Source organism: Shewanella sp. SG41-3, assembly GCF_014164545.1.
In the GTDB taxonomy this organism is placed as follows: Bacteria; Pseudomonadota; Gammaproteobacteria; order Enterobacterales; family Shewanellaceae; genus Shewanella; species Shewanella vesiculosa.
The window spans coordinates 57,672-115,342 of sequence record NZ_JACJFJ010000008.1 but is presented as its reverse complement, the minus strand read 5'-3'; the positions used below and the strand labels follow the sequence as shown (position 1 = coordinate 115,342).

Annotated in this window: 51 protein-coding genes (2 of these 51 cut by a window edge); 9 read left to right on the top strand and 42 right to left on the bottom strand. The window is 40.4% G+C overall.

The window, feature by feature from the left end:
- The 8 genes from H5164_RS15855 to H5164_RS15820 all read right to left on the bottom strand — a co-directional run.
- Nucleotides 1-751, bottom strand: partial view of a WecB/TagA/CpsF family glycosyltransferase gene (locus H5164_RS15855; RefSeq protein WP_182757054.1) — the 5' portion only. It extends 14 nt beyond the left edge of the window; the window shows 751 of its 765 coding nt (coding positions 1-751); the start codon lies at nt 749-751; its stop codon lies off the left edge, out of view.
- Nucleotides 752-807: 56 nt separating this feature from the next.
- Entirely contained in the window at nt 808-1,602 is a 795-nt protein-coding gene (locus H5164_RS15850) for a hypothetical protein (protein WP_182757053.1), read from the bottom strand.
- Entirely contained in the window at nt 1,599-2,819 is a 1,221-nt protein-coding gene (locus H5164_RS15845) for an EpsG family protein (protein WP_182757052.1), read from the bottom strand. Before H5164_RS15845 ends, H5164_RS15850 begins: the two co-directional genes overlap by 4 nt.
- Before the next feature lie 12 nt (nt 2,820-2,831).
- Nucleotides 2,832-3,818, bottom strand: a complete 987-nt coding sequence (locus H5164_RS15840) for a glycosyltransferase family 2 protein (RefSeq protein ID WP_182757051.1) — start codon at nt 3,816-3,818, stop codon at nt 2,832-2,834.
- Between the two features lie 65 nt (nt 3,819-3,883).
- Nucleotides 3,884-5,203, bottom strand: a complete 1,320-nt coding sequence (locus H5164_RS15835; RefSeq protein WP_182757050.1) for a lipopolysaccharide biosynthesis protein — start codon at nt 5,201-5,203, stop codon at nt 3,884-3,886.
- 30 nt (nt 5,204-5,233) lie between these two features.
- Nucleotides 5,234-6,199 carry a phosphoribosyltransferase gene (locus H5164_RS15830; RefSeq protein WP_182757049.1) on the bottom strand — a complete coding sequence of 322 codons (966 nt, stop codon included), beginning with the start codon at nt 6,197-6,199 and terminating at the stop codon, nt 5,234-5,236.
- Between the two features lie 66 nt (nt 6,200-6,265).
- Complete coding sequence (locus H5164_RS15825) at nt 6,266-7,486, bottom strand: glycosyltransferase (protein WP_182757048.1); 1,221 nt, start codon at nt 7,484-7,486, stop codon at nt 6,266-6,268.
- A gap of 81 nt (nt 7,487-7,567) precedes the next feature.
- A complete protein-coding gene (locus H5164_RS15820) occupies nt 7,568-8,734 on the bottom strand; it encodes a nucleotide sugar dehydrogenase (RefSeq protein WP_182757047.1) in 1,167 nt (388 codons plus the stop codon).
- A 1,552-nt stretch (nt 8,735-10,286) separates the two neighbouring features.
- Between H5164_RS15820 and H5164_RS15815 the strand changes: the two genes are divergently transcribed.
- Genes H5164_RS15815 through H5164_RS15805 form a run of 3 tightly spaced genes read left to right on the top strand, consistent with a single transcriptional unit; the run spans nt 10,287 to nt 13,450 of the window.
- A complete protein-coding gene (locus H5164_RS15815) occupies nt 10,287-10,937 on the top strand; it encodes a transglutaminase-like cysteine peptidase (RefSeq protein ID WP_259396841.1) in 651 nt (216 codons plus the stop codon).
- A 26-nt stretch (nt 10,938-10,963) separates the two neighbouring features.
- A complete protein-coding gene (locus tag H5164_RS15810) occupies nt 10,964-13,054 on the top strand; it encodes a LapD/MoxY N-terminal periplasmic domain-containing protein (RefSeq protein ID WP_182757046.1) in 2,091 nt (696 codons plus the stop codon).
- Between the two features lie 3 nt (nt 13,055-13,057).
- Entirely contained in the window at nt 13,058-13,450 is a 393-nt protein-coding gene (locus H5164_RS15805) for a hypothetical protein (RefSeq protein ID WP_182757045.1), read from the top strand.
- 1,570 nt (nt 13,451-15,020) lie between these two features.
- Here the strand turns inward: H5164_RS15805 and H5164_RS15800 are convergent.
- From H5164_RS15800 to H5164_RS15770, 7 genes are all read right to left on the bottom strand, one after another.
- Nucleotides 15,021-15,302, bottom strand: coding sequence for a GIY-YIG nuclease family protein (locus H5164_RS15800; RefSeq protein ID WP_182742870.1), 282 nt, complete (start codon nt 15,300-15,302; stop codon nt 15,021-15,023).
- 1,070 nt (nt 15,303-16,372) lie between these two features.
- On the bottom strand, nt 16,373-17,557 hold the full coding sequence (gene megL, locus H5164_RS15795) for a methionine gamma-lyase (RefSeq protein WP_182757044.1): 1,185 nt from the start codon (nt 17,555-17,557) through the stop codon (nt 16,373-16,375).
- A gap of 270 nt (nt 17,558-17,827) precedes the next feature.
- Nucleotides 17,828-18,892 (bottom strand): 2-alkyl-3-oxoalkanoate reductase, encoded by a 1,065-nt coding sequence (gene oleD, locus H5164_RS15790; protein ID WP_259396839.1) that lies wholly within the window; start codon nt 18,890-18,892, stop codon nt 17,828-17,830.
- Nucleotides 18,880-20,574 (bottom strand): olefin beta-lactone synthetase, encoded by a 1,695-nt coding sequence (gene oleC / locus H5164_RS15785; protein WP_182757043.1) that lies wholly within the window; start codon nt 20,572-20,574, stop codon nt 18,880-18,882. The genes oleD and oleC overlap by 13 nt, the downstream gene beginning before the upstream one ends.
- A gap of 126 nt (nt 20,575-20,700) precedes the next feature.
- On the bottom strand, nt 20,701-21,576 hold the full coding sequence (locus tag H5164_RS15780; protein ID WP_182757042.1) for an alpha/beta fold hydrolase: 876 nt from the start codon (nt 21,574-21,576) through the stop codon (nt 20,701-20,703).
- Between the two features lie 59 nt (nt 21,577-21,635).
- On the bottom strand, nt 21,636-22,685 hold the full coding sequence (locus H5164_RS15775) for a 3-oxoacyl-ACP synthase III (protein WP_124016191.1): 1,050 nt from the start codon (nt 22,683-22,685) through the stop codon (nt 21,636-21,638).
- A gap of 252 nt (nt 22,686-22,937) precedes the next feature.
- A complete protein-coding gene (locus H5164_RS15770; protein ID WP_182757041.1) occupies nt 22,938-24,257 on the bottom strand; it encodes a methyltransferase in 1,320 nt (439 codons plus the stop codon).
- Between the two features lie 79 nt (nt 24,258-24,336).
- On the opposite strand from H5164_RS15770, the gene H5164_RS15765 reads away from it, so the two are divergent.
- Nucleotides 24,337-24,564: a DUF1289 domain-containing protein gene (locus H5164_RS15765; protein WP_124016193.1), complete on the top strand. Its 228-nt coding sequence runs from the start codon at nt 24,337-24,339 to the stop codon at nt 24,562-24,564.
- Between the two features lie 291 nt (nt 24,565-24,855).
- Here H5164_RS15765 and H5164_RS15760 read toward each other — a convergent pair whose 3' ends face one another.
- The 7 genes from H5164_RS15760 to H5164_RS15730 form a co-directional block, all read right to left on the bottom strand.
- The gene (locus tag H5164_RS15760; RefSeq protein WP_124016274.1) at nt 24,856-25,212 is read right to left on the bottom strand and encodes a YajD family HNH nuclease; all 357 of its coding nucleotides are present in this window, start codon (nt 25,210-25,212) and stop codon (nt 24,856-24,858) included.
- Between the two features lie 257 nt (nt 25,213-25,469).
- Nucleotides 25,470-26,054, bottom strand: a complete 585-nt coding sequence (locus tag H5164_RS15755; RefSeq protein ID WP_124016194.1) for a DUF502 domain-containing protein — start codon at nt 26,052-26,054, stop codon at nt 25,470-25,472.
- 164 nt (nt 26,055-26,218) lie between these two features.
- Nucleotides 26,219-27,364: a putative sulfate/molybdate transporter gene (locus H5164_RS15750; protein ID WP_182757040.1), complete on the bottom strand. Its 1,146-nt coding sequence runs from the start codon at nt 27,362-27,364 to the stop codon at nt 26,219-26,221.
- A gap of 378 nt (nt 27,365-27,742) precedes the next feature.
- Nucleotides 27,743-28,447: a phosphate signaling complex protein PhoU gene (phoU, locus tag H5164_RS15745; RefSeq protein WP_124016196.1), complete on the bottom strand. Its 705-nt coding sequence runs from the start codon at nt 28,445-28,447 to the stop codon at nt 27,743-27,745.
- A 47-nt stretch (nt 28,448-28,494) separates the two neighbouring features.
- Entirely contained in the window at nt 28,495-29,313 is an 819-nt protein-coding gene (pstB, locus tag H5164_RS15740; RefSeq protein ID WP_124016197.1) for a phosphate ABC transporter ATP-binding protein PstB, read from the bottom strand.
- Nucleotides 29,314-29,340: 27 nt separating this feature from the next.
- On the bottom strand, nt 29,341-31,002 hold the full coding sequence (pstA, locus tag H5164_RS15735; RefSeq protein WP_182698511.1) for a phosphate ABC transporter permease PstA: 1,662 nt from the start codon (nt 31,000-31,002) through the stop codon (nt 29,341-29,343).
- A gap of 58 nt (nt 31,003-31,060) precedes the next feature.
- Nucleotides 31,061-33,316 carry an ABC transporter permease subunit gene (locus H5164_RS15730; protein WP_182698512.1) on the bottom strand — a complete coding sequence of 752 codons (2,256 nt, stop codon included), beginning with the start codon at nt 33,314-33,316 and terminating at the stop codon, nt 31,061-31,063.
- Nucleotides 33,317-33,612: 296 nt separating this feature from the next.
- Here H5164_RS15730 and H5164_RS15725 point away from each other — a divergent pair, with 296 nt between their 5' ends.
- The 4 genes from H5164_RS15725 (at nt 33,613) to H5164_RS15710 (ending at nt 36,495) form a co-directional block, all read left to right on the top strand.
- Entirely contained in the window at nt 33,613-34,119 is a 507-nt protein-coding gene (locus tag H5164_RS15725; protein WP_124016200.1) for a glycine cleavage system protein R, read from the top strand.
- 99 nt (nt 34,120-34,218) lie between these two features.
- Nucleotides 34,219-35,037 carry a DUF2797 domain-containing protein gene (locus H5164_RS15720; RefSeq protein ID WP_182698513.1) on the top strand — a complete coding sequence of 273 codons (819 nt, stop codon included), beginning with the start codon at nt 34,219-34,221 and terminating at the stop codon, nt 35,035-35,037.
- A gap of 281 nt (nt 35,038-35,318) precedes the next feature.
- Nucleotides 35,319-35,924 carry a LysE family translocator gene (locus tag H5164_RS15715; protein WP_182698514.1) on the top strand — a complete coding sequence of 202 codons (606 nt, stop codon included), beginning with the start codon at nt 35,319-35,321 and terminating at the stop codon, nt 35,922-35,924.
- A gap of 28 nt (nt 35,925-35,952) precedes the next feature.
- Nucleotides 35,953-36,495, top strand: coding sequence for a DUF1415 domain-containing protein (locus tag H5164_RS15710; RefSeq protein WP_182757039.1), 543 nt, complete (start codon nt 35,953-35,955; stop codon nt 36,493-36,495).
- 263 nt (nt 36,496-36,758) lie between these two features.
- Here the strand turns inward: H5164_RS15710 and H5164_RS15705 are convergent, their stop codons facing one another.
- The 15 genes from H5164_RS15705 to metA all read right to left on the bottom strand — a co-directional run bounded on the left by H5164_RS15705 (nt 36,759) and on the right by metA (nt 52,777).
- Nucleotides 36,759-37,571 carry an alpha/beta fold hydrolase gene (locus H5164_RS15705; RefSeq protein WP_124016205.1) on the bottom strand — a complete coding sequence of 271 codons (813 nt, stop codon included), beginning with the start codon at nt 37,569-37,571 and terminating at the stop codon, nt 36,759-36,761.
- A 22-nt stretch (nt 37,572-37,593) separates the two neighbouring features.
- A complete protein-coding gene (locus H5164_RS15700) occupies nt 37,594-37,959 on the bottom strand; it encodes a hypothetical protein (RefSeq protein ID WP_165870084.1) in 366 nt (121 codons plus the stop codon).
- Nucleotides 37,960-38,101: 142 nt separating this feature from the next.
- The gene (locus H5164_RS15695) at nt 38,102-39,694 is read right to left on the bottom strand and encodes an ABC-F family ATPase (RefSeq protein WP_124016207.1); all 1,593 of its coding nucleotides are present in this window, start codon (nt 39,692-39,694) and stop codon (nt 38,102-38,104) included.
- Nucleotides 39,695-40,052: 358 nt separating this feature from the next.
- Complete coding sequence (locus tag H5164_RS15690) at nt 40,053-41,003, bottom strand: hypothetical protein (protein ID WP_182757038.1); 951 nt, start codon at nt 41,001-41,003, stop codon at nt 40,053-40,055.
- Between the two features lie 190 nt (nt 41,004-41,193).
- Nucleotides 41,194-42,114: a M14 family metallocarboxypeptidase gene (locus H5164_RS15685; RefSeq protein ID WP_124016209.1), complete on the bottom strand. Its 921-nt coding sequence runs from the start codon at nt 42,112-42,114 to the stop codon at nt 41,194-41,196.
- A 38-nt stretch (nt 42,115-42,152) separates the two neighbouring features.
- On the bottom strand, nt 42,153-43,157 hold the full coding sequence (locus H5164_RS15680) for a DMT family transporter (RefSeq protein WP_182757037.1): 1,005 nt from the start codon (nt 43,155-43,157) through the stop codon (nt 42,153-42,155).
- A 10-nt stretch (nt 43,158-43,167) separates the two neighbouring features.
- Nucleotides 43,168-43,371, bottom strand: a complete 204-nt coding sequence (locus H5164_RS15675) for a hypothetical protein (RefSeq protein ID WP_124016276.1) — start codon at nt 43,369-43,371, stop codon at nt 43,168-43,170.
- A gap of 138 nt (nt 43,372-43,509) precedes the next feature.
- A complete protein-coding gene (locus tag H5164_RS15670) occupies nt 43,510-44,268 on the bottom strand; it encodes an SDR family oxidoreductase (protein WP_124016210.1) in 759 nt (252 codons plus the stop codon).
- Nucleotides 44,269-44,280: 12 nt separating this feature from the next.
- Complete coding sequence (gene mmsB, locus H5164_RS15665) at nt 44,281-45,180, bottom strand: 3-hydroxyisobutyrate dehydrogenase (protein ID WP_182757036.1); 900 nt, start codon at nt 45,178-45,180, stop codon at nt 44,281-44,283.
- Between the two features lie 13 nt (nt 45,181-45,193).
- Nucleotides 45,194-46,312 carry an enoyl-CoA hydratase/isomerase family protein gene (locus H5164_RS15660; protein ID WP_182757035.1) on the bottom strand — a complete coding sequence of 373 codons (1,119 nt, stop codon included), beginning with the start codon at nt 46,310-46,312 and terminating at the stop codon, nt 45,194-45,196.
- Nucleotides 46,312-47,094, bottom strand: a complete 783-nt coding sequence (locus H5164_RS15655) for an enoyl-CoA hydratase (RefSeq protein WP_182721890.1) — start codon at nt 47,092-47,094, stop codon at nt 46,312-46,314. The genes H5164_RS15660 and H5164_RS15655 overlap by 1 nt, the downstream gene beginning before the upstream one ends.
- Before the next feature lie 72 nt (nt 47,095-47,166).
- On the bottom strand, nt 47,167-48,324 hold the full coding sequence (locus tag H5164_RS15650; RefSeq protein WP_182698854.1) for an acyl-CoA dehydrogenase family protein: 1,158 nt from the start codon (nt 48,322-48,324) through the stop codon (nt 47,167-47,169).
- A gap of 198 nt (nt 48,325-48,522) precedes the next feature.
- Complete coding sequence (locus H5164_RS15645) at nt 48,523-50,016, bottom strand: CoA-acylating methylmalonate-semialdehyde dehydrogenase (protein WP_182741029.1); 1,494 nt, start codon at nt 50,014-50,016, stop codon at nt 48,523-48,525.
- A gap of 162 nt (nt 50,017-50,178) precedes the next feature.
- Nucleotides 50,179-51,372: an acetyl-CoA C-acyltransferase gene (locus tag H5164_RS15640; protein WP_182757034.1), complete on the bottom strand. Its 1,194-nt coding sequence runs from the start codon at nt 51,370-51,372 to the stop codon at nt 50,179-50,181.
- A gap of 460 nt (nt 51,373-51,832) precedes the next feature.
- Nucleotides 51,833-52,777, bottom strand: a complete 945-nt coding sequence (gene metA, locus H5164_RS15635) for a homoserine O-succinyltransferase (RefSeq protein ID WP_182698857.1) — start codon at nt 52,775-52,777, stop codon at nt 51,833-51,835.
- 431 nt (nt 52,778-53,208) lie between these two features.
- Between metA and H5164_RS15630 the strand changes: the two genes are divergently transcribed.
- On the top strand, nt 53,209-53,961 hold the full coding sequence (locus H5164_RS15630; RefSeq protein WP_182757033.1) for an SDR family oxidoreductase: 753 nt from the start codon (nt 53,209-53,211) through the stop codon (nt 53,959-53,961).
- 90 nt (nt 53,962-54,051) lie between these two features.
- Here H5164_RS15630 and ompW read toward each other — a convergent pair whose 3' ends face one another.
- The 5 genes from ompW to tyrR form a co-directional block, all read right to left on the bottom strand.
- Nucleotides 54,052-54,699 (bottom strand): outer membrane protein OmpW, encoded by a 648-nt coding sequence (ompW, locus tag H5164_RS15625; protein ID WP_124016219.1) that lies wholly within the window; start codon nt 54,697-54,699, stop codon nt 54,052-54,054.
- Between the two features lie 230 nt (nt 54,700-54,929).
- Nucleotides 54,930-55,610: a nucleotidyltransferase family protein gene (locus tag H5164_RS15620; protein WP_310736192.1), complete on the bottom strand. Its 681-nt coding sequence runs from the start codon at nt 55,608-55,610 to the stop codon at nt 54,930-54,932.
- 10 nt (nt 55,611-55,620) lie between these two features.
- On the bottom strand, nt 55,621-56,271 hold the full coding sequence (gene maiA / locus H5164_RS15615) for a maleylacetoacetate isomerase (protein WP_182757031.1): 651 nt from the start codon (nt 56,269-56,271) through the stop codon (nt 55,621-55,623).
- A gap of 99 nt (nt 56,272-56,370) precedes the next feature.
- Complete coding sequence (locus tag H5164_RS15610) at nt 56,371-57,357, bottom strand: fumarylacetoacetate hydrolase family protein (protein ID WP_124016222.1); 987 nt, start codon at nt 57,355-57,357, stop codon at nt 56,371-56,373.
- Between the two features lie 236 nt (nt 57,358-57,593).
- Nucleotides 57,594-57,671: the 3' portion of a transcriptional regulator TyrR gene (tyrR, locus tag H5164_RS15605; RefSeq protein ID WP_182757030.1), read on the bottom strand. Its footprint extends 1,461 nt past the window's final position; the window shows 78 of its 1,539 coding nt (coding positions 1,462-1,539); its start codon lies beyond the right edge, outside the window — the gene reads right to left on this strand; its stop codon occupies nt 57,594-57,596.

Sequence of the window (57,671 nt, the reverse complement as noted above, 5' to 3'; positions counted from 1 at the left end):
TTAAACTAAAAAACCGATTTTTTAAAATATAGAAAAAAAACATTGGTATTCCAATTATATAACGAGAAAATAATCTTTTAGGCTCTACTATAAGCCTATAAAGCCACTCAAGGCCAAACTGACGAAAGAGTTTAGGAGCACGATTAAATCTTTTTGATGAAAAATCGACAATTGCACCTCCACAGATGACTAAAACAGGCCCTAGTGAAACTTTAATGATTTTTTTAGCTATAAGTTCTTGTTTTGGCATTCCCATTGCCAACAAAACTAATGTTTTTTTATCTGATGAGTATTTCTTTGTAAATAAGGACAAATATTCATCGGTATTTTTAAAACCATCAAGTTTTTCAACATTTAAATTGTTAAATAACTTATCGCATCCCAAAGTCAACCACGGCTCCTGTGTTCCAAAAACAAATACATCTGCATCTGGATTAACCTGTAAATAATGAAAAATTAAATCGGGTATAAAATCAGTCCCATTTAAGTTATATCCTGAGTCACAACCATTAATATCACATGCTATTTTCAATCCGACACCATCGCGAAATCTGTAGGTTAACGAATGAAATAGATCATTTACTTCTGGGAATTTATTTATTAAGTTATAAGCGTGTTGATTGACAAAGCCTATTGAAATAGCAGTGCTAGAACTTACCAATTTACTTTTTAAATTTATAACATCTAAAGGTTTAACAAGCGTTAAACCTTTTATCACTGCATCTTTAACGGAGTTATTATCAATAAACATCTAAACGCTTCCTAAACAAATCAACAAAAGTAAATTATGACATTTTACTTTCAACGCTAACTTTTATTAATAAAAAAATCAGAAATTTTTATTTTTTTATTAATAAAAAAAACCAGTCCAACCATAAACTTTCTAATAGTAATCAAAAATAACGAAAGAGATTTAAAGCAATGAATTTTAAGAACACCAAAAGAACCTTTAAAGTAACGATACCTGAACTCAGCAATAGGGTCTCTATGACCAATTAAATTAGCATTAATAAAGACAATTTTTTCTGATAAAAGCATTGCTCTTACAGAAAAATCAGTATCTTCACCACCATTATTGGTACTACCAACACCGAATCTCTCATCAAACATTTTGAGTTTTGAAATTGTATTACTTGCATAAATAGTTGTATTAGACGAAGCATTTTCAACTAACTTATAGGTACTATGCTCCTCAGATATACTAGAAGCCTGAATAGGCTGTGAAGAAAACTTAGTGTAAAAAAGATCTAGGTTATCCCTTTTTGCTAACTTTTCGAACCACCCCCAAAATTCAGATGGATACCAACAATCATCATCAGGAAATGAAACATAGTCATAATTTGTAAATAAACTTAGGTACTTACTAATTAAAAAATTTCTAGCCTTTGATAACGACATGATATGATCAATATAGAAAAATTTTGCGGTGTAATTTCTTGAAAAATCAGATTCTAACTTAATTGCTAAGTTAAAATCCTGAAATAAGACACCATGTTCAAAAACAACATTGTCATGTTGCAAAGACAGGCTGTTAGTAAGCCGAAGAAAATCTGAATAATTCTCTTCATTATAAATACAAGTAGTTAATAACAAAACCTTCATAAATTAATACCTAAATAAAAAATAGGGGAGTCTAGAGCGAAATCAAAAAATGTACCATTGTATGTATAATCGGTATAAGTGAGCTTTAAATTAAAATATGTGAATGCTAAAAAAGTTGAGGAAAATAAAATAAAATAATCTGAATATTTATAGCGACTTAACCTAGAACTAATGTAGTTAAGTAAAATAAAATATACAAGCCATTTAAATGAATCATAAAATGTAAGAAACCTTAATGGTAAAAATGAGCTAGCGTAAGAAAAAGATAAAGCTATAAAAAAAATCAATAAAAATCTATATACATTCCTATATTTTGGATCGTAAAAGAAAACGATTACCATACTAAGAATAAACAATGAAAGGTCAATTAATTGTACAAAGACTCCTCTCGACTTATCATTTAAATTCTCATAATTATCATTTATCTTAAAATATGCGATTACATAAAAAAGAGATAACATACAACTAAGCCACACAACATATTTATAAGAAATATATTTAAGATTGTATAAACAAAACAACAAAATAAGAGCAACCACTATTATAGTTGAATTATGCGTTAATACTGCAAGAACTGAAAATAAAATGCATAATTTAATATTTTTTACATACATAAAATAGAAGCAAATAATCATCAATGAACTTGCCACTTGCTGTCTAATCAAATTATAGGCGTTTCCAAAATCATAAAACACTAACATTTGAAATAAAACTAAAGAAAAGCAAACAAGAATAGAAACTCGTTCCAACTTACAAATACTTATAATAACAAAAGTAGGAATTAAATAAATAAAACAATGAACCCAGAACAAATAAAAAGGATAATATCCATTTGTAAGCTTACTCGATAGATAGACTAATAGATGGTAAAATGGCTCACTAAATTTTAATGAAACATCTGCTAGGTCATCATTACCAAAAGAACTAAAAAAACCAGATTGATAATCAGCAAAGTTTTTAAAATAAGAATAATACCATACTAAATCGTTGCCAAAATGAAAGAAATCTCGATTAAAATTAACAACCATAAAAAAAAAGGTCAAAGAAATAGGAATGGCATATAAAAAATTATAATTTTTAGTATATAAAATTAAAATCGTAAAAAACATAAAGGAAAGAAAAGGAGAAACAAAAGAAAACAATAACACAAGTAAATAAAAAAATAAAAAACCAATATTGCTTTTTCGTTCCGTATCGAGGTGAATTTGATTATTCAATACATTATCCACTTAACGCATACCCTTAATTTTATATGCAATTCTTTTTATAACAAATGGAAATCCGTTAATTGTTTTCAAAGCATAAAAAAGTGATTTCATAAATACATAGATGCAGTTATGGTTATTACCACTTTTATTAAAAAACTTTCTAGTTCCTAAATACCTTTTTACAAAAGTATTTAATCTTGGCATCACTATAAAATAAAAACATAAGAACTTCTTTCTTTCTGTTATTACATTTCTTAAATCTATAAATTCTTTACCGACCAATTCAATTTCATTAAGCAATAGAAACTCATATTTAAATCTAAGCTTAACTGTTTGATATGAACAGGCATTATTAGATATTCTATACTCATCATGATCTACATGAATAAAACTAGGCTTATCGAAATAACATACATTCAATTTATATAAATGTATCTTTAACATTATTACATGGTCTTGGAATTTTTTACAATTATCAAAACCGCCTATCCTTAGTAAAGCGTCTCTCTTTGCCATGATCATAGGTGTATAACAATTACCATCGAGGAGTAAATCAGTTGGTGTTAACCCCCTAAAATAACAGAAGGGTAATTGATATGTTTTTCCATTAAATTTAGAAAACATATCACTGCAACAAATATCGTAATCATTCTGATTCTCAAAAAATTCAAGTTTTTGCAATGTGTCTTCAGCTAGAAGTATATCGTCATCATCAAGGAAAGTAACGACAGCTGTTTTAGCTAGTTCTATGCCTTTATTACGTGCTATACAAGCGCCAGAATTAACATCTAATGCATGATAACTTAAATTACTAGTATAATCGGTGGTGATACTGTCGATTAGGTTTTTAGTTGAAATTTGATTATTCGAATTTAAGCCATTATCATCAATGATGATAATGGCTATTTTAGGATGTAAGCAAGAATATATGGATTGTAAAATCTTATCAGATCTCCCATATGTAGGTATTATAACGGTTAATCTATTTAACATATCACTTTCTAACAAAATTTTATCTTCCTAATACAATGCTTAATATGATTTTAAGATAGAAATAAGAAATATACAGTAACCTAATTGATAACTGTTACAAATAAAATAATCACACCTACTAACGTGAACAATATATTCTTTAACGTATTCAAAGCACCAGAAGGTAATAAGCACTTCCCCATAATATAGTAACACTGAATATAATTAATAAATGAACTACCAACAATGGCCCAACTCAACAATTCTAAATCGTTCAACGAAATGCCGATTATAATTCCAGTTACATTTGTAAAAAAAGCAAATGAACCACATTTTAACAATAAATCAGCTCTGCCTGCTGCTTGGTAAAAACCACCGCTAGTACTCATGACAATCTGGATAGGAATTGAAACGGATAATATCTGTAATAAAGGCCCTACTTCAATCCATTGTTCACCAAGTAAAATAGATACAATATGCTCAGATAAAAAATAAATACTAAAGCCAACCACTAATCCTATAACTGAAACGAAACGAATAAACTTATTATGAAGATGTTCAAATTTGTACAGGTCGCATTTTAACTCTTTCATAACAGGTTGAATTGCCGGAGACATTGCAAAAGTGAGCAATAACAATGGATAACGCATTAATTGATATGCTTTATCATATATTCCTAAACTGACTGCTCCTAAATATTTACCAACAAGGATATTATCTAAATTTCGTGAAAAATAATTTAAAAAGTTGAATCCAGCTTGATGTTTTGAAAAAGCTAGAATTTCCTTTATATATCCTAATTCTCTACCAAACTTAGGCATACCAGTTTCAGTACGTTGCGAACCAGTATAGACTAGAATATACTTGACAAATGCTACGGATAAAGGTTTCAACGATAACGCCCAAATCGGTTCTAAATACCTTACCGATACCAATACCACAATGATTGAGATAACTTCTGCAATTGCCTCACATCTTGCTATAGATATAAATTTTTTATCCCGGTTAAATGCAGCTAATGGAACTATTATCGCAGTATTAAAGATGACACTTATCGCGACAGGGATGACTAAATATTGATATAACTCATTATTATAAAACCATGAAATTAAAGGTGATGCTGCAAAAAACAAAAGTGAGATACAGATACCTAGAATCCATGTAAAGCTATATATACCATCACGCATTTTTTTTGAAATTTTTGATTCATTAACTAAAGCGGGACCAAAGCCCATCTCACTGATTAACGCAAAAAAAACAGAAAAAACTTGAATAACAGCAAATATTCCAAACGTTTCAGGACTGAAAGCCCTAGCTAATATCATCATAGATATTAATTGAACAGCATAAACTAAATAACGACCAGTCATACTATGTAATATTGATTTTACGAGTTTTCTATCTATTGTTAGATCGGACATCAAACACTCTTTTGATAATAAAATTTATTTTTAATTATAGTTTTTTAAAATATCATATATTTTTCTTAGAAAATGTATTTTAGAAAGTTTATACCGTAGTTTTGATAGGAAATATTTCTTATTTTTTAATCGTTTAAAACCACCTGGCATCACCATAATATTTTCATCAACACAAAATACAAATTTATTGGAACGATTAGCAATTTCAATTGCTTGGTTGATATCACTTTCAACAAAAAGTGAACAATCACTGTTTTTATAAAAATTAGCTTTATGTGCATAATAATCAGTTTGAGTTAATCTATCTTCTTTAGTTGATAGATTTAACATAATCAATTTGTTAAATCTAACGCCATGCTTAGCTAGCCATACTTCTGTTTCATAACGATATTTTTCTAATCGATTAGTAACTAAAAAGTTAATTTTCTCAGTAGGGATAAACCGTGGTTTTGCATTCACTAAAAACTCTAGGTATCTATCACCATCATCATTCTGTTTATTTGTTGGGTCATAGCAAAGTACACCATCGATATCGAAGCATGAATTAGTAACTACAGGGTGATGATAAATATTCCATTCAAATACCCGTGGGGGCTCTACCCTTGTGAGTATGATATCAACGTTTTCATGTTTATTATCGCTACAATACACTGTTGCTGTTGATATTTTACCTTTAAATGTAGATGGTATTTTATTTACCGCATCCAACATAGACTTTCCTGACAGCACACTATCATCTATTAGTAATATATTTTTGGCATCATGTGAGTATTCTATATTACTACCAATATTTCGAGTTATACCCTTGCATAATTTCTCATTTCTAAGAAATGCGGGTAAATCTATACAGTGGACATTAAGTAATAATGACACCATATAAGAAGGAATCATCCCACTTCTTGGAATACCAACGATCAAGTCGAAATTTTGAGTATTAATTTTGTGAATATTACTACTAACATCTCTGCTTAAATCACTGTATGATTTATATTTCATTCATAATTTCTCTTATAATATGACTATACTATACAAAAATATGGTTAAAGACATTCAATATTTTAGTTATAATCTATATAGATTTTCATTTAAAATTTTATTATTAAATTTTTTAATACAAACATTTCGAGCATTCTTTCTAATAGCAACTATTTTTCTTTGTGAAAGATTACTAATTTTTACGATGCCTTTCGCTAAATCGTCAACACTACCTTCTTTAACTAAAAATCCTGATTCGTAATTATTTATCAACTCAGGAATACCAGAATGGTATGTAGATAGTACGATTAAACCAGATGCCATTGCTTCCATTAAAGCAACCGGAACTCCTTCCATATCACCATCAGATGCTCTAACACTCGGAAGTAAGAATATATCAGCGAACTGAAGGTAATCTTTGACAATAGTTTGTGGTTGACTGCCTAATAATTTTATATAATTTTCAGCTTTGTTTTGACGAATCAAATTTTCAACTTCAACATAGTCATCACCATCTCCAATAATTGTGAATACCAAATTGACTTCTTTTTTTGCAATAATGATAGCCTTAACTGAATTTAGTATTGATTTCTTTTCTGTAAGCCTACCAACTTGAATAATATTTAATGGCGATGAGAACTTTTTATTTATATTTATTATTTTAAAATCATCTACATTTATACCCATTCGATGAACTTTTATTTTTAATGGATCACATCCCCATTCAATTAGCTTATCTTTCCAAAGCTGACTTATTGGAAGAAATATCTCACACAATTTAAAAACCTGTTTGTATTGTGGCAGATTCTTATTTACAATATCATAGCGACTCATTTCATAACCATGAAAAACAACTGATATAGGTCCTGAGAACAAACCAAGGGAACGCATCTTATAAACATAATAAGCATTATCACCAAAATGACAAACTATATTTTTATATTCAACAACGTCCCGATTTAAATTAAGAATTGCAGAAAATAAATTTATTTTCTGCCCTAACGATAAGTATTTATCTAACAAAATACTTATAACATCCATAATCTTACGATTTTTTATTAACCTAAAAAAATTCAATATTGATATTAACAGTTTCTTAAACTTAGAATTACCTGAATAATTACAAAGAGAGATTACATGATCCATTAAAGCATACTCTTTAACAGATGAGTGCATTACATTTTCATTTTTTATTTCATTGGTAAGAATACTTATATCAACACCTAAATCAATAAGTCCTGTGATTTGGTTTATTATGAATGTTTCAGAAATAACAGGGAATGATTTAGAAAAAATTGCAACTCTCATATTTATTTTACCAAACTTCGGAAAACACTTAAAATTACATAAAATATAAATTAGTTCATTCTAAAAATAACTACCACGAATCTAGTCACTACCGAACAAATCTCTCGTATACACTTTAGTAACTACATCACTAAGCTCTGCTGCAATTCGATTTGACACAATCACATCAGCATCTGCTTTAAACTGTGCTAAATCGCTATATACTTTCGAACTAAAGAATTCATCTTGCTCCATAACAGGTTCAAAAATGATCACTTCAATGCCTTTGGCCTTAATTCGTTTCATGATGCCTTGAATACTTGATGATCTGAAGTTGTCTGAGCCGGACTTCATGATTAGGCGGTAAATACCAACAACTTTAGGGTTACGCTTTAAAATTGAATCGGCAATAAAATCTTTACGGGTGGTATTTGAATCAACAATTGCGCCAATTAAATTATTAGGTACATCGGCATAGTTTGCACGTAATTGCTTGGTGTCTTTTGGTAAACAATATCCACCATAGCCGAATGAAGGATTATTATAATGATTGCCTATTCGTGGGTCTAAGCAGACTCCATCGATAATTTGTTTACTGTCAAGGCCGTGTGCTTCTGCATAAGTGTCTAACTCGTTAAAGTAAGCCACTCGCAATGCTAGATAGGTATTTGAAAACAACTTAACGGCTTCGGCTTCGGTTGAGTGAGTAAACAAAACCTCGATATCTTGTTTAATTGCACCCTGCACTAACAAGTTAGCAAAGATTTGAGCGCGCTCACTTTGTTCGCCAACAATAATCCTTGATGGATACAAGTTGTCGTGGAGTGCCTTGCCTTCGCGTAAAAATTCTGGTGAAAATATAATATTGTCACAAGAAAATTCTTGCTTAATGCGTTCGGTATAGCCCACTGGCACAGTAGACTTAATGATCATAACTGCACTTGGGTTTATGCTGATTACATCTCTTATGACTGACTCTATCGATGAGGTATTAAAATAGTTTGTAGCTGGATCATAATCTGTGGGTGTCGCGATAATGACAAAATTTGCATCTTTATATGCTAACGCTTTATCTAAAGTCGCAGTAAAATTTAGCTTTTTATTAGCCAGAAAGTCTTCGATTTCTGTATCGGCAATCGGTGAGATTTTGTCGTTAAGCAAGGCAATTTTTTGTTCTATTATGTCTACCGCTACAACCTGATTGTGTTGTGCCAATAGCATAGCGTTAGATAAACCGACATAACCTGTACCTGCAATCGCTATTTTCATTTAGATAAACTTCCTGGTGAACTTGAATAATTTTTATTGGTGGCTTTTTAAGCCTACATATCTGTGTTTGCAGTGATTAGTCAGGAGAGTGCTAAAGCAAACATTTACAGCTGGATTCCCAATAACAGATCTTGAGAATGACGGCGTTTGTGAATCTAATAATGACGGCCTTTATAAATCTACTAATAACGGTGTTTATAAATCTTGTAGTGATACTGTTAACTAAGTCTAACGAGATACTATTTATGGTTCTAGCATTGGTGCTGTTGATTAATCTAGTGATAATACCGCTTATAGGGATGCAACTTATACTATTGATTAATATAATTATATTTTATCTTTTCAATCTCAACAGGCAGGTTTTTAGCTAAAAAAGACACGCTACCGCCACTAGATTACAGCTTCCAGATTGCTATGACGCGTTTCAAATTGTCTATTTCTTTGAGGTTTAACGCTTCAGAACGAAACAGTAGAAGATCCCTTAGTAGATGCTTTTTAGAGCACTACTAACTGATTTTTGACTTAAGTACTTAGTTATTATTAAGTAAAATCAGTTTTACCCTATCTAACAGTTAGTTAGCACAAAGCCACTAACCCGAAGTGATGGGCTGGGATGTAGCAGAAAATAATAATGATATGAGTTCACGTTGGAAATAAGCTAACGAAGCAAAATCTTCTGATTTTAAGCTCAACAATAGTTATTTGTGGCCTCATGCCTTATTTACAATTCCTTCTCTACTATTCGTTTTATCTTCGTTCCTCTTATTCGCCGGGGATTATAATGTATACCGTAAGTTAATGACAGTTTTTTGACTAATTTAATTAAACGTCATTTTTTCGTCAATTTGTGCATTCTTTACCCGTATTTTTCGTCAATAGCTGCTTTTTACTGCATGTTCTTTACTGGCATCGTTTCAAACTAATCTGTGTTTACTTGCAACATGATGTTAATGCTTATTAGCTACATGCTGAACTAGCAAACAAATTTATGCCGCACCACTTGGCCGCATTACCTAACAATTTGCACTTTAGTGGTGCAATGCAATATCATAATCTGTCACTCTGCCGAGGCGGTATAAGTGAAATCCTTTATCACCAACATAATCAGTAAAACTAAAAATAGAACACTGTTTAATAACAATTAAATACCATTATTGATTTTATTACTCTATGTTAACTATCAAAGTTACCAGGTTTTTAGCCGCTTAATTAGACTGTTCAGTACAACATTTATGTTGAAATTGCCCTTTTCACCCCTCGGGTTAATCAAGTTACGTGCCAACAAATTGACACAGTCAAAAAATCCATCCGCCTATTTGCTTTTTGGTTAAAAATAAGACTAAATGCACTTGTTGAATTTTTACGCTATGCTGATGCAGATTTCTGGATGCGGTATATAGATTTATGCAATTCGTCATTTTATTGTCGTTTTATCGTTAACTAGATTATGATGTGCATATTTATTACTACCATTTATGTATATTTATTACACTTAGCTAAATTTGCTCACATGATTAGTAGGAATTAACGTATTAAGTTTGCTGTGTTTGGCATGGATAAATATCGCCATTGGCTAGTAATGTCTGTGGTGTTTTCTGCTGTGTGCTGGGCAACCATAAGTGACGATTTGTTTACCGACGATTTCTTTAAACAAATTCAACAACGTTATGGTGAAGACAGGCTAGAAGATTTTAGTGATTGGCGAGATACCATCGCTGAAGGAAGTGCGCTTAGTGACATGGATCGTTTACATTTAGCCAATCAGTTTGCTAATAGACGTATCCGTTTTGTAAGCGATAATGATCATTGGCAAAAAAGTGATTATTGGGCGACTCCACTTGAATCATTAGGCAGTAAAGGTGGAGATTGTGAAGACTTTGCCATCTTTAAGTATTTTACATTAAAGGCCATGGGGGTTGATGAGAGTAAGATGCGCTTGATGTATGTGCGTGCTTTATTGATAAATGAACCCCACATGGTGTTAATTTACTTTGAAGACCCAAAGGCAATGCCCTTGGTGTTAGATAACTTAAAAACACAAATTTTACCTGCTAGCCAACGCCGAGATTTAAAGCCTGTTTATTCATTTAATGGCAAAGGATTGTGGTTAGCAAAAGCGCAAGGATTAGGCAGTAATAAGCCCACTAGCGGTGGCACTAAAAATTGGACTGATTTAATCAATCGAATTGAAAATGGCGAATAATCGTTACAAAGGATCTGGAGCAAACCATGTTTTCTAAAGGAATGTCGTTACGAGTACAGTTGTATCTCCTAATAGGCTGTTTATCGATTTTTAGCTTTGGCGCTGCGTTATACAATAACGTATCGAATATGCGTGGCTATTTAAATGAGCAGTTGGCATCTCATGCACAAGGTGCAGCACACAGTTTAGGATTATCGATATCACCTTATATGGATGAAGAAGGCCTGGTAATTGCAGAAACAATGACCAATGCTATTTTCGATTCAGGCTATTATCAACACATTACATTTACCGATCTTGATGGCAAAGTATTATTTGAACGCACCAACCCTCAAGGTAACTTTGCTGTACCAGAATGGTTTATCAGTTGGTTTACGCTGCGTCCTCCTGTAATGACCAGTGAAGTGAGTGACGGCTGGCGTATTGCCGGTAAACTGGAAGTGCAATCGCATGCGGGTACGTCATATAAAAGTTTATGGGATCATGCGGTCAGTAATTTAACTTCAACGTTATTTCAACTTGTTATAGCATTATTGTGTGCTTACTTCATTTTAAAGTCGGTATTAACCCCTCTTAATAGTATTGAGAAGCAAGCTGAGTCGGTGATTCAAAAACGCTTTGAGCTTAATCCTATTAAGCCCTTTACCACTGAATTACGTACTTTAGTTAATGCGATTAATCGTATGATTGAGAATATTCAGCGATCATTTAACGAACAAACTCAATTGGCAGAAACCTTGTCGCATGAGGTTTATATTGACTCGCATACTGGGTTGCCAAATCGCCGAGCATTGTTAAAAAAGTTTGAGTCAATTCAAGCTGAATATGAACAACACGGAAACCGCTTTTATTTAGGCTTGTTGTCGATGACCTCTTTAAAGCAGGTGAATGACGATGAAGGTTATGGCAGTGGTGATGACTATATTTTATCTGGAGCACAGCTTTTTAGTAAGCAGATAAACAGTTTACAAGAGTCGACCTTATACCGTATTTCTGGGTCTGAATTTGCCTTTTTGAGTTCTCTTACTGAAGATGAAGCCAAAGAAGTCGATGAGCACATTGCTGCGAGTATTTTGATTGAAAGCTCATCACGTTTTGGTAATGGCTTTGCAAAACATAGCCTCACCCGCGTAAACCATCAAGAAGACTTTGCTGATGTCGTTATGCGTTTAGATAATCAGCTTGTTCATAATCAATATGCAGATAAGGCCAAGGGGCTCGTTTCTGCTCAGGGGATGCAAAAGAATCATTCACGTGAAGAATGGGTTGGAATTTTGACTCAGTTTACTGAGTATTTCAAAAACGAAATTAACCACTCTAGCAGCAAAGATTTTGCCATTAAGTGTATTCCGTTAGATAAATTATTCGATTTAATGCTCCAGCCTGTAGTAGATGATAATCAATCGATTTTATATGTTGAGTCGTTTGTTCGCTTTAAAATAGCGGGAGAAAATTTATCGACTTTAGACGTGTTTGCCATGGCTGAAAGATTGGGCTTGTTGCAAGATCTTGAACAAGCTGTTGTGTGTTTTATTTTTTATAAGCTGCAACACATTGAACACACGCGTGTGGCGATTAACATTAGCAACCGTGCGCTGCATAACCCAGTGTTTACCGATTGGTTGTTTGATTTATACCAAAAATTGCATAGAACCCTTCCACCACTTTTGTATGAATTTAACGAGTCTGGTGCAATGCTTTCGCTTGAATCGACAGAGAAGTTTATTAGCCGAGCGAAGCAATTAGATATTGATATTGCCATTGAACGTTTTGGCTCTAGCTTGAGTTCATTTTGCTACATCAGAAACTTAAACATTGATTACATTAAGATTGATCCTAGTTATGTGCGTGACATAGCTGAATCTGACACACGCTTTTTTGTTCAAACGGTGATTCAAATTTGTCATGGTATTGGCATTAAAATCATTGCACCACAGGTAGAATCGGTCGTTATAGGTGAACATTTTTCACTCATGAATATCGATGGTTTACAAGGTAATGGATTGTATGCTGTGCGAAATTTCAGTACAATTATTCCCGCTAACGCAACAAGTACATGGATCAGTGCATTGCAACTGAATAACTTTAGTCATTCAACAAATATCGAGGCAGAATAAATAATGCGCAAAAATAAATTAACCCTGTTATTAGTTTCAGCATTATTGACTTCGGGCATGTCTGCCGGCGTTATGGCTGAAGATACTTTAACCGCTAGTACTCAAAATACTCCAGTTTCAGAAGCTGCAACACAATTAGCTAATGCGTTTATTGCTGCTAATGGCGATGAAGCATTGATTATCGAAGCGATACAAGCGGCTGTTGCTGCAGGTATGACGCCTGATGATATTTTAGCAGTTGCGATTGCTAACGGTATTGACCCTGCAATTGTTGCGGCAAACCTTGAAGAATTACAAACTGCTGCAGGCGGCGCATTTGGTGCTGCACCCGCTCCAGGTGGCCCAGGCTTCGGCGGCGGCTCAGGCGGCGGCGCTGGAACAATATCTAGCAACTAATTTTTTAACGCGATTTCGTTTTAATACAGTTTACATAAACAAAACGAATTTGCTTTAAACAAAAAACAGCGCAATTTGCGCTGTTTTTTTATGCCTAAAATTCAATATATTCTTTAGCCGCCACACAGAATCACTATCCAATCGTCATTCCCGAGATCTGTTGTATGGTTCTAGCTGTTGATTAGATTTGGGTTCCTAGGTTCTAGATTCTAGGTGTTGCCCTACCCGCACGTCATCCCTGAGTGCTTGTATCAGGGATCCAGGTGTTACTTAGATTTGGGTTCCTAGGTTCTAGCTACTAGGTGTTGCCCCACCCGCTCGTCATCCCTGAATGTTTGTATCAGGGATCCAGGTGTTTCTGTTGACCTTGTGTAAAAGCAAAAATCCACACCTGGATTCCGGCTCAAAAGCATTGCCGGAACGACTGAGTAGTGGGCGTTATTTGTATGAAGTAGTAGTAACTTTGTATTGGCATGTAACTGTAAGCCCTACCCGCACGTCATCCCTGAATGCTTGTATCAGGGATCCAGGAGTTTCTGTTGGCCTTGTGTAAAAGCAAAAAACCAACACCTGGATTCCGGCTCAAAAGCATTACCGGAATGACGGAATAGTGGGCGTTGTTTGTATACGAATGAGTAAATGATGCAGTTTGGTCTTGCTCGTCATCCCTGAGATCTGTTATCAGGGATCCAGGTGTTGCTTAGATTTGGTTTCTTAGGTTCTAGCTTCTAGGTATTGCCCTACCCGCTCGTCATCCCTGAGTGCTTGTATCAGGGATCCAGGTGTTTCTGTTGACCTTTTGTAAAAGCGTAAAAGCGAACACCTGGATTCCGGCTCAAAAGCATTGCCGGAACGACGGAGTAGTGGGCGTTGTTTGTATGAAGTAGTAGTAACTTTGTATTGGCATGTAACTGTAAGCCCTACCCGCACGTCATCCCTGAGATCTGTTATCAGGGATCCAGGTGTTGCTGTTGATCTTGTGTAAAAGCGTAAAAGCTAACACCTGGATTCCGGCTCAAAAGCATTGCCGGAATGACGGAATAGAGGGCATTGTTTGTATGAAGTAGTGCTAAGCATTACCTACTAGCGTTGTATTGGGCATGTAACTGTAAACCCACCCGCTCGTCATCCCTGAGATCTGTTATCAGAGATCCAGGAGTTTCTGTTGACCTTGTGTAAAAGCAAAAAACCAACACCTGGATTCCGGCTCAAAAGCATTGCCGGAATGACGGAGTAGTGGGAATTTAGCCTCGCCGCCGTCTTCCTCGAATGCTTTTATCGGGGATCCAGCTGTTGTCTTGGCTTTACTTCAGTCGTCATCCCCGAGATCTGTTATCGGGCTGCAGGTGTTTCTGTTGACCTTGTGTAAAAGCAAAAAGCGAACACCTGGATTCCGGCTTAAAAGCATTGCCGGAATGACGGAATAGAGGGAATTTAGCCTCGCCGCCGTCTTCCTCGAATGCTTTTATCGGGGATCCAGCTGTTGTCTTGGCTTTACTTCAGTCGTCATCCCCGAGATCTGTTATCGGGGATCCATTCTTTGCCTTGTTGATGATAAAAGCTGATTGATTTATATTTCGAGATCATCCCAACGTGGATTAAACTTCTCAATTAATTGAATTTTCCATTCTCTCTTCCACTTTTTAAGCTGTTTCTCTCTTGTTATAGCATTATAAATATCATCAAAAACTTCGTAGTAGACTAATAAATTAATTGAATATTTTTTAGTAAAGCCATCAGACAAGCCATTTTTATGCTCCCAATTTCGTCTGATTAAATCAGACGTCACTCCAATATAGAGTGTGCCATTAGGCCGATTAGCCATGATGTAAATATATGATTGCTTATCCATAAGCGTGTACCTGACTAAATGATAAATAAAATATAGCATCTAGTTAGATGGGTGCCTGTAAAAGCTACAAACTGGATTCCGGCTTAAAAGCATTACCGGAATGACGGATAAACAAACATTATCAGAATCACGAATAGAGGAAACTTCGCCTCACCGCCGTCATCCTCGAATGCTTTTATCGGGAGATCCAGCTGTTGTCTTGGCTTTACTTCAACTCAGTCATCCTCAAATGCCAAGATTCCGGCTCAAAAGCGTTACCGGAATGACGAAGTAGTGGTAAGCATTACCTACTAGCGTTGTATTGGCCATGTAACTGTAAGCCACACCCGCACGTCATCCCTGAGTGCTTGTATCAGGGATCCAGCTGTTTCTTTTGACGTTGCTTAAAAGCGTAAAGCTAACACCTGGATTCCGGCTCAAAAGCATTACCGGAATGACGTAGTAGTGGGCGTTGTTTGTATGAAGTAGTGGTAAGCATCACCTACTAGCGTTGTATTGGCATGTAACTGTAAGCCACACCCTCACGTCATCCCTGAGTGCTTGTATCAGGGATCCAGGTGTTTCTTTTGACGTTGCTTAAAAGCGTAAAAGCTAACACCTGGATTCCGGCTCAAAAGCATTGCCGGAACGACGGAGTAGTGGGCGTTGTTTGTATGAAGTAGTAGTAACTTTGTATTGGCATGTAACTGTAAGCCCTACCCGCTCGTCATCCCTGAATGCTTGTATCAGGGATCCAGGTGTTGCTGTTGATCTTACTTAAAAGCGTAAAAGCTAACACCTGGATTCCGGCTCAAAAGCATTGCCGGAACGACGGAATAGAGGGAATTTAGCCTCGCCGTCGTCATCCCCGAGATCTGTTATCGGGGATCCAGCTGTTGTCTTGGCTTTACTTCAGCTCAGTCATCCTCAAATGCCAAGAATCCGGCTCAAAAGCATACCGGAATGACGGAGTAGTGGGCGTAATTTATATACGAATGAGTAAATGATGCCGTTTGGTCTTGCTCGTCATCCCTGAAATCTGTTATCAGGGATCCAGGTGTTTCATTTGACTTACCGCTTGTATAATTTTATTACAGCAGTGCTTGTTCTATGTCTGCTATCAGGTCTTCTACATTCTCTAAGCCAACCGAGATACGCAGTAGGTTGTCGGTGATACCTGCACTGAGTCTGGCCTCTGGAGTGTATGGTGAGTGGGTCATAGATGCTGGGTGTTGAATTAGGGATTCTGCATCACCTAAACTGACTGCTATGGTAAAGAGCTCGAGACGATTAACAAAGTTGATCGCGTCTTGCTTATTGCCTTTAAGTTCGAATGCAATCACCCCTCCGGCGCGTTTCATTTGCTTACCGATAAAACCATGACCTTGATGATGACTTAGCCCTGGATAAAAAACTTGGCTAAATTTAGGATGCTTATCTAAATATTCAGCTAATACTTCAGCGTTGTCACAGTGGCGAGTTAATCGCACATCTAAGGTTTTTAAGCCGCGTAAAATGAGCCAAGCATCGTGTGGGGAGATCACGCCACCAAAGTCTTTGAGTATTTCATATTTGAGTCGGTGCATGTGCTCGGCGTTACCACACACAATACCTGCGATAACATCACCATGGCCATTTAAGTACTTGGTAGCACTGTGGATCACCATGTCGATACCCATGGCTAAAGGTTGTTGCAATAAGGGCGTCATAAAGGTGTTATCGACTATTGATACCAATTTATGGGCTTTAGCAACCTTGGCGATTGCAGCAAGATCAAATACTTGTAAATGTGGGTTCACTGGGGTTTCACAAAATATCACTTTGGTATTGGGCATAATAGCCGCTTCAATTGCTGCAATATCAGTAAAATCGACCAAGGTGCTGGTAATGCCTAAACGAGTCAGCTGAGTGGTCATTAACGCAAAGGTACAACCATAAACGGCTTTGGAAGCAATCAAGTGATCGCCTGCATGTAAATGGGTTAGTAGTGCACTTGATACAGCAGCCATACCTGATGCGGTTGCGGCCGCATCTTCTGCGCCTTCAAGCAACGCCATTTTGCGCTCGAGTTCTGCAGTGGTTGGATTACCTAAACGTGTATAAATATAGCCTGGTTCTTCGCCAGCAAAGCGAGCGCCGCCCTGCTCTACGTTATCAAATACAAATGTGGCTGTTTGGTAAAGTGGTGTAGTAAGTGAGCCAAAGGCTTCGCGTTGATGGCCGCCATGAATAGCTAAGGTTGCTAAATTCCATGTGTTGTTCTTGTTGTCTTGCATTGCTTCTCCCTGCGCCACCTTGTTATGAGTTGTTACCCTCTTTAGGATAACTTTTTTATGGTGGTCGGGATTCAAGATACAGTGGAATAAAATATAACCAAGCGATTGCTAAAAAATAACCAAAACCATTAATGTAAAAACAATTTTACAAACCATTTGGTGTGGTGTTTTTAGTAAGGGGATTTTCTATAGTGCAGATTATCATGGGCAATAATTAAAGACATTTTGCGCTAACAGCTTAAACCGCCAACGCAGATGATTAACAGGCAATTAGTGCGACAGTGATAACTTAAGCTTTTGCATGCCCTTCTCAATACTCACCAGCGGCTGATAGCCTAAATCTTGTTTTGCCGCGCTGATATCAAAGTAATGACTGGTTGATAATTGTCTTGCGACAAAGCGAGTCATGATAGGCTCTTGCTGTTTGTTAAGTAAGCCGTAGACTGTTTCAAGCAGCACACCAGCAGCATAAGCAACAGATGCAGGGACTCGCTTGGTCACTGGCGGTAAATCGACGCAAGCTAGGATCTGGTTAAGCATTGCAGCCATTGTAATTGGTTGGTCGTTGCTTAAAAAATAGGCTTTACCGGCACTGTTGGCGGCGCCAACAAGGTCAACTGCTGCCAGAATATGTGCATAAGCGGCATTATCGACATAAATCGTATCGACCAGTTTATCTTGGTGTCCTACCAACTTTAAGCGCCCAGCTTTAGCCCGTTCGATCACTCGCGGAACTAGATGAGGATCATTTGGCCCCCAAATTAAATGCGGCCTTAAGGCGGTCGTTTTTAACATGGGATGATTGGCTTTTAATACCATGGCCTCAGCGATGGCTTTCGACTCACCATAGTAATTAAGGTATTCACTGGCATAAGGTGCAGATTCATTAATGCCATTTTCATCCACACCGGCAAACGTTACACTTGGGGTGCTGGTATAAATTAACCTGTGAATATTAACCGCTTTGCATGCGTTGATGATATTGGCTGCACCATCGACATTGGGCGAGAAATAACTTTGTTTACTGCCCCACACGCCAGCTTTTGATGCCACATGAAAAACTAAATCGCAACCTTGCATTGCCTGTTTTACACTAGCAAAGTCGCTAATATCACCTTGACGCATATCAACCCCAAGTTTTATAAGCTTAGGGTAATGACTTCTGGCAAAACCGACAACCTCAATTCCCGCGGCTAATAAACGCTGACAAATGGCGAACCCAAGAAAGCCACCCGCACCGGTCACAAAAACTTTGCTGACCGATTGCGCTAACTGCTTCAATGCCGCTTGCTCCAAAGGATGTAAGTCTGCCAAATCCATCGTTATTCTTTCCATTGCTTTTGGGCCCATATGGCGAGTTTTTCTCTGAAGATTTTCGCATTATGACGTACGTCGACAGGGAAATCTGGATGAATTAAAAAGCGCCCAATGCCTTCAGTATGTGGATACTGCTGAGCCAATGCCATTAGCTCCTGATAAAGGATCTTAGAGGTTGAGCAAACAATGCCTTTGTGTAATTCGACGCACAAAACCGGAACCATATCACCATTAACATCAACGCCAACAATGGCGGAACGTTTAACTTGAGGATGAGTATTAAACACTCGCTCACAGGGCAGCGTATAAAAGCGTTTAAGTCGCTGCTTACCTCGCGTAGCATCAACTATGTGACCTTTACGTCCACACATCCACAATAGGCCGTGATCGTCGATATATCCTACGTCACCCATACGATGAATGACGCGATCGCCATCGTTAATTTTAGCTAAGTCTGTCGCATGTTGACGTTGATAATAGGCTTGACTGACCATGGGACCACTCACCACGATTTCACCTATTTGGTTGGCGCTAAGCTTATTAACCTTTGCCCATTCAGGCTGCGCTGCATCAGTAACCGCAATAATATCCACACTGACAGACTGTATTGGCTTACCGACACAAATGCCTTTACCTTGATCGGTTAATTCGCTAGTAGCAAACAATGCATGGCTGCCAATCATGCTGATAGGCAAAGATTCTGTCGCGCCGTAAGAATTCAGCACTTCAACCTGTGGGTTAAGCATTTGGCTAAAACGTTTAATCGAGCTAATTGTGGCTGGCGCACCAGCTGAAATAACCCGTTTAACACTGGTTAACTTATGCTGAGTTTGCTCGCCCGCTTGGCCTAAGCGTTCTAATAAGGCGGGATTAACGAACATGTTACTGCATTGATATTGATCGATTGCAGCAAACAAATTGGCAGGATTGGCGCTAATGGGTTTACTGGCATCCATGTCGGGCACAATAGACGCCATGCCCAGTGCTGGGCCAAATAATGAAAATAGCGGGAATGTGGCTAAGTCTCGCTCGCCAGGAGTAATACCGTAATCGTGTTTAAGGGCGCTAATTTGTGCTTCAAACATCCCATGACTATAAACCACGCCTTTGGGGGTTCCTGTGCTACCACTGGTAAATAAAATCGCCGCCATTTCATCGCGTTCAAGCAATGCTATCTTAAGCGGTTGCGCTTGATTACGGCCAATTTCAATTATGGTTTCTAGGCTAATCGCATTGGCTAACCAACGCTGTAAACCCGAGCCTCCGACATTAATAAGGTGTTTAACACTGCCCTTACCCCAACCGAGGATACGCCTTGCAATATGGGCTTTAGGTATGCCAATAAACACATCCGGGCGTGACTCTTCAAAACACTGTTTAAGGTTGTTAATGCCCATGCCAGGATCGACCAGAATAGGAATAATCCCCGCTTTGAATAAGGCGAAGGTAAGCGAAAAAAACTCAAGGCTGGGTGTCACCATTAACACGGCTTTCATGCCGCGCGTAATACCAAATTGCAATAAGCCTTTGGCAATCATATCGGATTGCTGATGCAGACTGATAAAATCAATTTCTTGATAATCAAATCGCCCTTGCTTGGCATGTTGCACAGCAACGGCAAGCTCTGTTGGCATGGTTTGCGCAGCGGTGTTTAGATGCTGGCAGATATTGGCATTAGCGACAACGGTGGTTTGAGTCATGTTTATTCATTCTGACTAATGTGGATGATTCATCTGAGCAGGCTTGCTGTGATAACACAGATAACCAAGCCAAACTTTTTAGACGCTTAAAATCACTAAAAGGCTCAAATGAGCCTTTTAGTCGGATTAGTTTTTTGCGATAAAATCTTTGATTAAGCCAATGACTTCGTCGCTGGCATCTTCAAGAATGTAATGACCGCAGTCAGCAAACTCGTGCACAGTGGCATGAGGCATTCGCTGTCGCCATTCTTGTAAAAAATGCTTATCAAATACAAAATCTTGTAAACCAAAGCAAATCAGTGTCGGGACATCAGCAAACTGACTTAAGCTTTCGCCAATACTGGTGACTAAATCATAATTACGATCGCCTGGCTTTAGGGGAATGTCTTGCACAAAGCGTAAGGTCGAAATACGATTTTTCCACGAATTAAAAGGCGCAACGTAGGCTTCTCGAACCTCTTTTGCCATTGGCTTTCGCTTAACGCCGACATAAGAAGCCGCTGACGAAAACGCATTCAAACCACGAACCAGCAAGGTGCCTAGCAAAGTTTCTCTACAAATCCATAGCGCCCATGGAAACGGCTTGGTTTTAGGCAAATGAAAGGCTGCAGTGTTTAAACACACGATACGCTTAATGCGATCGGGATGACGCGCCGCAAAGCCCATACCAATCATACCGCCCCAGTCATGCACCACTAGAGTAATGTTTTGTGTAACATCAAGACTGTCCAGCAAAGCTTCTAAATCGTCAATGCGGCTTTTTAAAGTGTAATCATATTGAGGATCATCAGGTTTGTCTGATAAACCACAGCCAATATGATCTGGCACAATACATTGATGGGAATCACTCAAGGCACTGACTAAATTTCTGTAGTAGTAACTCCAACTAGGATTACCGTGCACCATCACAACAGGCTCGCCTTGGCCTTCGTTGATATAGTGCAGTTTATTGCCATTACGATCTAAAAAATGACGTTTAAATGGCAGCAAGTTGTCTAGCATGATGCATCCTGTTAACTATTTTTATAATGAAATGCAAAAACGTCAGTGCAGCCATAGGCTTACCACTTAATTCCTAACATCATGCAGTTTAAGCCACTGCCTATTCCTAAAAAGCTGACTTGATCGCCAACACGTAAAAAGCCTTCATCATGAGCAATTGCCGCCGTCACAGGAAGTGAGACCGTGCCCATATTGCCCAATGTTTGATAGGTGGGATATTCTTTTTCGTGGGGTATATTTAATGCATTGAGCACTTGTCTGCGGTTGGAAGCCCCCACTTGATGACAAATCACTTTATCAACTTGTTCGACAACCCAATCACGCTGCTCTAAAAAATGCTCCCAAGTGTGCTTGGCAAGCTCGACACCTTCTTTCAATAAGGTGACAGCATCTGTACGCATAAACTCACGGTACAACAAGTGCCCAGCTTCTTGCAGGCCCCATTGACACAATTGGTGATGTTCTGGTGCAGACAAATGACTCGCCCCTAACAACTGGTGTTGGCGAGTGGTTTTAAGGTCCAAAGTGCCGTCGGTTAAAATTACCGCAACAGCGCCTGAGCCACCAGTTAATGTCGCCAGTGATTGAGCAAAATTTTGCATGGTCGGTTCAGCTAACATGTGGTCGATGGTCGCATCAACTATGTCTCGTGCAGATTCACACGACACCACCATACCGGCTTTGATTTGGCCTAACTCTATGCGGTTAGCAATATCTAAAATGCCCGACAACACACCTAAACACGCATTACTGATATCGTAGATTGCAGTGTCTTTAGACACCCCGAGTTCAGCAGCAATACGACAAGCGGTAGCGGGTTCATGTTGGTCACGACAGACACCGGTGTAAACCACCGCGCCTAAATCACTGACATTGATTCCGGTTTCATTCAAGGCCTTTCGTGCTGCAGCAATGGCACCATCTGATAAACGATGACCTTTAGGCCACCAGCGACGCTCGGTAATTCCGGTTAACGCGGCAAGTTGCCCCATTGGAATACGAAACTTTTGATACAGTGGCGCCAAGCGAGATTCTAAATCGCTACTCGACACTACTTGTGGTGCTAGCTCATAGGCCAGACTATTGATAAAGACGCGTGAATATTTCATTAAACCGTATAATTCGCTTCGCTCTAGCAAGCCCAAAAGCCACTAGAATAGTTGTTATTCGTTATTAACCCGCCATTTGAACAAGAATGGCCTAATTATTCAATCAAAAACAGTAAGCCAATACCGTCATTTGGATAATTATTTATGGTTAGATTTCATTGCTTGATTAACTAGTATGTTGATTTTCACAGTTTTAAGGTAAATAGACTAGTATAAACAATGGTTTAATTTACCGATTTGTGACAAATGCTGTTATTCGTCTGTTTTAATTGCTTGGATCAAGGCATTTCGTGGTGTCACACTGTTTGCACAAAATTCAGCCAAGGTAACTTGGTATCCCTGCTCCTGTAAAAAACAGACTCGGTCGAGCAATAGCCAGCGCTCCAATGCACGACGAAATAAATGAGCCACTAAATCGATTCGCTTTGTCAGGCGTTGACGCGCAATACCGCGGTGCAAATAATGGCTTAAATTAATCTCACTGGATAGTGATAAATGCTTTTGATTTGCTGCCCATTGGCAAAAATCGCTAAAACTACCGCTAAGCTGGCTTTTTTTAATCGTCGGCACCGGCAAATAAGCCTCTACACCTCGAATATCTCGCTGCAAGCTATCAAATCCTAAACGCCATGATACCTCTTGATTGCGTAATTGTTGTTTTTTACTGTTGGCAATAACGCTTTGTTGCAATGGTAGTTGTAAATCATGCTTTGACAGCTTCAGAGCGCTGCCTTTGGCTAAAGCCGATAACGGCTGATAATCTTCATGCTCAATCAAATGATAACAACAAGGTGAAATAGAAATCGCCCGAGTACCTGCTAAGGTTGCTAACTTGAGTAAACGTATGTGTAAGTCACCGCAGGCGTGCAATGCGATGGCATGTTGATCGATTAACAATAGCGGTTTATTTGAGTCTATTGGCGCAAACGCATCGGCACAAATAAAACGCTGCGGGATTTGCCATTGTTTGGCAAACATTTGCCCTTGGGCGCATAAACTCGCTTGCCACTCAAGACTGGTCACCTCAACCTGTTGCTGCTTGGCGACTAAACGGCCTAAATGGCCTTTACCAGCACACCATTCTAAAATGGGTAATCGAGGTAACAATGGTTGATACTTTGGATCAACTTGATGTGAAAACGCCGTAATTTGCTGCCATTTCCGCCCTTTAATATGAGCGCTAAAATGCACTAAATCGTCATTTTCAGGCTGATTATTTTGTTGCTCTTGACTGGGAAAATCGACCGTATTATCTGAATTAACAGATTGTGTAGTCGAAGTGATGACTAACCAGCTTAGTTGACTAATGAGTTCGTCAGCCTGTGGTAATAGACTTTGTTTAATATCGCTCATCAAACTGGGCAATAACGTCTCAACCAGCAACTGCTGATCCATATCGAGGCTATCTATCTCACCATCGTCAAGCTGCCACACTTTTTGAGCTAACTGCGGAAAGGTCTGTTGCCAAGGTAAGTGGTCACACTCAAAAGCAACCAGCTGCCATAAGGGTTTTAAAGCATCAAGAAGTGTATCGACCGCGTTAAAGGTAGAATGATAATCGATTACTGACATATGGCTGCTTATAGTTAACCTTAGCTGATTGAAATGATAGGATGCAGTCCATTGAATACCTAAACCGGAATTGTAAACTATGCACTCACCTTGTGTCGCCCGTTGTGGCTTAAATGCTGATGATTATTGTATGGGTTGTTTTCGTCACATCGATGAGATTGTCACTTGGTCACAAATGAATGATGAGCAACAACAGCTCATTTGGGACAGTTTAACGGCCAGAAAACAACAGTTTTTAGGTGAGAGCAATAATCAGACCTTGTCACGAGCCAAATGGTTGGAAGCTGAAAAACGGATTAAACGCTGATAGGTTATAACGAGTGGTTACGAGTGGTTACGAGTGGTTACGAGTGGTTACGAGCCTAGATACTAGGGCGGACTGCGTCCTGCTAGTGCACTTGGCCTTCTATAACAAGGGTAAAGCATCAGGCATAGCTCAGAAGTATTGCCATGATGGAACCTAGCCCCTAAGCTTCACCCTTTTGAATTTGATGTTATAGCATCTCGCCGCGAAGCGTCCTAGATCCTAGGCTGTTTCGCGCTTGTCATCGCCGGTTATCAATTTGTCATCGCTCTTAGCACTTTACCCGTCGCTGAACTACTTCTTCATCATGGCTTTTAAGTCAGCAAATGGGTTGAAGGTGGCAGCTTGTTGTTTAGCTTCTTTGGTACTGCCATAGCGAATTAATTCTTCAAAACGTGAGTGTTCGTTGTCGTGGCAGTACAAGCACAATAATTCCCAATTGCTGCCATCTGATGGGTTGTTATCGTGGTTATGATCGCGATGATGTACCGTGAGTTCAGATAAGTTTTTATGGGTGAATTCGCGAGTACAGCGACCACATACCCAAGGGTAAAGCTTAAGCGCTTGCTCACGATAGCCTTTCTCACGAGAGGCTTTATAGTCTCTGGCTTCAGCTAATACTTTATCTAATTTACTTTCGTTGGCTGACATTAATTTATCACTCATAAATAAAATGGCCTCAAGGATAAATCACTGTTATCACTTGGGGTAATTGTTTATAGCATCTTGTAGACCATTACGCTGCAATGGTCATATATGCAAAGTCAAAGCGATAACTAGAGATGACAAACGAACGAGCAGAACGGCAAATCCGTCCTAGTCTTTAGCCCTAAAACGCTTTATTTTTAGTACAGCGTTGGCAGCTATCGCTTTTATCAACTGTTATCGCTCCAAACAGATTTTAGCGGCTATGAAGCGTCTTTGCTATTCGATATTCCAGCGGTTAAATTAAAGCGCATTGCATCTTCAAAAGACCAATCAACACTGATTAAGTCTTCACGCTTTACTAAGCTTGTTACCCCAGCAATTTGATAACTCAATTGAAATAATACTGGCACCCAATCGCCTTCAGGCAAAGCATCAACTAAGGGCTGTGGCGCAAACTCACTCATGATAAAACCGACTACAAAGCTACCATTGGCTTGCTTTACTAACACGGTTTTTTGGGTTTTAGGTTGGCCGTCACGGTTCATTAAACTGGCAATATCCCGAATGCTGCCATAAACCGATTTAAACAATGGAAACTTCATCAGTTGATTTTCAATCCAGCCATAGACCCATACAATTGGGCTAACTGAAAATAATAATCCCGCAATAAAGACTAAGGCTGCAACCAAACAAAAACCTGCGCCGACAAAAACAGGTTCTATTCCAACAATATCAAGTAATAGCTTACCTAAACCATCAAGGGAGATGAACAATGACCAGAAAAGCCAGATCGATAGCACCATAGGTAATAAATTCGTTAAACCACGAGTAAGGGTATTTTTCATTGATCACACAAAAGAAGATAGAACAGGACAAAAATGTTACCACAGTTTGTTGATTAGTCACTTCAAAAATAGCAACTGACTCATTGGACTATTGCTGCGCTGTCAGACTGCCCAGATAAAAAAAGACATCATAAGCTCACAAATATTACCCTACAAGGGCACGATTACTGTTTCGAGTTAACAAGATTCAACCATTGGTGACGACCTAACTCTAGTACAACACCAACGGCCAAACCGGCTGCGGTGTTAATCAATAAACACGTCACCGCGGTTGATAAAATAACCAACATACAAAACGGCTTGCCATCAAATAAACGTTTAGACCATGCTAATTGTGTCCCTGCTATGGCAAGTAAACTGCCTAAAACGGCTAAAGGGATCAATGACAATGCACTGGCAATACCTTTACCCCAAAAGATGGCAATAACAATGCACGCACTACCAAAAATAGTCGGTGCTAGCCAGGTTCGTGCGCCAAAGTGATATTGCACCGCCAACCCACCAGCGCCATGACACATTGCCGTTGCACCAAAAGGCGATAACAGCAAGTTAGCCCAACCAGAGCTTTTAGCAAATTGTTGTGGTTCAAATCTTTCACTTTCTTGAGGAAATTTATCTTTTGCCATCGCAGAAATCGCAATCACTGCATTGGTCAATGTGAGCGCTAACTGAGGTAGCACCAATAAAACGGCAGCAGAACCCCACTCATCGATACTCGGCCAACTCAACGGCCAAACACTGGTATGGCTCAAGTTAACACTTGGCAGAGTCCCACTTGTTAACTGCCAAACAATGCCAAGAATAATCACTACCGGCATCACCAAATATTGCATTGGCATAAAACGACTGGCAAACAAAAAACTAAAAGCAAGTATGCCGACCCACCATGTTTCGCTCATCATGACGCCACCTAACCATATCAATTGGAGTCCTATTGCCAGCTGGATCCCAATACTGATCGCCGGCGATAACAACTTAGCCATCCATTGAATAATGCCGCTATAGGCTAAAAAAAGTAGAATTAGGCCCATTAACATGGCGGATGCTTGTAACATTCCAGGAGACATTCCTTCTGCAATGACTAACGCACTGATCACCTTCATAGGTTGTATCGGAATGGGGCGTCGATAATAAAATGCCGTAAATAAGGCAAAAAAACCGAAGCCTAAAAATATCCCTTGGGGGGAGAATTGATTAAGGGAAATTAAGCCTAAAACGAGAGGAAGAAAGGTACCTAAATCAGCAAATGCGCCACTGAACTCACCTGAAATCTTATTTACGTTATCGAAACGATTGATCTCACATCTCATATATCTTGCCGTAAGGAATGGATACTGAAATAAAGCAATTACAGTGCCATATTAAAAACGCGACACACCTCTAAATTAATATGCCTAAATATAAATTTAACAACGTCATTGCGACAATATGAACCATAGCATGATCCCAACAATGGTCATTATGTCCACATAATCGTTTGTTAAATCATTAGTATTTAGAAAAAACTACTTAAAAAAAAGATCAGCCGAATCAATGAAAAAGTAGATTTGGTCATCAATATATTGATGATATTGATGATACATTTCTCTTAATTGCATAAAAAAAGCCCCTATCGATGGGGGCTTTATTACAAGGTCGAAAAATGGCTTACTTAAGCACTCTAGATTTGAATATTACAATTTAGAGACTTAAAGCTCTTTTTCCATTTCTTCGTAAGAAATATGACGAACGTCTTTACCTTTTACATAATAGATCACGTATTCACAGATGTTCTTACAACGATCGCCAACACGCTCAACAGCGCGCGCAGCCCATAATACGTCTAATACACCAGGAATTGAGCGCGGATCTTCCATCATATGAGTCATTAATTGACGGATGATACCTTCATACTCTTTGTCTATTTTGGCATCTTCTTTATGTAATTCAAATGCTTGGTCAGCATCCATGCGAGCTAATGCATCTAAAGTTGAGTGCAGCATACGTGTGGCATGACGCCCCATGTTTTCAATACTCACCAATAAAGGTTGTTGGCTGTTAGCACGTTTTTCAACCGCGGCTTTAGCAATACGAACACACGCATCACCAATACGCTCAAGATCGGTAATGGTTTTTGAAATAGCCAAAATTAAGCGTAAGTCACTTGCTGCAGGCTGACGCTTGGCAATAATACGAGTGCATTCTTCGTCAATAGCCACTTCCATGCCATTCACTTTATGATCGCCTTCAATCACTTGTTGAGCCAGCTCTGAGTCAAGGCTTGCAAGAGCATCTAATGCTTGCTCAAGCTGACGTTCAACTAAACCGCCCATCGCCAATACGCGATTGCGAATATCATCAAGCTCAGCATTAAACTGGCCTGATATATGTTTACTTAAATTCATTTTATCCATGATACCCACCTAAATTTTGTATATTAATTAAAAGCGTTTTAGCCAGATTAACCGTAGCGACCGGTAATATAATCTTCTGTTTTACGCTTTTTAGGGGTCGTGAAAAGGGTGTTGGTATTAGCGTATTCAACCAGTTCACCCATGTACATAAATGCCGTTTGATCTGACACTCGCGCCGCTTGTTGCATATTATGCGTCACAATCACCACGGTATATTTTTGCTTTAATTCAGTGATTAATTCTTCAATGGTTAAGGTTGAGATTGGATCCAGTGCCGACGTTGGCTCATCGAGTAATAATACTTCTGGCTCAATGGCAATGGCACGAGCAATCACCAAACGTTGTTGCTGACCACCTGATAATCCAAATGCATTGTCGTGTAGGCGGTCTTTCACTTCATCCCAAATGGCTGCGCCACGCAGTGAACGTTCAGCCGCTTCATCTAAATCACGACGGTTGCTTAGCCCTTGCAAACGTAAACCATAAACCACGTTTTCATAAATTGATTTAGGAAACGGGTTAGGACGCTGAAACACCATACCTACGTTACGACGTAATGCTGCTACATCAACTTTCTTGTCATAAATATTTTGTCCATGAAGCAAGATTTCACCATCAATTTTACAAATATCAACTAAGTCATTCATGCGATTAATACAACGTAACAGCGTTGATTTACCGCAACCACTTGGGCCGATAAAAGCAGTAACTTGTTTTTTAGGGATCTTCATCGACACATCAAATAACGCTTGTTTATTCCCGTAACGTAAATCTAAGTTACGTATCTCAAGCGCGGTATCCTGTGCCGGTAAGTTAACTAAATCAACGGCTTCTTTTTTCATTGTTGAACTATCAATAGAAATCATTTTATCTTTCCTTCAGGATATCGCTAATTAGTGTTCTAGCGAACGGAATTTTTCACGTAAATGGTTGCGCACGCTGATAGCGGTTAAATTAAGGGCAACAATTACAGATACTAATAAGAACGAAGTTGCATACACCAATGGACGAGCAGCTTCTACGTTAGGGCTTTGGAAGCCGACATCGTAAATATGGAAACCTAAGTGCATAAACTTACGTTCTAAATGCACAAACGGGAAATTCATATCAATCGGTAATGTTGGCGCGAGCTTAACCACACCAACCAACATTAACGGTGCCACTTCACCTGCTGCGCGGGCTACTGCCAAAATCAAACCGGTCATAATCGCTGGGCTTGCCATTGGTATGACAATACGCCATAAAGTCTCGGCTTTGGTTGCACCTAAGGCCAAACTACCTTGACGTACTGCACTCGGAATACGGCTTAAGCCTTCTTCCGTCGATACAATCACCACTGGTAACGTTAAAATAGCTAAGGTTAGTGCAGACCACAGTACCCCAGGTGAGCCAAATGTTGGGGATGGCAAGGCTTCGGGGAAGAACAATTGGTCAATTGAGCCGCCCATCATGTAAACGAAGAAGCCTAAACCAAATACACCATACACAATTGAAGGCACACCGGCTAAGTTAATCACCGCAATACGGATCAGCTTGGTAATCGGACCTTTCTTAGCGTATTCATGTAAGTAAATGGCTGCAATAACACCAAATGGGGTCACAATCACCGCCATCAACATCACCATAAATACCGTACCGAATATCGCTGGGAACACCCCGCCTTCAGTATTTGCTTCACGTGGGTCATCACTGACAAAGCGACCTATGCCAACAAACCAGTGAGTTATCTTTTGCAGCAAACTCATATGATTGACATAGCTTACGTCTAAAATAGAGTCTAGAGGCAAGGTAACCTCAACGCCGCGCATGTCTTTAATAATTACAGAGTCACGGGCAGCTTTGTCACGCAGAGCAAATAAGTCTTTTTCAAGCACTAAGTAGTCTTGCTGCAGTTGATCAAGTTGCGCCTTAATATCAGCCTTACGTGCCTCAGTTAATTCACCATCCAGCTCATATCCACGTTCTTTTAAACGTAAACGCTCCATTTGGTAATTAATCGAACCAATATCGCTTTTTTGCAACTCCAAGGCTTGATCAGAAATCGCTACAGCGCGATCTATGTGGTCAAACAAAGAAGCTTCTATATCTGATTCACTGTTTAACGCTAAGCGTTTACCGTCTTCGATAACCGCAACAGGATAACCGTAAAAGTTACCATTTTGCGTACGCTCAAGCTTAGCGACATCAGCGGGAATTGAACGGCTGACGATATCTGTTGCAAGGATCCAACGAAAATCTAAGCCAACAAACTCACGGTTACCGGTTTTAACCAAATAACGCATCACAAACTCACCAGGATGCTTAGTAAACTTATGCCCTGCTGAAATTAAGCGCTCTGTTGGCACTTCTTCACGGTCATAAATTTCACCAATAAGGGTACTTTTAACCCCATTATTGTCTTCAAGCTGCCATTGATAAACATCAGCGGGCCAAAAGTAACTTAGACCACGCCAAGCGATTAACAGTAATAAGCCTAATACGGCAATCAAACTGATACTAACGGCACCACCGGTCATCCAAATCCACGGTGAACCTGATTTAAACCACTTACCCATTGCACAAACCTCTCAAGGCGATTGGCGAAATAATCATTAATTGAGTCATCATCTTTCCTTACAGTGAGCTATAACGTTCGCGTAAACGTTGGCGAACCACTTCAGCAATAGTGTTAAAGAAGAAGGTGAACACAAACAATACAAAGGCGGCTAAGAACAACACACGATAATGCGAGCTACCAATGGCAGATTCTGGCATTTCCACCGCAATGTTTGCCGCTAAGGTACGCATACCTTCGAAAACGCTCCACTCCATGATGGCAGTGTTACCGGTTGCCATTAACACAATCATAGTCTCCCCTACCGCGCGGCCTAAGCCCATCATGATGGCCGAGAAAATCCCCGGACTGGCAGTGAGTAACACCACTCGAGTTAAGGTTTGCCAGTTTGTCGCACCTAATGCCAAGCTGCCGTTTGATAGATGACGAGGCACAGAGAAAATCGCATCTTCAGCGATTGAGAATATGGTTGGAATAACCGCAAATCCCATGGCGATACCCACAACCAGCGCATTTCGTTGGTCAAAGGTGATGCCTAAATCGTTGGTAATAAACTGACGCGTGTTGCCGTCAAAAAATGCCACTTCAATTATTGGGCTTATCTCAAATGCAAACCAACCAACAAATATAATCACTGGTAATAGCATCAGTTCTTGGTAGGTTTCAGGTAAACGTTGCTTCCATTTTTCTGGTAATTTACTCCACGCAAATGCGGTAGTAAGAATGGATGTGGGTAATAATATCAACAACACCACAATACCGGGCAAGTGTTCCTCAATCAGTGGCGCTAACCACAAACCGGCTAAGAACCCCAAAATAACCGTCGGTAATGCTTCCATAATTTCAATCGTTGGCTTAACCACGTTGCGCACTTTAGGCGTCATAAAGTAAGCGGTATAAATTGCACCGGCAATCGCCAGTGGCGATGCAAATAACATGGCGTAAAATGCCGCTTTCATGGTGCCAAATGCCAAGGGCATTAAACTCAATTTAGCTTCAAAGTCGTCAGTACCAGACGTTGATTGCCATACGTATTTAGGTTCAGGGTAGCCTTCGTACCATACTTTATCCCACAACGCGCTCCAGGATATTTCTGGATGGCTATTCTCTACAGAGAAAAGGTTAAGTTTGTTATCAGCTTCAATCACTAATCCATTTGAACGCGGACTAAATGCCATTTGGCCTGGGTTGGTTAACTGAAATTTCTCATCAAATAGTTCACGTTGACTCGTGGTATAAAGCAGAGTTAATTCACCTTCTTTACTTAATACAGCAAAGCTTTTACGGTAAAACTCAGTCGCCATAACACTTACAGGTGCTATATCGTCAAACTCACGAATTTGTTGGTATAAACGACCTTTATCGCTATTAACTTGGAAATACTGACTCACAATACCACTGTCATAACTGACCAGAATCGAGCTAGCACCGGCAAGCAAATTGACTTGTCTCACTTGAGCTCCGACTTTTTGAACATCGATAACTTGAAGTAATTCAATCGAGTCTGCGTCACGAGTGTTGTAGACAAACAGTTTATTGGTCGCGCCTAAAATAAGCTGACGATGATCGGGTGTCATTATTGCCGAAATAACATGGTTAGGTGCATCTTCAATAAACACTTCAACAGATGACCATTCAACCTCTTCAGTCATCATGTTTTCTTCGCCTTCTTGGCGATTTAACTTCCAAGCACCATTAGCATCTTGGTAAGCAAAACTCATGCGGCTGTCGCTGAAATCAAACACCAGATTATAAACAGCGCCCTCATTATTAATCGTTAATGGCTCTTCACCAATCGGATAACGTAATGATGGCGTAATAACGCGTTTGTTGTCTGGGTAGGTTAAGCCAAACTCGATCCCGATAACGATCACTTGGCCGTTACTCAAACCTAACGCGAAACGTTGCTCGCTTGGGCTCGATTTAGCACTACTAGTGACCGTGGTACCTTCAGGAATTTTAGCCTTAAAAGACGAGATTAATTCACCGCTAATGGCTGAATAAAAATCGACATTACCCATTTCGGTTACCCGATAAAGGACTTCGTTTTGTTCATCGCTACCAACCATTAAGGTTTTAGCGTCAGTATTTTGGTAACTCACACTCGTAACAGGTTCTATATGTGCCCCATCAAAAATGGGCTTGATGACATACAGCAAATAGAAAAATATTAATAACAGGGTGACAAATACCAACGTGCCACCAACGGTTACCCCAATCTCTGCTGCCTTATCCTTAAATGCTCTGCGGGTTGCATGTCTATCAACAAGTAGACTTTTTTCAGCAGAACCAGGTTTATTGACCTGACTTTCCATTAAGAACCTCTAATAATTAATCGATGCCATAATTAGCGCTTTGAATGTGCAGTTTACTATGCTAACAATAAATATTTATGACCAAATACATTAACTTTCGCCACTTATTTAAGTTTCTAAATCACTTACCTTAGTCTCTACATAACTCATATTAGTTTCTAATTAAGTGTTAGTAAGACAATAGTAAAACTGATGTAAGACAGCAAAAAAACCATAACACAATCTTAAGTGGCTGCGATTATATGACGTAAAGATGACAGTTGTGTTACAGACTTTGTTTATAGGAGAAATATCCAATGATGCGTTATCTTATTACTCTTCAAGCACCAGACCGAAAAGGCTTGGTAGAACAAATCGCCAATGTCGTTAGTCGACATAATGGCAACTGGTTAGACTCAGAAATGCGTCATATCGACGGTATTTTTGCAGCCATATTACAATTAGAAGTCCCAGCACTAAAATGGGATGAGTTAATTGATGCCTTAGAATGTATTGACGGCTTAACGCTAACGTTTGCTAAAACCACCTTAGCCGCTAAACCGATTAAGCATTTATATTACAACTTAGTTGCCTACGATCGCCCCGGAATTGTGCTGCATATCTCAAATAAAATGAATGCGCTAGGCATTAATATTGAACAATTTAGCAGCCAGTATGAAACGGCGAGTCACACTGGTATCGCGCTATTTAAGGCGACCATGACATTAGGCTTAACCGATCCAAACCAAGAAGAACAAATTACTGCATCGCTTTATGAAATGGGTGATGACGTGGTGCTTGATAAGCTGAGTAAATCAGCTTAAATGAACAGCAGATCGGCATACAAGCTCAATTAAGCCTAAAATCCGTTTTCATCATCTGTTAAACTGCCACGAAATAATGATGATAAAAATGGATTAACCATGTTTGGAACGCTATCAAAATTGAAAACCCACCTTAATGATAACCATGAGGTGGAGTATCATTTACCGGTAGGTGACGAGCGTTTAGCGCTTAACCCGCTTATTGGTAAGTCATTGACCATGACTCACACAGGTAATATTTTTTGCAGCAACTGCGGTAAAAAGACCAAGAAAAGTTATTCTCAGGGTCATTGTTATGTTTGCATGTCAAAGCTAGCCAGTTGTGACCTGTGTATTATGAAACCTGAAACATGTCATTTTGATCAAGGCACTTGCCGCGAACCAGAATGGGGCATATCAAATTGCTTTGTGCCCCACTACGTGTATTTATCGAATACTTCAGGTATTAAGGTCGGCATTACTCGCCATACTCAAATCCCAACCCGTTGGATAGACCAAGGGGCGACTCAGGGCTTACCGATTTTTAAAGTGTCGACGCGTAAAATGTCGGGCTTAATCGAAATAGAATTAGCCAAATTCATTAACGACAAAACCCATTGGCAAGCGATGTTGAAAGGTCATAATGATGATATTGATCTTGTCGAACAAGCCGCGCAACTGATTCCTCTGATTGAAGATAGACTGCACGCTTTAGCGGCCGAATATCAAGACATTGTGATTGAACGCCTTGATGCCAACATTCAAGCCATTAGCTATCCTATAACGCAATTTCCGGTGAAAGTTAAATCACACAATTTTGATAAAATTGCTGAAGTCAGCGGTATTTTGCAAGGCATTAAAGGCCAATATCTTATTTTTGATACCGGGGTGATCAATATTCGTAAGTTTTCATCTTACGAAGTAGACGTCAGTTATTAATTAACCTAACGATTTCTTTTAAAAACTTACTAGCAATGCCTGTATTTTTAAGTCACGAGATCTGAGATTCACTCAGGTTTCGTGACGTAAAAATAGCCTATGATAATTACACTTGCTAACCAATAATTTATTTAAATAATATCAAAGTGTTAATCGCTACAATGATAATTTATTAAGATTAAAACGATAAATTTAACTCACTGCTAAAAAAATCATTATGGTGAATGACTAAATTCACCTAGAATTCTGCTTCTATAACACTTAAGCCGAGAAACCTGTTCATGGAGTTAGTATTCGCCATTGCTTTATTTGCTTTTTCTGCCGGTATTACTCCAGGCCCTAACAACATTATGTTGATGACCTCTGGGGTTAATTTTGGCATTAAACGCAGCATTCCTCACTTAATGGGCATTAGCTTGGGCTTTCCGACCATGATACTGGCGGTTGGACTTGGCTTAAGCGCGATATTTCAAGCGTATCCTTTCATCCATATTGTGATTAAAGTGATTGGTATCAGCTACCTACTTTATCTTTCATGGCTTATCGCTAATAGCAGCAGTAAAATGGAAGGTAAGCAGGTAAGCAAGCCATTTAGCTTTTTACAAGCCGCAGCATTTCAATGGGTCAATCCAAAAGGCTGGATCATGGCAGTGGGAGCTATTGCGACGTTTACTTCAGTGCAACAAGAACTGAATAGCCAGGTGATAACGATTGCGAGTGTATTTTTATGTGTGGCGTTCCCGTGCGCGATTGTGTGGCTGGGATTTGGCGTGGCACTAAAACGCCTGCTGAAAAATGAACGCCAACAGCGTATTTTTAATATCTCTATGGCTCTATTATTAGTGGCATCGATTATCCCAATGATGTTACCACCCGCAACACATTAATTTATTGAATAAGCTTAAAGGTTACATAATGGAACAACATGAATGTCTTGCTCATACCGAAAACTGGGTAAAAGATGTCATTATGAAATACAACATTTGCCCATTTGCGCGTCGAGAAGTTGAACGCGCTAGCATTCGTTATGTAGCCATTGAAGCAACAAAAATAAAGGCCGTACTAAAAGCATTAATTGACGAGTGCCAACACTTAGATACTCATCCTGATACTGAAACGACACTATTTATTTTACCGCGGGGCTTTGAAGGTTTTTACCCTTACTTAGATTTGGTCGATTTTGCTACTGATGAATTAATGGCGCAAGGCTATGAAGGGGTTTATCAATTAGCGACATTTCATCCAGACTATTGCTTTGAAGGCGAACCTCAAGACAGTGCCGCGAATTTTACTAATCGTGCACCTTATCCTTGCCTGCATATTATCCGTGAAGCCAGTATGGAAATTGCGTTAGCAAACTACACCGACCCCGAATCAATACCTGAGCGAAATATTGCGTTTGCTGAACGCAAAGGCAGTGAGTTTTTTATCCAATTATTGCAGCATTGCACTAAATGAGTTGAGAAAGATAACCAGTGATAAATAGCCATTAAGCACTTAGCACTTAGCACTTAGCACTTAAATTAAAATTAAATTTTTATCGTCTCTGGCAGTAAAAACCAGCTAATAGCTAAACTGATTATTATCGTGTTGGTTAGCGCTCGCCTATGATTACCTACTCCTGTTTTAAGGCTGACTTCAATGACAGCTATTTCACCTGCCCCAAGCTGATTTAGCCTCGTTCGCCACTAACTAGTAGTCAGCAATAGTAAACCGATACACTATTGCTGCAATGCTAAGCAAAAATCACTAATCAGTTCAGGCCAATCATCAACATCATCCATGGAGTTAGCGATATGCAGTTTGGCATTGGGTAACGCCTTTTCAAGTTCAATAGCTGTTTCAATGGGATGAGCATCATCATCTTGCCAAGCAAGAATTAGCGTTGGCACCCTAATGCTGGCAAGTTGCTGCTTACTTGGGAGGTCATTTTGAGCGGCCGCGGTAAATAACTGACTTAATGTCTGGCGTTTCATCGACTTTAGTCCATCTAACATCCCCAAAACACTGTGCTTGTGGGCATCGATTAACCAGCGAGGTAACATCTTGTCTAAATGCTTGGCATTCATTTGGGCTAAGCCTTTACCGCCAAGTATGCGTGCGGCTTTGGCTATTTTATAATAATAATTAACTTGATTGGCTCTAGCCTGCCACGCGATAGGCGGGGTCATTAAAATGAGTCCTTGAATGCTTTCGGGATTGGCCAATGCAGCATACAAGCTGGTTGCACTGCCCATGGATTGACCACCTAAAATCATTGGTGTCGGTGCTTGATAATGCGCCGCGACCCTCAACATGTCTTTCGCAAGAGACGGCCAAAGGTAATCGTCAACAGACTCACCCGCAGTAGATAGTCCATGACCGATTGCATCATAACGAATAAGTTGTAACTTTTTAGGAAACCGATGCCAAGCATACACGCCAATAGCATCTTCGCTTTGCATGCAGCCACACAGACCGTGGGCCCAAACCAAGGCTTGCCCCTTACCGCTAATGGAACAATTAAACTGATTGATATTAAATTGCTCTGTCATGGCCTGTGGTTCTCCTATCTGTCTATCCTTTTACAATTTCAATCAATCTATTAATAAATAATATGATTGCATCTGTCGTATCAAACCTAAATGCTAAACCGTAATGAATTTCACTTAAGCCTTTGTTACGGCGTGTTGGAAAACGAGTCATTTGAGCATTGTGGTAATAATCGTATTTGGCATGGACGCCATCAATAGTGGCCAGTTCAGTAGAAAAAACCTCAAATGCCGGACGAATGATCAGTAATGGGGTTTTACCTTCAACATGTAAATAAACCGGCTCTTTTAACTCAGGAAGCATGTATTCGGTGACATTCTTAATATTAAAATTAGTACGACATTTGAGTTCATTCAAGGTTGATGCAACTTGTTCAAGGGTGATGCTCATAAAGTGGATGCCTGTGCTGGGTAATGTCATTGATTTATATCACTAGAGTATATGGCTTAGCTGAATAAATAAAAACAAAAAGCCCCGAACAAATGTTCAGGGCTAATGGTGTTAGTGCGATATTAGTAACGATAAAGCAGAATTATGCGTCAATACCTTTACTCGCCAAAAACTCGTCGTATGTGCCTTTGAAATCGTTAATCCCTGTCGGAGTCACTTCAAGAATACGAGTGGCTAACGATGATACGAATGCACGGTCATGAGATACGAACATTAATGTACCTTCGTACTTTTCAAGCGCGTTGTTTAATGACTCAATCGATTCCATATCCATGTGGTTGGTTGGCTCATCGAGTAATAAGATGTTCGGCTTTTGCATGATAAGTTTACCGAAATACATACGGCCTTTCTCACCACCAGATAGCACTTTGACTGACTTTTTAATGTCATCGGCACCAAACAACATACGGCCTAGAATACCGCGTACCGATTGGTCATCGTCATTTTCTTTGCGCCATTGACTCATCCATTCGAACAAGGTCATATCATTGGCAAAATCAGCTTCATGATCCTGGGCGTAGTAACCAATATTGGCATTTTCAGACCAATTAATGGTGCCTTCATCTTGTGGGATGTCGTGTACCAAAGTACGTAACAAAGTCGTTTTACCGACACCGTTTTGGCCCAAAATAGCAATTCGCTCGCCCACTTCAACCATAAGGTCGAATTTACTAAATAACGGGGTATCGTAACCTTTGGCTAAATTTTCAACAACTAAGGCATTACGGAACAATTTCTTTTCTTGTTCAAAACGAATAAACGGGTTCACACGGCTTGATGCTTTAATATCATCTAGCTTAATTTTATCAATTTGCTTGGCGCGTGATGTCGCTTGCTTAGCTTTAGATGCGTTAGCCGAGAAGCGCGCAACGAAGGTTTGTAACTCTGCAATTTGTGCTTTCTTCTTCGCGTTGTCACTCATTAAACGTTCACGAGATTGCTGTGCAGCCATCATGTATTCGTCGTAGTTACCAGGGAACACACGTAATTCGCCGTAATCTAAGTCAGCCATATGAGTACAGACTGAGTTTAAGAAATAACGGTCATGCGAAATAATGATCATGGTGCTGTTACGTTGGTTCAACATATCTTGTAACCAGCGAATAGTATCGATGTCCAAGTTGTTGGTTGGTTCGTCAAGTAACAGTAAATCTGGGTCAGAGAATAATGCTTGTGCCAAAAGCACACGCAATTTAAAACCTGGAGCGATTTCGCTCATTAAGCCAAAGTGTTGTTCGGTACCAATACCGACACCTAAAAGTAAGTCACCGGCACGAGATTCAGAGGTATAACCATCCATCTCGGCAAATTCCATCTCAAGTTCAGATACTTTAATACCGTCTTCTTCGCTCATTTCAGGTAAAGAATAAATACGGTCGCGCTCTTGCTTTACTTTCCACAACTCACGGTGGCCCATGATCACAGTGTCTACGACAGAAAAGGCTTCGTATGCAAACTGGTCTTGGTTTAATTTACCCATACGTTCGTTAACATCTATTGAGACGTTACCACTTGATGGTTCTAAATCACCGGCAAGGATTTTCATAAAGGTGGATTTACCACAACCATTCGCGCCAATTAAACCGTAGCGATTTCCGCCACCAAATTTGACTGAGAGGTTTTCAAACAGTGGCTTAGCGCCAAACTGCATTGTGATGTTAGCTGTTGTAATCAAAATGAAATTCCAAATCGTGTTGTGTGTTGAAGCCGATATCAAATTATAGTGTATTCGCTCAAGTTGACATCTATATGACTCAAGCAAGCAAAAATGATATTGAAACTAGAATACGGCAAAACCGAGGTAAATACGAAGCGCGATAGTGTAAGGATTTTTGGCCTATTTATCAACCTAGCAATCAACAATAGCGCAGACAAATACTGGCCACTTTTGAGATGCCAGCAAGTATATGCCAACCATAATACATATATCAGGGACGATAAATACACCAAGGTGGCTTAACACCGAAAACATCAATATGTTTTCGGCATCAATGATAACCGTGTGAAGTATTTAGTAAAAATATTGCCTCAGCTTAGGCGCTTGCTGGATCTGTTACATGGTCTGGATGAATTTCTGCTTGGATAAAGCAGTTTTGTAGCACTTTTTTCGATGGGTACATACTTGCTGTGCTATCAATTATCTGCGCATCAAAATCGATAACAATAGGAATAAAAAGGCTCGCTTTGGTAATTTTACGCTGTCTTAATTTTTTCAATGCGCTGATATCAGCATTCGAAGGCGAATGGTCAAAAGTAAAATACAAATAATGAATCGTATTTTGAGACTTCATTCCGAGCACTTTCTTTAACTCTACTAAGCGAGTCACTAATTGCTCATTCTGTGCTTGAACCTGCGCAATTGAGACTTTACTCATATCAAATACGGATATTGAAATAACACTATTGATATACTTTTGCGCCGCAATAAACTCAAGCCCTTCAAACTTAGCTGAACCGTCTGTCTCGAGTGTTGATGGCGCTAACTCTACAAAGCCGTTGCTATTGATTAAAATGTCTTTTAAACGCTCACGGGCTGTGGGCAATGTACTAAAATACGCCTCTTTCTTGCGAATATTGTGTCTCATGTAACCCGCTAGGGCACCACAAAGCACTAAAAAGACGATTTTGCCACCAATACGATGCCAAAAATCTAGGTATGGCGCATCCGGTAAAGTAACCCCGGCTTCCAAGGTTAGCGCTTCAACCTCTAGCGGCATCAGATCAATGTATAAATCATCTTCTGGCAGCATGCCAGCAAAACGGCCATCGTAATTCCACAGTGGAATAAATAATACTTCAACCGATTTATAGATATAGCCAATATCGACGTTATCGCCCTCTGGTGTTTGAAATCGTTCGTCATCGGGAAGTTCCACTAGGGTAATAATGTTTTCCCCACCAAAAGAAATTAATCCCGCTTTGGCATGCGAAATATTAGCGGTTATAAGCAAGCAGAATAGCAATAGTAAGAAAATATTTTTCATTTTAATCCTTTATGAATAAAAAATAGCTGATTAGTGATCAGACCAAGCAGTGAACAGCGGAACCACAAATTGTAATCGCAATGAGTCTTTTAGATTCCCTTCATACAAATACTCATCGCTATTATACTAAAAAATGCTCAGACAACAACGCCATAGCGCTTATAGTTGCGCGACTAGCCTAGGAGCATTTTTATCGTTTTAAATACTCAATAATGTAGTCTAATCCACCAGTGATAGCGGCGACTTGGGCATCGTTACATTCTTGCGCTGTGACCAGAGGGCTATCAGGATAAACTTCAGTCGTGGTGTTAAAGTGATTGTCAGTGATACCGGCGCATAAACTGAGTTTTTTTACCGGGTAGTTAATCACCCCAAATTGCTCAATCGGCACTTCAATTAGTTGCCCATTATCGTCTGGTGCAATATGGGTCACTTTGGCAACGGAATCAATTATCGCTTTTTGAAATGCGGGAGTTGGATTATCACTGTCACCCACCAAATAAAAACCGTCAGGAATAATGCCTTTAGCATAATCAACGCCATCGCGAGCAGACAATACTGGTCTAAACTCTATCTCGTCAGTATCGGTCGTTTCATGTAAATCAATATGTGCATAAACCTCACCCAGTGTGGCCACAAATGCCATTAATGCCGCTGATTCTTCCGCTGGACTGTTAGGGTAAAAAGAGCGATTAGGATCGATGGCTTTTGGGTTCCAACGATTAATAGTTTCATAACCCCACGGGCTGATACATGGCGCAACCACCACATTAAAATACTGAGCGTAATCTTGCGCTTTAGTGGCTAAAAATTGAATGGCACCTTGTACACCACTGGTTTCATATCCATGTACGCCGCCGGTGATCAAAATGGTTTTTTTAGTACTGTCCCACTTGAGTGGTTTAAACCCAAATAAAGGATACTTGTCGACGTCATAAGATAACGCGCCATACTGTATTTGCTCAAATTGAGCCGCAAGCGGGGTTAACTTACTGACCACTTCATCTTGATATGACCGCTTGATAGTCACTTGTGCTAACCATTGGGCTTTGTGATCATCGGTCCATTTTTGTCCAGGAATGCCAATTGGATACGCTGTTGAATTGCTCATATAACCTCGTTAATCGTTTGTTTTATTGAGTTAATCTATTACGTTAGTTTATTTATTGTGATGGATTTAGGTTTAGCTAAAATAACTAAGCCTATGCCTAAAAAAATGATACTGGCCGAAATACTAAGATGAATACTGATCACTTCATCTAAAAATAGTACCCCGCCAAAGGCGGCGATGACAGGAACGGTCAGTTGTAGTACTGCGGCATGTGTTGCTGTTAACCCACGTAAAGCTTGATACCATAATGCGTAACCGACGCCAGATGCCAGCCCACCTGACAATACGGCCAATAAAATGCCTGCGGGCGACAAGATAAGGTGATTCATGGGTTCAACAACGCTAAACAATGGCAGTAACCAGACTACACCTATCATTGCCGCAACTAACGGCAAGGTGCGAATAAAATTATATCCGGTATCAAACAGTGGTTTGCGAGACTGTTTACCCAATAACGTGTAGCCACCCCAAGCACAGCCACTGAGGGCCATTAATATTAGGCCTATGATTGAAGGAGCGCTGACGCCCGGTAAAACTAAATATCCAAAACCTGCAAATGCCAATGAGGCGCCAATAACCTCGAGTAAGGTTAACCGCTGGCCTTGAATATAACTCATCAGCATCATACTCATTTGTACTGCAGCAAATAAAATTAATGCGCCAGTTGCGGTATCAAGAAGCACGTAAGCGTATGAAAATGTGACCGCATAAATGAACAGTAATCCCGCAGCGAGAAAGCTGCCGTGACTCGCTGATGTTGCTGCCTTGGTTTTATTGGCAGCACTTTTATTAACGTCACTTTTATTAACGTCACTTGTATTGGTGTGGAGGCGACGGGTTCGCAATAACATTAATAGCCACAACACCAACGCCCCTGCAGTTAAACGAATAGCGGTAAAACTGCTTGGATCAATTAATGGCGTGGTTTGCTGAACTGATAATGCCATGCGGCACAATACCGAATTAGCCGCAAATGCGACCAGAGCCACTAGGGTATACAAGGCTACAGAAAGCGTCGATAAATATGCTAATAGAACAGACATAGACAGGCGACTATGCTTTTTTCTTAAAGGTAAACTTTTGCACAAACCACTGTATTACCCCGACTTGTTGAACGTGAGTTAAGCCAAAATAAACACAGATCCACGGAGAGATAAGTAAAAACCAAGGTAACGCAGCTGTCGAGCGACCTGAGAATTGTAAATATAAAAAGCCGCCGTAAATAATAATGACGCCGAAGATCCCCACTATTAACATGATTTTTTTAAGCAGGTATTCTAATTTGGCCACGTAATTAATCCTTAAAAAGTAAAAAAGTCACGCCGAGATAATACACATGGTATTCACTCGGCGTGACGGCATCATAACAAACTGATTAAGCGAAATACTACCGGCTTATAAACGAATACCGCCATCAATTTCAAATACTCGGCCGTTGACGTAATCATTTTCAATGATAAAACGCACTGTAGAGGCAATTTCTTCCGGTTGGCCTAAACGACCGACGGGTACCATTTGCTCAAGGCGTTCTAATGCTTCAGGCTTCATTGCTGCGGTCATTTCAGTGGCAATAACACCAGGCGCAACCGCGGCGCTGCGAATATTGTAGCGCGCTAACTCTTTGGCCCAGCCGACAGACATAGCTGCAACGCCAGCTTTAGAGGCCGAGTAATTAGACTGCCCCATGTTACCGGATTTAGCTAAGCTAGAAATATTAATGATAACCCCAGCTTGACCAGTCTCAATCATGGCTGCAGCGGCTTCACGACCACACAAAAAAGTACCTGTTAAATTGACGTTAATGACGGACTGAAATTGTTGATATGACATGCGATCAACGACTTTGCCGTCTTTCGCTTTAACCATTAAGCCGTCACGTAAAATACCTGCATTGTTGATTAACACATTCACTTGGCCAAAATCTTCAACAATAAATTTAAACCCAGAAACGACGTCTTCTTCATCAGTAATGTCTAAGGCGTAACCTTGCACTTCAGTGATTGAACCTAAATCAGCACAAGCCTGTTCAAGTTTGCTTTGGTCGACATCGATAAGTGCCAATTTAGCCCCTTGTGCAGCCAAATTTTGCGCCATTGCCAGACCTAATCCACCTGCTCCGCCAGTAATGACGACAACCTTATCTTTTAATTCCATCAACTGAATCCTTTATTTTTTCTTTGAAAACTGTTCAAAAATACTTGAAAAATCGCGACGGCCATTGCCTTGACGAGCATGATTAACATATAAACTGCGAGCCAAAGATCCCATCGGTGTGCTTGAGTTAGACGCGACTGCCGCTTCTTGCGACAAGCCTAAATCTTTTACCATCAAATCGACCATAAAGCCGCCTTGATAATCTTTCGACGACGGTACATTTTCCATCACATCTGGGCATGGATTATACTTTTCGAGAGTCCAGTTACCGCCACTGCTGACTTTCATGATATCAGATAGCACTTTAGGATCTAAACCATTATCCAAACCTAATTGTAATGACTCGCTAGTACCGACCATCAACACAGATAACAGCATGTTGTTACAAATCTTGGCAATTTGCCCAGCACCCACAGCACCAGCGTGAAAAATATTGCCGCCCATAACGGTCAGTACGGTTTGCGCTTGTTGATACGCTGAGTCACTACCACCACAAATAAAGGTCAAACTGCCGGCGGCTGCGCCTGCTGTGCCGCCAGAAACGGGCGCATCAATAAACTCTATGCCTTTTTCGCAAGCTTTAGCTCCCACTAGACGGGCACTATCAGCATCTATGGTAGAACAATCAATTAATAGTGCATGCTTTGACACAACATCAAGCAGGCCTTTATTGTCATCGTCACCTAAATATAAGCTGCGCACATGTTTGCCCGCGGGAAGCATGGTTATCACAAAATCGGCAGCGGCTGCTGCGCCACAGGCGGTTTTAGCGCTTAATGCACCTTGATCAGTTAACGCTGTGACTGCGGCCGGGTTTAAGTCAAACACTGTGACTGTCATACCCGCCTTAACTAAGTTGGCCGCCATTGGGCCACCCATATTGCCTAAACCAATAAATGCTACTGTTGCCATGTTGATTATCCTTTTATAAAAAGTCTGCTAATGGGTGCTTATCTGCGGCCCAGGGAGATGTGACAAGTTGGGCTATTTTACTCGGTTCAACCGCTTCAACATCGGTAAACAGCCATTGAGGGTTGCGATCTTTATCAATCAGTAACGCCCTTACACCTTCACAAAAATCTCCCATAGAGCAACAATTAACGCTAACACCCAGTTCCCACTTGAAGCATTCGGCTAAGCTCAGCGCTGAACCTAATGCCGCTTGAGAAAAGATCAGATGCCAGCTGATCGGACTCCCCGCCAATGCTGTTTTCTGCGCGCGTTTAAGCCAATCAAGCTCAGTATCTAGCGTCGATAATTGGTGATGAACATCCAGAATGTCACCTGCCATTAATAAATCGATTTGACTTTGAAATTGTTGTAAATGACTGGTTGTAAGCGACGCTAGATGCGGCTGTGTCATACCAGAAAGCAAGTTGCTCAATAGCTGATGATTTGTATCGTTATCTTGGCTCCACGTTACTTCGGCCATAGCATCAAACAGCGGCTGTCTTTCATCGCTGGTTAAGTAATAGTTACCCAAGTTAACGTACAAGGCGTCTGAGGCGTTCATGTTGTAAGCCGTTAAGCCTAGAAATAAGCCTGTTTTTCCTGGCATACGATTTAAAAAGTAACTGCCACCGACATCGGGATATAAACCAATGGTGACTTCTGGCATCGCAATACGACTGCGCTCAGTCACAATGCGATGACTACCACCAGCCATGAGTCCTAATCCGCCGCCCATGACAATGCCGTCGCCCCATACCAGCACAGGCTTACCAAATTGATGCAGTAAGTAATCCAATTGGTATTCTTGGGTAAAAAATTCACAGGCTTCATCGGTGATGTTATTGGGATTAGCGATAGATGCATGATAAATCGCACGAACATCACCGCCAGCGCAAAAAGCCTTGTCGCCAGCGCCTTTGATAACCACGCAAGCAATACTGTCATCGTTTTTCCAGCGCGTGAGCTGGTTTTGCATCGCTGCAACCATGTTAAGCGTTAATGCATTAAGCGCTTTTTCGATATTCAGGGTCACTACGCCAATAGATTGGCCAGATAGTGTGCCTAACGTTTGAAATATTACCTCTTGAGTCATTAGCTGTTCTTCCAATTTGCGGCGCGTTTTTGTAAAAAGGCGTTCACACCTTCAGCTTGATCTTCACTGCCAAACAGGTCAACAAACAATTCACGTTCAAGCGGTAATGCCTCAACTCTTGGCATTGTACGCCCAGCATTTATCAGCGTTTTACATGCACTGACACTGCCAGGAGACTGTTTAGCCACTTTAGCGGCTAATGCGACTGCAGCATCGAGGGCTTGGCCTTGTTCAACCACTTCTTCAATTAAACCAATTTTTTCAGCTGTGGCTGCATCAATCCGTTCACCGCATAAAATCATCCGTTTCGCCCAGCCCTCGCCCACTAGTGCGGTTAAGTTTTGGGTGCCACCGGCACAAGGTAATAAACCCACAGTGGCTTCTGGTAGCGCCATTTTCACTTGGGTTTCAGCAATACGTAAGTCACACGCTAATGCGACTTCTAAGCCGCCACCCATGGCATAGCCATTAATGGCCGCGATTGATACACCGCGAAACGCACTTAAAGTTTCAAAGGCTTCGCCAAAGTGTTTGGCCATGTTAGCGGCATTTTCTTTATCACCGTCGGCAAATAAATTTAAATCGGCACCAGCAGAAAAAAACCTATCACCTTGGCCAGTGATAACAAGCGCGTAAACATCCTTGCGTTGATTTAATGAAAGCACGATCTGTTTCAACGTTTGTAAACTGTCAGCTGTCCAGGTATTGGCTGGCGGGTTGTTCAACGTCAAAATAGCCGTGTGACCAATGATGTGTTCCAGTATATTGGTTTGAGCAGTCATAACCTTATGTCCTTATGTTAGTAATCATTTATGGATCATTCAGTTGTGGATCAGTCAGCAGTGAGCCACCCGTTACAGGATAGGATGTGCATCGCTGGCTAACAAACGACGAGCAATGATTAACCGCATGATCTCGTTAGTGCCCTCTAAAATTTGGTGCACACGTACATCGCGGAAATGACGCTCTAATGGATATTCACGAATGTATCCGTAACCACCATGAATTTGCAGCGCACTGTCGCACACTTGAAAGCCCACATCGGTGGCAAAGCGTTTTGCCATGGCACAATATGCGCTGGCTTCAGGGTCTTGAGTGTCGAGTTTAAATGCCGCTAAACGCACCATTTGACGTGCAGCGACTAACTCTGTTGCCATATCCGCTAATTTGAACTGTAGTGCTTGAAAAGCCGCTAATGGCTTACCAAACTGTTTACGCTCATTCATATATTCGGTCGCGCGCGTTAAGGCCGCTTGTGCAGTGCCAATTGAACAGGTGGCGATATTAATTCGTCCGCCATCTAAACCTTTCATGGCAAAGGTAAAACCTTGGCCTTCTTCGCCAAGTAAGTTAACCGCTGGGACGCGCACATTTTCGAAGCTGATCATTCTCGTCGGTTGGGCGTTCCAGCCCATTTTATCTTCCGCTTTTCCGTAAGTAACGCCTGCGGCATCGGCCGGTACTGCAATGGCAGAAACCCCTTTAGGGCCAGCTTCACCGGTACGGCACATCACCACTAAAAGCTCAGTTTCACCCGCTCCAGAAATAAAGACTTTCGAACCTGTGATCACGTAATCGTCACCATCACGCACGGCTTTAGTTTGCAATGAAGCAGCGTCGCTGCCTGCTCCTGGCTCAGTTAAGCAATATGATGCCAATAACTGCCCTGTGGTTAAGCCTTCTGACCACTGTTGGCGTAAGGTTTCAGTGCCCCAGGTAGTGACCATCCAAGTGGCCATATTATGGATGGTTAGCATTGCTGTGGTTGTTGTGCAGCCATGGGCTAATTCTTCAAAAATAATTGAAGAATCTAACCGAGACAGGCCCATACCTCCTTCTGATTCTGGCGAGTAAAGTGAACAAAAACCCAGCTCACCGGCTTTTTGAATCACGTCTTTAGGAAAATGATGTTCTTCGTCCCATTTGGCGGCAAATGGCGCCAGCTCTTCTGCTGCGAATTGACGGGCTAAATCAGCAAACTGACGCTGATCTTCATTTAAATTAAAATCCATACTGGAGTCCTTATATTATCTTGGATGACTCTCGGGTCATTTGATATTTTGCCCACCTGCAGCTTGAGCTACTTAGTCATTAAATGGTGATGTTTGGGCTTGCGACATCACCATCCGATGGTGCGAGTCAAAATGGTCTTGTTGTATTAGCAGATAAAAATAACCGCGATAGGTTTTATCATACCGCGGCCAATGAGCTTATTTGAGGTCAATACTCATGTTAGGACCGCTAACCGCTTCTGCATCAAACCAGCGTGTGGTAATGGTTTTGGTTTCAGTGCAAAAACGTACAGCTTGCTTACCATATGCGTGTTGATCGCCATAGAAACTGCCTTTCCAACCTGTAAACGAGAAGAAAGGTAGTGGCACAGGAATAGGAACGTTAATCCCTACTTGGCCAACTTCTATTTCATGTTGATATTTACGCGCTGCGCCGCCTGATGCGGTAAAGATTGAGGTACCGTTACCATAAGGGCTGTTGTTAACCAGTTCGATAGCATCGTCTAAGTTATCCGCTTCCATACAACACAGTACTGGACCAAAAATCTCTTCTTTGTAAATGCTCATGTCGGTGGTGACATTGGTGAACATGGTTGGGCCAACCCAGTTACCAGACTCATAACCTGCAACAGTGAAATCGGTTCCATCGAGTAAGCAATCAGCACCTTCTGCTTTGCCTTGAGCAATCAGTTTTAGGACACGCTCTTTTGCCGCAGGGCTGATAACAGGGCCGTAAGCAGCATCTTTGTCATCCCATAAACCAGGACGAACCTTAGCTAACGCTTCTTTTAATTCAGGGATCCACTCTTTGGCTTTACCGACAAAAATGGCTACTGAAATGGCCATACAACGCTGACCCGCAGCGCCAACCGAGGCTCCGACCATGTTATTGATCACTTGTTGCTTGTTCGCATCAGGCATGATCACACAATGGTTTTTTGCCCCTGCAAACGCTTGTACCCGTTTGAGGTTATCAGTGCCGGTTTTATAAATGTATTGGCCCACACCCACAGACCCCACAAACGAAATCGCTTTAATGGCTGGGTCTCGTAGTAAAATATCAACCGCAGTTTTGTCACCATGGATAAGTTGTAACACGCCTTTTGGTGCGCCCGCTTCAACAAATAACTCCACTAAACGTTGTGGCGTCATGGGATCTTGTTCAGACGGTTTTAAAATAAAGGTATTACCGCAAGCAATTGATAACGGGAACATCCATAATGGGATCATCGCAGGGAAGTTAAACGGAGTAATACCGGCACACACACCTAATGGTTGCGTGTAGCTATACGTATCGATATTACGAGCAACGTTTTCTACCGTTTCACCCATCATTAACGACGCAACACCACAAGCATGTTCAGCAACTTCAATCCCGCGCCATACATCACCTTTAGCATCTTCAAAGGTTTTACCGGTTTCTTGCGCTAAAATTGTCGCTAATTCGTCGTGATGCTCTTTGAGCAAATGTTGGTAACGCAACATAACCCGAGCACGTTCAGACACGGGAACTTCTTTCCAAGTTTTAAACGCTTCTTTAGCACTGTGAATAGCCAGCTCGACTTCGGCGGTAGTCGCGCAGTTTATTTTTGCGATAACGCTGTTGTTAGCAGGGTTAGTCACATCAATATTGCGATCGCCGCTACCAAAGGTGAATTCGCCATCAATATAATGCTTAACTTGTGTAGTCATGTGGTTTTCCTCGATCCTTGAACATCTATGAGTGAGTAACATCACTCGTATTGAGTTATTGCACAGGTAATGCCGTTTATTATGTTTGTCAGTCTCACTCATTGAGTGGCTGGATGTACATTTACCTGCGCAGTGGTCTTATTGAACTTAGCGAGTGTGGCTTTATTCCACTTCTATCGCCATCGCGGTGGCTTCACCACCACCAATACATAGTGATGCCACGCCGCGCTTAAGACCACGGGCTTTTAAGGCATAAATCAATGTCACTAATAAACGTGCGCCAGAACAACCAATTGGATGACCTAATGCACAAGCACCGCCGTTAACATTGACTTTGCTGTTATCTATACCAAGTTCAGACACGGCAAGCATGGTTACCATGGCAAATGCTTCGTTAATTTCATATAAATCAACGTCATCTTTACTCCACTGCACTTTTTCGAACAGTTTTTGCATCGCGCCAACGGGAGCTGTGGTAAACATTGATGGTTCTTGCGAATGAGTCGTATGGCCTTTAATGGTCGCCATAACGGTTAGACCTAACTGAGTGGCTTTCTCACGGGTCATTAACATCAGTGCCGCAGCGCCATCTGATATTGAACTTGAATTAGCCGCAGTAATGGTGCCGTCTTTAGTAAAAGCAGGACGTAAGCTGGGGATTTTTTCAGGACGAGCGTTTCCAGGCTGTTCATCGATATCAACACTGATATCACCACCGCGAGCACTTACGGTGACAGATACCACTTCATCTTTAAACGCTCCCGACTGAATCGCTGCATTGGCTTTTTCCAGTGATGACAATGCGAAAGCATCCATTTGTTCACGGGTTAAGCCAAAATCATCGGCCGTTTTTTGTGCAAACGTGCCCATAGCGCCGCCAGTGTAGGCATCTTCAAGGCCATCTAAAAACATATGGTCCATTACTTTACCGTGACCCATACGCATTCCGCTTCGAGCTTTGTCGAGTAAATATGGCGCTCTGCTCATGTTTTCCATGCCGCCAGCCACAACCACTTGGCTGCTGCCGGCTTTAATTAAGTCGTGAGCTAACATGACGGTTTTCATACCTGAACCACAGACTTTATTCACTGTTGTGGCACCAACACTTAGAGGTAAACCGGCACCTAATGTGGCTTGACGAGCTGGTGCTTGGCCAAGACCAGCAGGCAACACACAGCCCATTAGCACTTCATCTACGCTATCGGCACTGATCCCCGTTTGGGCTAAAAGGCCTTTAATCGCCGTGGCCGCTAACACTGGCGACGCGACCTCAGACAATGCACCTTGAAACCCACCCATTGGTGTACGCTTCGCGGCAACAATAACGATATCTTGACCTGTTTGCTCTGTACTCATAACCACTCCAATTCACTGCGCTTTAAAAATTATTGAAAATAATATCACACCACTTTGACGTTGACGCTAACGTAAAGCAAGTAAAAAATGGTCTAAAAGCTGATGTTAATCTCATGGCGTTGTCATCGAAGATTTACACTGGATAAAAAAACACTAAAAATGGTAGCTAACTAACTGTTTATAAATTAGTTATTATAAGGAGGTCTTACTGTGGAAAATTGGATTACACTTTAGTCTATGAAGTGGCCCCAGCATGAACAATTGTGCTATGAATGCTAATAATTGAAGGCAAATTTTAATGATTAATCGTGTTTTAGCGGCTGATAGCAATACATCAGAATAGTGACATTCTGGAGAGTAGATAAACAAAAAAGGCTATTTCACGTTGTCGCGTAATAGCCTTAATAAAAGTCACCTCAACGCAATAAAATAAACGCCTATAAAATTGAATAATAAGTGATTATTTTTTACTTTCCCATGGCGTTTTGGCGTTCATGTCGGACAGATCATAAGGCGTTAACTGATAGACATAATAATTAAGCCAATTGCTGATCAATAAACTGCCATGACTATGCCAACGCACGATAGGATCTTGGTTTGGATCGTCTTGACGATAATAATTTTGTGGAATATCAGGATTAAGATCTAGACCTTTATCGCGCACATACTCGTCATTCAAGGTATCTTTTTGATACTCAGGATGACCCATAACAAACACATTACGATTATCGCGACTAAGAACAATATAGGCTCCAGCGTCATCAGACTCTGCCAACACGTCTAAATCAGGATGTTGGCGAACTTGTTCAATATCCATTTCGGCGAAGCGAGAATGTGGCGCAAAAAATTCATCATCAAAACCTCGCAATAATGGATGTGGATCGCTGGTGCGACGATGATTAAACACCCCCGAACGTTTAGTGGCCAATAACTTACGTTCTAAATTGTAAAGATGATAGAAACCCGCATGAGCAGCCCAGCACAGAAATAATACTGATGTCACATGCTGCTGCGACCAATCAATGATCTCGCGAATATGGTCCCAATAGACCACATCTTTAAAGTCAATTTGGCCTAAAGGCGCGCCAGTAATAATCAAGCCATCGTAATTGTTGTGCTTGATCTCTTCAAAATCACGATAAAAAGTATTCATGTGATCCACAGAAGTGTGCTTTGACTCTTTATCATGGATGCGTAATAAATCAACCCCGACTTGCAATGGCGTATTACCCAATAAGCGCAATAGCTGGGTTTCAGTTTCAATTTTATTGGGCATTAAATTCAAGATTAATACCCGCATTGGACGAATGTCCTGATTAGCCGCACGGGTTTCAGACATCACAAAGATATTTTCTGATTCTAAAATACCTGCTGCTGGCAGGTTATCTGGAATTCTAACCGGCATACTGATTACCTTTTGTGTGAAGAAAATAAATTATCTTGTGTATTTAGCCATAATGATGAATTTGTCATATCGACCATACCGCACTATCACTGCCACAGATAGAGCATGCCGAGGTGATAAGCGTATTTAGCCGTGGGTGAGTCACCGCTTAAGATCACAAAATCACCATAAATATTCGCCTAAAATAACACCTAGATATTCTCAGGACTGTCAGCACATTATCATTGAAAATAATGTCTTACTTAGCGCTAAGGCGATGGATACGCTTTGACAGCCCATTATTGTCATCTAACTGACCACTCATTGTTAGTCGCTTTCATCATACACAAGGATGTCTAGAAGTCTACACGTCTTTAGTTGAAATATTTTCTCGCTTGTTATCAATAGCCGATATTCCTATTATAAGACACCACATTACGATGATGCTGACTATGTTAACAACCACGCCTACCGCAACGGCAATGATTATTGGGGCGACTTCGCAATTAAGCCAAGCGCTTGCACGACAGTTATCGGAACAAAATGTATCCCTAGTGCTTTTTGTGCCAGATCCTGATGTATTAACCGATTTTTGTCGAAACTTACCAGGGGAAGTGAGCGTTTACCCGTTAAGTATTTTTGAGCCTGAAACCTTAATTAAGCAACTCACTTCTGCATGGGAGCAGCACAATGGTGCTCATCTAGTGATCGTCAATACGGGTGTGAATCATTATGACGCGGCACTTCCTTGGCCGATTGAACAAGATATTGTTGATATCAATGTCAGAGGATTTGCCGCCATCAGTAACTGTGTGTTTAAGTTGATGTGTCAACAAGGTTATGGACAACTGGCGGCGATTAACTCAATAGCGGGCCAACGTGGTGGTCCAAATGTGGCTTATCATGCCTCTAAAGCGTTTGCCGCTAATTATCTGCAAGGTTTGTGCATGCATGCACAACGATTAAAATTACCTATTACGATTAGTGATATCCAGCTTGGCTTATATGATAAAGCGATGTTTCTCAATACGCGCTTTTTATTGTCGCCGATAGACAAGGTCGCCAAACAAATATTAACCGCCCTTAAAAAAGGTAAACGCCGAGTGTATGTCACTAAACGCTGGCGTTTTGTGGCGTGGATTAATCGCTTATTACCTGAATATATTTACAACACCCGCCATTGGAAACCGCGTAAAAAATCTTAATAAGCAACACCAACAAAAACAGGAACCCTTAGGTTCCTGTTTCGTTATCACTGCCATTATCGCAGAGGTATTCTAAGTAACGTGAACGACTTAAAACGTATAACCCACGCTGACCATGTAAACCCAAGGGTCAATATCGGTATCAACCACAACATGATCGGCACCCATATCAAAGCTCACATCAGTAGAAATTTGTGCATACCAAACTGACGCGTTAACTAACCATTTTTTGTCAATTTGATAATCAAGACCAACTTGAGCCGCAAGTCCCCAAGAATTCGATAAGCTTAAATTTTCTAAGCCAAGATCTTTCGCATCTTGAGTAAATTCATTGTCATAGAAATTAGTAAAGTTAACGCCTAAACCCACATATGGACGTAAAGCTGACTGTGAATCACCAAAGTAGTATTGTGCTACTAGTGTTGGCGGCAATTGCTTTGAGTCTGCAATTTTACCTAATGCGCCCAGTGAAACATCGTGGCTAAAAGGCGATGCTGCAAGTAATTCAATACCGACATTATCAGTTAACATATAACCAAAGTTTAGCCCTAGCTGAACATCATTATCGACACTAAATTCAGCAACATTTGCCACTACTGGGCTTGACTCATTTGGAGCAACCATCGCCACACCGGCACGGACAATAATATCTCCAGCTTGATGGGCCGCAGCACTAAATGACAGGCCGGCAGATAATAAAGACACGGCAACTAAACTTAGGGTAATTTTCTTATTCATTTTTAACACTCCTTGGCAATGACAACTAGATGCAGTTGAGTGCATCCTCAACATTTGCCAACAACCTACATAAGTAATCTATGAGTAACATTGACATAGATCAACAAAAGCATAATACCCCTTTAGAGATAACAACTTAATTGAGTTAGCTTGATTTAGATCACATATCAAACTGAGTAAATCAGACTGTTAAGCGCATATTGAGAAAATATGAGAGGTCACAAAGAGCATTATTTAGAGCTTAGAAATGGCTCAGTAATCATGGTTAATTTAGGGTACTGGAGTAGCCATTTCTTTTGAATGACTCTAGATTTAAACACACTGATGTCGCGTTTAGGATTAGCATGTAAACTCAGAGAAAAAAGACAGGCTAATCCAAAAACAGCGTCCACTTTAATCTCGTAGTCATGGGCCAATACTGTTGCAGAATTAGAGCCTATAAAAGGCATTTTTTGATTAATATGGGCAGCGACAGCAGGACTGGGATTGACTAACTTAACCCCGACTGCCGTCTGTTTTTCAGGCCAATAAGACATGGCGTCAAGACATGATAAATAAGCAGGATCGTTATTTCTGAGATGCATTCTGGCTTGATTTTTCACTGACCATGGCAAATCGGCTTGCAGCCTTAGTTTGGCTTCAATCGCGCGATCACGCTCTACAGATACATCACTATCACACCAGTAAATCACGTCGATATCATTTAATGCTTGTGACCTAATATGATGTAATTTATCCCATACCAAATTACGTACAAAGCCGGCAGCAATATACCAATCGCCAATATTGAAGTGATTTAACACTTCACTGCATACTTGCAAGGCATTTAGACGCTGAGCATCTTGTTGCAACCATGTCGATAACTGCGCCTGTAACGCATCAGCCCCTAGTCGTTGCAACTCATTACTCACACAGGGTTCATTAGCTGGCGTCATGCTGCTGCTCTGGTGCAGCGTCAGCAAATGCACTTAATTGCTGACACTCATGCCAAATCCTGACAATATTGGGGTACGCGGCCAGCTCTAAGTTAAAGCGTTTGGCATTATACACTTGGGGGATCAAACAAATATCAGCCAGCGAAGGCGTATCCCCAAAACAGAAGCGTCCAGAATATTGGCCTAGTTGCACTTCCAGTGCAGTAAAACCAACATGGATCCAATGATGATACCAACGCATTTTATCGGCTTCAGACACGCCCATTTCGTTGACTAAATATTGTAATACTCGCAAATTATCTAAAGGGTGAATTTCACACGCAATGGCCTGAGCCATACTACGTACAATGGCACGATCTTCAATATTGCTTGGCAGTAGACGATGATCTGGATACTTATCTTCAAGATACTCAATAATGGCCAGTGATTGCGACAATGTCAGCTCACCCTGCTCGCCGCTATCAACAAAGGCTGGCACTAAATGCTGTGGGTTTAATTGATGAAAACTGGCACTGTGTTGCTCACCGCCATTATTAACTAAATGCACCGAAATATGTTCTGCGGATAACTGCTTTAAGTTTAATGCTATACGAACCCGATAAGCCGCACTTGAGCGCCAATAACCATAGAGCTTCATGTCAATTTCCTTATTTTTATTTTATTTTGCCTAACAAAAAGGCAATAACGACTGAACGCTATTGCCTTAATTATGTCGGTTTACATTACCCTAATAATCTTAGGCTTTGTACTCAACCACTTTTTGATCGATAGAACCAAAAATACTCACACCGTTTTCATCAAACATTTCGATACGAACCGTATCGCCAAAGTGCATAAAAGGTGTTGAGGCTTTACCGTCGGCGATAATTTCAAGCATGCGCTTTTCAGCCAAACAGCTTGAGCCAGCACTGCGGTCATAGTTTGAAATAGTGCCAGAACCAATAATCGCACCGCTGCCCAATGGGCGAGTTTTAGCCACATGTGATACTAATTGACTAAAGTTAAAAGTCATGTCCACGCCCGCATTAGGACGCCCAAATAACTCACCATTTAAATGTGTTACTAGGGGTAAATGCACCTTGCTGTCTTGCCACTTATCACCTAATTCATCAGGGGTAATAGCAATGGGTGAAAACGCACTTGATGGTTTAGATTGGAAAAAGCCAAAGCCTTTGCCTAACTCGCCAGGGATTAAATTACGCAGTGATACATCGTTAACCAACATCAATAGTTTGATGTGCTTAGCGGCATCTTCGCTGCTAACACCCATGGCGACATCATCAGTGATAATGGCAATTTCAGATTCAAAATCAATACCAAATTCTTCACTGGCCATTTCGATATCGGCTTTAGGCGCAATAAAACTGTCTGAGCCACCTTGATACACCAGAGGGTCGGTCCAAAAAGATGCTGGCATTTCAGCGCCACGCGCTTTGCGAACCAATTCAACGTGATTGACATAAGCACTGCCATCTGCCCATTGATAAGCTCGTGGTAAAGGTGATAAGCAACGGCTTTCATCAAAATCTGCCGCATTATCCATATGCCCAGCGTTTAACGCTTCATATAACTCATTCAATTGTGGGTAAAGCAGATCCCAAGCATCTAATAATTGCTGCATAGTATGTGCAATCGCAGGTACGGCGACGGTTTTGCTCAAATCTTTACTGACTAACATCAATTGGCCGTCGCGACGTCCGTTGTGATAACTTGCAAGTTTCATTATTGCTCCTAAATACTGGGTGAGCGCAGCGGATTATCCACACTACACGCTCAATTTGACGATACAAATAACCGATCACGGCAGAAAAACCTATAGCGTGAGCTCAATCACATTTTGTTGGTGCTCACGGCTATTTGTAAATTATTCGTTACATTAATATAAACGCACCGCAAATACTGATTTACAGCGTTTATGTGACTAAAATGCCAGCAAAATACTGGCATTAAATCGTTACATCACTTTTTCTTACTAATATTATAATCGCGTAATTTATTAGCAATTGCGGTATGTGACACCCCAAGTTTCTTAGCTAA

What these genes read in the sequence shown, in the direction of transcription:
- H5164_RS15815 (WP_259396841.1), top strand. Translation starts at nt 10,287, where the DNA reads ATGGATAAATATCGCCATTGGCTAGTAATGTCTGTGGTGTTTTCTGCT.
- H5164_RS15640 (WP_182757034.1), bottom strand. Translation starts at nt 51,372, where the DNA reads ATGAGTACAGAGCAAACAGGTCAAGATATCGTTATTGTTGCCGCGAAG.
- H5164_RS15675 (WP_124016276.1), bottom strand. Translation starts at nt 43,371, where the DNA reads ATGTTAATAGTGGGGATCTTCGGCGTCATTATTATTTACGGCGGCTTT.
- oleC (WP_182757043.1), bottom strand. Translation starts at nt 20,574, where the DNA reads ATGACTCAAACCACCGTTGTCGCTAATGCCAATATCTGCCAGCATCTA.
- H5164_RS15685 (WP_124016209.1), bottom strand. Translation starts at nt 42,114, where the DNA reads ATGAGCAATTCAACAGCGTATCCAATTGGCATTCCTGGACAAAAATGG.
- H5164_RS15650 (WP_182698854.1), bottom strand. Translation starts at nt 48,324, where the DNA reads ATGGATTTTAATTTAAATGAAGATCAGCGTCAGTTTGCTGATTTAGCC.
- H5164_RS15750 (WP_182757040.1), bottom strand. Translation starts at nt 27,364, where the DNA reads ATGAGATGTGAGATCAATCGTTTCGATAACGTAAATAAGATTTCAGGT.
- H5164_RS15850 (WP_182757053.1), bottom strand. Translation starts at nt 1,602, where the DNA reads ATGAAGGTTTTGTTATTAACTACTTGTATTTATAATGAAGAGAATTAT.
- H5164_RS15710 (WP_182757039.1), top strand. Translation starts at nt 35,953, where the DNA reads ATGGAACAACATGAATGTCTTGCTCATACCGAAAACTGGGTAAAAGAT.
- phoU (WP_124016196.1), bottom strand. Translation starts at nt 28,447, where the DNA reads ATGGATAAAATGAATTTAAGTAAACATATATCAGGCCAGTTTAATGCT.
- H5164_RS15765 (WP_124016193.1), top strand. Translation starts at nt 24,337, where the DNA reads ATGCACTCACCTTGTGTCGCCCGTTGTGGCTTAAATGCTGATGATTAT.
- H5164_RS15830 (WP_182757049.1), bottom strand. Translation starts at nt 6,199, where the DNA reads ATGAAATATAAATCATACAGTGATTTAAGCAGAGATGTTAGTAGTAAT.
- H5164_RS15770 (WP_182757041.1), bottom strand. Translation starts at nt 24,257, where the DNA reads ATGTCAGTAATCGATTATCATTCTACCTTTAACGCGGTCGATACACTT.
- H5164_RS15660 (WP_182757035.1), bottom strand. Translation starts at nt 46,312, where the DNA reads ATGACTCAAGAGGTAATATTTCAAACGTTAGGCACACTATCTGGCCAA.
- H5164_RS15835 (WP_182757050.1), bottom strand. Translation starts at nt 5,203, where the DNA reads ATGTCCGATCTAACAATAGATAGAAAACTCGTAAAATCAATATTACAT.
- ompW (WP_124016219.1), bottom strand. Translation starts at nt 54,699, where the DNA reads ATGAATAAGAAAATTACCCTAAGTTTAGTTGCCGTGTCTTTATTATCT.
- H5164_RS15825 (WP_182757048.1), bottom strand. Translation starts at nt 7,486, where the DNA reads ATGAGAGTTGCAATTTTTTCTAAATCATTCCCTGTTATTTCTGAAACA.
- mmsB (WP_182757036.1), bottom strand. Translation starts at nt 45,180, where the DNA reads ATGGCAACAGTAGCATTTATTGGTTTAGGCAATATGGGTGGCCCAATG.
- H5164_RS15810 (WP_182757046.1), top strand. Translation starts at nt 10,964, where the DNA reads ATGTTTTCTAAAGGAATGTCGTTACGAGTACAGTTGTATCTCCTAATA.
- H5164_RS15780 (WP_182757042.1), bottom strand. Translation starts at nt 21,576, where the DNA reads ATGCTAGACAACTTGCTGCCATTTAAACGTCATTTTTTAGATCGTAAT.
- H5164_RS15730 (WP_182698512.1), bottom strand. Translation starts at nt 33,316, where the DNA reads ATGGAAAGTCAGGTCAATAAACCTGGTTCTGCTGAAAAAAGTCTACTT.
- H5164_RS15670 (WP_124016210.1), bottom strand. Translation starts at nt 44,268, where the DNA reads ATGGAATTAAAAGATAAGGTTGTCGTCATTACTGGCGGAGCAGGTGGA.
- H5164_RS15680 (WP_182757037.1), bottom strand. Translation starts at nt 43,157, where the DNA reads ATGTCTGTTCTATTAGCATATTTATCGACGCTTTCTGTAGCCTTGTAT.
- H5164_RS15610 (WP_124016222.1), bottom strand. Translation starts at nt 57,357, where the DNA reads ATGAAACTTGCAAGTTATCACAACGGACGTCGCGACGGCCAATTGATG.
- H5164_RS15700 (WP_165870084.1), bottom strand. Translation starts at nt 37,959, where the DNA reads ATGAGCATCACCCTTGAACAAGTTGCATCAACCTTGAATGAACTCAAA.
- H5164_RS15630 (WP_182757033.1), top strand. Translation starts at nt 53,209, where the DNA reads ATGTTAACAACCACGCCTACCGCAACGGCAATGATTATTGGGGCGACT.
- H5164_RS15800 (WP_182742870.1), bottom strand. Translation starts at nt 15,302, where the DNA reads ATGGATAAGCAATCATATATTTACATCATGGCTAATCGGCCTAATGGC.
- oleD (WP_259396839.1), bottom strand. Translation starts at nt 18,892, where the DNA reads ATGGAAAGAATAACGATGGATTTGGCAGACTTACATCCTTTGGAGCAA.
- H5164_RS15690 (WP_182757038.1), bottom strand. Translation starts at nt 41,003, where the DNA reads ATGAAAAATATTTTCTTACTATTGCTATTCTGCTTGCTTATAACCGCT.
- H5164_RS15760 (WP_124016274.1), bottom strand. Translation starts at nt 25,212, where the DNA reads ATGTCAGCCAACGAAAGTAAATTAGATAAAGTATTAGCTGAAGCCAGA.
- H5164_RS15655 (WP_182721890.1), bottom strand. Translation starts at nt 47,094, where the DNA reads ATGACTGCTCAAACCAATATACTGGAACACATCATTGGTCACACGGCT.
- H5164_RS15720 (WP_182698513.1), top strand. Translation starts at nt 34,219, where the DNA reads ATGTTTGGAACGCTATCAAAATTGAAAACCCACCTTAATGATAACCAT.
- H5164_RS15725 (WP_124016200.1), top strand. Translation starts at nt 33,613, where the DNA reads ATGATGCGTTATCTTATTACTCTTCAAGCACCAGACCGAAAAGGCTTG.
- metA (WP_182698857.1), bottom strand. Translation starts at nt 52,777, where the DNA reads ATGCCGGTTAGAATTCCAGATAACCTGCCAGCAGCAGGTATTTTAGAA.
- megL (WP_182757044.1), bottom strand. Translation starts at nt 17,557, where the DNA reads ATGCAAGACAACAAGAACAACACATGGAATTTAGCAACCTTAGCTATT.
- H5164_RS15705 (WP_124016205.1), bottom strand. Translation starts at nt 37,571, where the DNA reads ATGACAGAGCAATTTAATATCAATCAGTTTAATTGTTCCATTAGCGGT.
- H5164_RS15755 (WP_124016194.1), bottom strand. Translation starts at nt 26,054, where the DNA reads ATGAAAAATACCCTTACTCGTGGTTTAACGAATTTATTACCTATGGTG.
- H5164_RS15820 (WP_182757047.1), bottom strand. Translation starts at nt 8,734, where the DNA reads ATGAAAATAGCGATTGCAGGTACAGGTTATGTCGGTTTATCTAACGCT.
- H5164_RS15775 (WP_124016191.1), bottom strand. Translation starts at nt 22,685, where the DNA reads ATGAAATATTCACGCGTCTTTATCAATAGTCTGGCCTATGAGCTAGCA.
- pstB (WP_124016197.1), bottom strand. Translation starts at nt 29,313, where the DNA reads ATGATTTCTATTGATAGTTCAACAATGAAAAAAGAAGCCGTTGATTTA.
- H5164_RS15805 (WP_182757045.1), top strand. Translation starts at nt 13,058, where the DNA reads ATGCGCAAAAATAAATTAACCCTGTTATTAGTTTCAGCATTATTGACT.
- H5164_RS15645 (WP_182741029.1), bottom strand. Translation starts at nt 50,016, where the DNA reads ATGACTACACAAGTTAAGCATTATATTGATGGCGAATTCACCTTTGGT.
- pstA (WP_182698511.1), bottom strand. Translation starts at nt 31,002, where the DNA reads ATGGGTAAGTGGTTTAAATCAGGTTCACCGTGGATTTGGATGACCGGT.
- H5164_RS15715 (WP_182698514.1), top strand. Translation starts at nt 35,319, where the DNA reads ATGGAGTTAGTATTCGCCATTGCTTTATTTGCTTTTTCTGCCGGTATT.
- maiA (WP_182757031.1), bottom strand. Translation starts at nt 56,271, where the DNA reads ATGAAGCTCTATGGTTATTGGCGCTCAAGTGCGGCTTATCGGGTTCGT.